Below are 47854 nucleotides of genomic sequence, written 5' to 3' on the forward strand. Positions count from 1 at the left end.
GTACCAGGACAGAAAAGCAGATGTCGATATGAGAAGTACGATTTACAGGTTATGGCTGACGGCCTTAATTATTACCCTTATAGTGCCTAATTTATATGCACAAAAAGCCACCAACCCCATCATTTATGCAGATGTACCGGACATATCGATAGAACGTGTGGGCAATAGCTATTACATGAGCAGCACAACCATGCACATGAGCCCCGGTGTACCGATCATGAAGTCGAACGACCTGGTAACCTGGAAGACGGTGGGTTATGCATACGATACTTTAGCAAATGTTGACGCAACAAACCTCACCAATGGCAAAAACATGTATGGGGAGGGTTCCTGGGCAAGTTCAATCCGTTTCCATAATGGCACCTATTATGTAAGCACATTTTCTGCAAATACCAATAAAACGCACATTTACAGTACTAAAAATATCGAAAAAGGTCCGTGGAAAGCCAGGTCATTTGCCCCCAACCTGGGCGACCACTCCTTGTTTTTTGATGATGACGGAAAAGCGTATATGATTGGCGGGAGCGGAGATCTAAGGCTGGTTGAGTTAAAGGGTGACCTTTCCGGCACAATGCCAGGCGGGACGGACCAGATTATCATTGAAAAAGCAAACTCGCCTTCGGGCGGCACCGGCCTCGGTCCGGAGGGCTCTCAGTTGTTTAAGATAAACAGCAAATATTATCTTTTCAATATTACCTGGCCACCGGGCCACGTACGCACTGTTACCATACACCGGGCAGATAAGATCACCGGCCCTTACGAAGGACGCATCGGCCTCCAGGATCTGGGTGTGGCGCAAGGAGGATTGGTCCAGGCGCCAAATGGGGCCTGGTATTCTTACTTGTTCCGCGATTATGGCTCGGTGGGCCGCATTCCTTATTTGGTACCCGTAAAGTGGGTGGATGGGTGGCCCGTTTTGGGCATTAACGGCAAAGTGACCGATACACTCGACCTGCCGGCCGGTAAAGGTTTGATCCCGGGCATCGTCGCTTCAGACGATTTTACCCGTAAAAAACGCGAACGGGCATTACCACCGGTTTGGCAATGGAACCATAACCCGGATAATAGCTTGTGGTCTGTTACCGCGCGTAAAGGGTATTTACGGCTCAGCACCGGCAGGATCGACACCAATTTCCTGATGGCACGAAATTCATTAACACAACGCACTATCGGCCCGGTATGCTCCGGTGCAGTTTCGCTCGATATTTCTAAAATGAAAGACGGCGATTTTGCGGGTTTGGGCCTTCTGCAAAAAAATTACGGGTTGGCCGGCGTAAAAATAACAGGGGATAGCAAAGCTATCGTAATGATCAATGCAAGCACCGGAAAACCCGAAGAAGCACAAAAGATCCCCCTAAACCAAAAGGTAGTTTACTTTAAGGCGGAATGCAATTTTACGAATAGAAAAGACGTGGCAGATTTTTTTTACAGCCTTGACGGGAAGACGTGGATACCATTGGGCACGCAATTAAAAATGGCCTATACCTTCCCGCATTTTATGGGCTATCGTTTTGCTTTGTTTAATTATGCTACGAAAAACATAGGCGGGGCGGCAGACTTTGACTTTTTTCATTTAACAGATTCCATTTCCCAGGGGAAATAAAGTCTGTTAAATTAACAAGAGCAAAAAAAGAAAAATATACCTTGCCGTTATTATGCTTAGAAGACGCGACACTTCATTGGTGCTGATTTGTCCTATAAAACAAATTAAAAATTCGCGATGAAAATTAGATTATTAGCGGTTGTAACATTATGCATTTTTGGTTATTTAAAAACATTTGGCCAGGAGGTCAATAATGCCATCGGGAAAGCGCAGCCCTTCCCTGATGTTTCGGTTGTATTAAAACCGTCATGGATAAAACAAAGGGAAGACTTGAACACAAGGTATGTTAAATCTCTTGACCCCGACAGGTTATTGCACAATTTTAGGGTAAATGCAAAACTGCCCTCTAACGCCAAGCCTCTTGAAGGCTGGGAAGCCCCGGATATTGGATTGAGAGGACATTTCACCGGCCACTATCTTTCCGCCGTTTCGTTATTGGTAGAAAAGTATCAGGATACATTATTAAGCAGGCGGCTTAGTTACATGGTAGATGAATTATACAAATGCCAGCAAGCTTTGGGCAACGGTTACTTAAGCGCATTTCCGGAAAGCGAATTTGACACACTGGAAAAAAAGTATGGTGGTGTATGGGCACCGTATTACACTTATCACAAGATAATGCAGGGGCTGCTGGATGTTTTTGTACGTACCAAAAACAAAAAGGCATATGGGATGGTCGTAGAAATGGCGGCTTATGTCAATAACAGAATGTCCAGGCTTGATAAGGAAACCATTGAAAAGGTACTTTACACCCCAGGGGCGAATCCTGCAAACGAAGCCGGTGCAATGAACGATGTTTTATATAAACTCTATAAAATTTCAAAAGACCCTAAGCATCTGGCACTAGCGAAAATATTCGACCGTGATTGGTTTGCCGTTCCTCTGTCAAAGAACGAAGATATTTTGAATGGGTTGCACTCCAATACACATTTAGTATTGGTCAATGGATTTGCTCAGCGATATTCCATTACGCAGGAAAATTTATACCATGATGCTGTAGTGAATTTCTGGGATATGCTTATTAACCATCACGCCTACGCAAACGGATCAAGCAGCGGGCCACGGCCTAATGTTGTCACACCCACATCGCTCACTGCAGAACATTGGGGCGTGCCCGACCATCTTAGCAATACGATGACAAATGAGATTGCAGAATCATGTGTATCACACAATACGCAGAAACTCACTTCAACGCTTTTTTCATGGACAGCCAATCCGATCTATGCTAACGAGTACATGAATACATTTTACAATGCAGTGTTGCCAACACAAAATTCCCACACAGGAGCTAATGTTTATCATTTACCGCTTGGTTCTCCCAGAGTTAAGGCTTTTTTAAAAGAGAATGATTTTCGCTGCTGCAACGGCACCAGCATAGAGGCATTTGCTTTATTAAATTCAGGAATTTATTTTCATGGCCATTCTGATTTGTGGGTCAACCTGTACATTCCCTCCAAAGTTGCATGGATTGAAAAAGGTATAGTATTAGAGCAACAAGGCAATTTCCCCGCAGACTCCACGGTAGAATTTACTGTTTCAGCAAAGAAAGAGGTGGTTTTTAATCTTAACTTTTTAATTCCCGCCTGGGCAGGAAAAGTAGATATATACGTCAATGGCCAAAAGCTGGATGCAAATGTTTCGCCTTCATCCTATTACAGTATAAATCGTAAATGGAAGAACAATGAAAAAGTAAAACTGATTTTCCACTACAATTTTTATATCAAGGCTATGCCTGATGATCCAAAAGTAGTGGCCATATTTTACGGCCCCAATCTCCTGGCATTTGAAACCGCATCTGAGGTTATTTTAAAAGGAACAAAGGAAGAGATCTTGAAAAACCTGTCAGTATCCGATAACAACCTATTTCATTTAGCTGATGCGGGGAGAATTTACTCACTCCGCCCACTGTATGACATTAGAGATCAATCATACGGAGTTTACGGTACTATCAGAGGGTATTAAGATAGCACCGCAGCAAGAACGTCAACGCTACAAGCGTGCAGCTGCTTTCAGCGTGCACGGCCTTGATATTCTTGCTGCTTCTGGTTGTTTACGCATTGCAGTGGACAGGTGTGCGCCAAACAAACTAAAACCGATTTCATATATATTTAAACAATTAAAAATCAATTGCTTATAAACAAATTCCCCGATTTAATTGTTCGGTTTTGATAAAAAGAACGTTCGTTTTACAACACATTACAAAAAATATTACCGGAAATTAAGTATTCCTGAAGAAATGTGTAGATTACATTCAAAACCAAAAAACTTAGCTATGAATTCACGTCGGAATTTTTTACAAAAATTGGGTGTATCGGCTTTGGCCCTACACCTGGCACCGCTTTCGGGGTGGGCAAACAGCACAGACAACAACGAAAAAACTTATGATGGCAAAGTACTGCGTGTAGCTATTATGGGACTTGGCAGCTATGGTACCCGTGTTGCCGAAGCCATGCAATCATGTACAAAAGCAAAACTGGTTGGTGTAATAAGTGGCACGCCATCAAAAGTTAAAGCCTGGCAAAGCAAATATGGTATCGCCGAGAAGAACTGTTACAATTATGAAAACTTTGATAACATTAAAAACAACCCGGATATTGACGCGGTATATGTAATAACTCCCAATGGCTTGCATCACGATCAGGTAATACGTGTAGCCAAAGCCGGCAAACACGCCATATGCGAAAAACCAATGTCGGTAAATGCCCAGCAGGGGCAGGAAATGGTTGATGCCTGTAAAAAGGCAGGTATAAAGCTGTTGGTTGGTTACCGTATGCACTTTGAACCCAAAACGCTGGAGGTTATCCGGATGAGGCAAGCCGGTGAGTTTGGCAAGATCAAATTTTTTCAGGGGCAATGCGGCTTTACCATCGGCGACCCTACTCAATGGCGATTAAATAAGCAGCTGGCCGGCGGCGGCGCTATGATGGATATTGGCATTTACGCCATTAACGGTTCGCGTTATATGACCGGCGAGGAGCCGATATGGGTTACCGCCCAGGAAACTAAAACCGATCACGGGAAATTTAAAGAAGGCGTTGATGAAACCATTCAGTTCCAGTTTGGCTTTCCGAGCGGCGCTGTAGCATCGTGCCTGTCAACCTATAACATGAACAACCTCGACCGTTTTTTCCTCGACGGCGACAAAGGCTTCGCGGAAATGCAGCCTTCCACAAGCTATGGCCCCATACAGGGGCGTACCCATAAAGGCGAACTTACCCAACCTGTTACCACCCACCAAACCGTACAAATGGACGAATTCGCGGGCATCATATTTGATGACAAGAGACCAGTTGTACCGGTAGATGGCGAAGAAGGGGTAAAAGATATGAAGATTATTGATGCAATATTCCTTGCTGCTAAAACAGGAAAAAAAGTGGATATCAAACTTTCCTAAAAACAAAAAAGCGGCTGATCATGATTTATGATACAGCCTCTTTTTGAATCGTTTGATATATAAATTGCGGAGAGGGAGGGATTCAAACCCCCGGTACCTGTAACAGTACACCTGATTTCGAATCAGGCACATTCGATCACTCTGACACCTCTCCTGGGTGGGGCGCAAATATAGCCGTTTTTGCATAATTTTTCCAATCGATTTTGATTAAATTAGACGGATGGTTACCGTCCTATGAAAACCCGCATTTTGGATTCACAGTCAGTGTGCAATGTATTGTGGCAACGATTGCGTAGTTTTAATTTGATGTTCATTTACTTAATTGGGAGCGACTGATTTATCTTGCGCTAATTCCATTAAAACCGCTACGGCCAATACCTATATGAAAAAAATATTGCTGCAATTTATATTGCTTACTGTATGCCTCAACGCCTTTTCGCAGGAAACGGTTATCAAATACCTCTCCGGTACCGATAAGGACCATACCATAGCATGGGATTTTTACTGCACAGGTGGCCGCAAAAGCGGCAACTGGACAAGGATACCCGTGCCCTCCAACTGGGAGCAGCAGGGCTTCGGTACGTATAATTATGGGCATGATAAGGTAAAAGCGAATGAGCAGGGCCTGTATAAATATGAATTTCCTTCGGTTGGTTTTACGGGTAAAAAGGTGTTCATCGTTTTCGAGGGCTCGATGACGGATACCAAAGTGACCATAAACGGTCAACTTGCCGGCCCCATCCACCAGGGTGCTTTTTATCGCTTTAAATATGATATTACAAGTTTGCTTAAACCTACGGGCAAAAACCTGTTGGAAGTTACGGTAGATAAAACTTCCGCAAATTCGTCAGTGAATGATGCCGAGCGCCGCAACAGCGATTTTTGGGTATTGGGCGGCATTTACCGGCCGGTTTACCTGGAGATAGTGCCCGAACGGTTCATCGCCCGCACCTCTATTGACGCCAAAGCCGATGGCTCGTTCCTGCTGAATGCCTTCGCCCGCAATTTAAAAGGCGATGAAACGATTACGGCGCAGGTGCAAACCCTTAAAGGCCAAAACGTAGGGAAGCCCATATCGGTAAATGCCATTACTGGTGTTGATAGTATCCAGCTAAAAGGCAGCTTTAATAAACCTTTGTTATGGAGCGCGGAGTTCCCCAATTTATACCAGGTGGTGCTGAGCATCCAAAGTAAAGGTGGCATAATCCATCGCATCAAACAGAAATTCGGCTTCCGTACGGTGGAGGTAAGGGTTAACGATGGGCTTTACGTAAACGGAGCCAGGGTGATTATAAAAGGCAGCAACCGCCATAGCTTTTGGCCCGAAAGCGGGCGCACGCTGAGCAAGGCCATCCACCTGTTAGATGCCCGGCTGATGAAGGAGATGAACATGAACGCGGTGCGTATGTCGCACTACCCGCCCGACCATGAATTTCTCGACGTATGCGATTCGCTGGGCCTCTATGTGCTTGACGAGCTTACCGGCTGGCAGGCCAAATACGATACCATTGTTGGCCATAAGCTGGTGAAAGAACTGGTGCTGCGCGATGTTAACCACCCCTCTATTATCTTTTGGGATAACGGCAACGAGGGCGGTTGGAACCGTGGGCTGGATAACGACTACGCCCTGTACGATCCGCAGAAACGCACCGTATTGCATCCCTGGGAAAAATTCAACGGCACCGATACCAAGCATTACCCCGATTATAATTACATGTTAAATGCCGCAGCAAATGGTAAGGAAGTGTTTTTCCCGACGGAATTTATGCACGCGCTGTACGATGGTGGGGCGGGGGCAGCACTCGACGATTTCTGGGGGGCGATAATGAAGCATCCGCACGGTGGGGGCGGTTTCATCTGGGCTTTCCTTGATGAAGCCATCATCCGTACCGATAAAAACGGCGCGTACGATTCTGACGGTAACCACGCGCCGGACGGCATCGTTGGCCCGCACCGCGAAAAGGAAGCGAGCTTTTACACCATTAAAGAGATATGGTCGCCGGTGTATATCAACCCGCTGCCAATCGATGGCGGTTTCAATGGAAAGATACCGGTGGAGAACCGCTACGCTTTCACCAATTTTAATCAATGTACTTTTAAATGGAAGCTGGTGAAATTGCCATCGGCTAAAGCAGCTAATACTACAGCACAGGTAATCGCGTCGGGCATCCCAGCCGTGCCTAATTTAAAGCCCGGCCAAAAGGGCCTGATTAGTTTAAGCCTGCCTGCGGGCTGGCAAAAACAAGATGCCTTATATCTGACCGCATACGGGCCCGATAAAAAGGAAATATTTACCTGGAGCTGGGCCATCCATGCGCCTGCTGCGCCTATGCTCGCTAAGCCATTGGCGGTAAATGCCGTATCGGCCACCGAAACCGATAGCGTACTCGTCGTAAAGAGTGGCAGCATCAGCTACTACTTCAGCAAAACCACCGGCTATCTGCAAAAGGTGCTGAAGCCTTCGGGCACGGTTTCCTTATCGGGCGGGCCGGTTTTGGCGGGCGTAAATACAAGCTTAAAACAGTTTGCCGGCAGGGCCGATAACAAAGGATACATCATTGAGGCAGACTATCAGGGTGATGCGTCGCTACACATAAAATGGACTTTCAGCGCTGGCCATCCCGCCAAACTCGAATACCAATATACGCAGCAGGGCGACGTGGACTTCATGGGCATCACCTTCAATTATCCCGAAGAAAAGATTACCGGCATGAAATGGCTGGGTCGCGGCCCTTACCGTGTTTGGAAAAACAGGCTGAAAGGCCAGCAATTCGGCGTATGGCACAAGGCATATAACAATGCTGTCACGGGCGAAACGCCGGGCTATCCCGAGTTTAAAGGCTACCATGCCGAGGTAAACTGGGTAACCATCGAAAATAAGCAATCGCCTTTTACGGTTTATACCAACGATAAGGATACGTATCTGCAGATGCTGCGCCCCGCACGGGAAAAAGACCCGCCGAAAGGTGACCCTGTTGAACCCAAATTCCCGGCAGGCAGCATCGGCTTTTTAAAAGCGATAAGCCCCATAGGTACCAAATTTCAGCAAGCCGAAGTAATGGGGCCGCAAAGCCAGAAATATCATGCCGATGGCAAGCCGGTAAACGGAACGCTGTGGCTGGATTTTGGGAATTGAGTGGGGGCGACAATACCTTAAATCAACCATGTTCGAAACATTACAGACGTCATCCTGAACTTGTTTTTGGAGTTTCCGCAGGGTCTCTTTGAAAAAGGACCCTGCGGCAGCTTGCAGGGCGGATACGCCGGGCGTTAATGTCCTCGTGGCGCAGGGCTCTCGCCGGTTTAAGCGTCTCGCTTGAACCTATACATATGTCTGCGTCCCGCTGACGTAACGAAATGTTTTTTCCCAGGCTCTCGGCTGCTATATCATTAATCTTGTGCCGAAACCCACTTACCAGCCGGCACCCTGCCAACATCACCAAATAATCTGTAGCGAACTTTCAGGGCTCGCGCTGCTATAACGGTACTTATGTGCCGAACCCACGAACCGGAGCTGCTATCCAATCTATTAAAGTTAGGGTGACGATTAAAGTTCGTCGGTTGAGGCGTTGTGTTGCATGGTAATAAATAGCGAATGTTCCCTGACATTGCAAAAGAGTTGCTGTAAGCGGGACGCTTATATTTGCTTTGGGTCAAGCGGGGGGGTACTATTTCCCGAGAATTATTCCAATAATTATTGGAATGATAAAAATGCCAATTGTCAGTAAAAAATATGACGTATAGAATTTTCCATTGTGATATTTGTATTTTTTTAATAAATATTCATATTTATGATTACTGAATATTAGAAAATAGTTCAGAAGAATAAAAGGAAAATATAGACTAATTGAAAACGATAAAAATGAATTCATATACTTAGCAGGAAAAATCGATATTTCAAGAAAAATCGGTATATCCTTATTAGTTAAACCGCTAACCACAAAAAAAATCGTCAATAAATTTATAGATTGAAACATTGACATTGGCAAAAGAGTATAGATTTTCCAATTCCTTCTTTGTCCATTTTTTGTCTGTTCAAATACTATCGCATCAACCCAGATTTTATAATAAATACTTAACATTGTATTTGTGTGTTACTTGATAAAGAAGTCTTGCTGCAAAATAAATAGTCGCGCCGACACTTGTATTGCCGACAATAAAATCACCTACATCGCCTATGTGTATATCACTGACCCTACACACATGTCAGCGTCCCGCTGACGTAACGAAATGTTTTTTAGCGGATTTTTCAGGCTCTCCGCTGCCACATTATTAATCTTGTGCCGAACCCACCTATCAGCCGGCATCCTGCTAACATCGTCAAGGTGTGGCGCTGCATGGTAATATGCAAATGTTTTCTGACATTGCAAAAGTGTTGCTGTAAGCGGGACGCTTACATTTGCTTTGATTCAAGCGGGGCGTGGCTGTTGCACAACTAATGGAGTAGATCATTAAGTTCAAAAAAATGCCGACCAACTCTCTGAGGTTTGGATATTCAAAAATCAACGAAGGCATGTTTCGCCTATATCCTAATCTCAGCGGCTCAAATACCCATAAAATACTATCCGCTTCCTCTTGGTCGAGTTGTGCAACGGCCACGGGACGCTTGAACCGGCGGGGGAGAAGGGGCGGGGGATGAGTCCACTCGCAACGCGGACACGACCACGTGGCTATTTAAACAGCCCGCTTTGGTTTGATTTCGGCAAAGTAAATACCCTATTGATAGTAGATTTATAGCAATATAGTTTACACCTTTAAAAATCGTTTTAGCAATATTGAAATAATAATGTCGGAGCCTTATATTTTCGGGTAGTATTTATATCTTCGCACTGTTACCAGCGCCGCACGGTATCTATCCCGGCAGGCGAAAAAACGAAACAACATTTAATAAATATACATGAACCTTAACTTTTCGAAGGCGGGCCTTGCGGCTACGTTCTGGTTTTGCGGTACATTGCTATGCGCAGGCCAGCAGGTAAATCTAAAAGATTTATCTGCCTTTAAAAACCCGGCGGCCTCCTGGTCGGTAGCGGGCAACGTATTTGCCGATCTGAATGCCGAAAACGTTTTAAAGACTGCCAAAGGCGATGGCATACTGGTTAACCAGTCTACCGAAAAAAAAGCCGGTGCCGACCTTTACACCATCAACGAATATGGCGATGTTGCTGTTGAACTAGACTACCTTACAGCCAAAGGCGCCAACTCGGGCATTTACCTGCAAGGCAACTACGAAATACAGATAGACGATGCCTGGGGCCTGCGTAACGCTACATCGCACAACAACGGTGGCATTTACCAGCGTTGGGACGATAGCAAACCCGAAGCCGATAAAGGCTACGGCGGCGTTGCCCCACGTCAGAACACCAGCAAAGCACCTGGCTTATGGCAGCATATCAAAATTATCTTTCAGGCGCCAAAATTCGATGCCGCCGGGAAAAAGACCGCTAACGCAAAAATCATCAGCATAGTGCTGAACGGGGTGGCAATACACGAAAACGTAGAGTTGTTTGGCGCAACCCGTGGCGCTGCTGGTCCTGAGAAAGCGGTAGGTCCGTTGCGCCTGCAGGGCGACCACGGCTCGGTAGCATTCAAGAATATCTCTATCAGGCCGCTAACAGAGATCCCGAAAATCGGTCAGGACGACAAACCCGACCCTATATACATCCACGCGACAAGCAACAACATGCTACGCAGCTTTGTAGATATCGGCAACGTACGTTCTGTACACGCGATATCGGTAGGCGGGCCGGAGAAAACCGCGTACAGCTACGATCTGGATAATGGCACCCTGCTGCAGGGATGGCACGGCGATTTCATAGACGCTACGCCGATGTTCGATGGACGCGGCAACGGCACATCGCTTGCTTTAGGCAGCGTTACGCATTTTACCGCGAAACCCGTATTGGCCATAGCTAAACTGGCAAACGCGCAGGATAAATGGGTGGCCGATACCGCAGGCACAGGTTTCTTTACCAAGGGCTACGTGTTGGATAGCGAGGAAAGGCCGGCATTTAAATACCGCATCTACGGCAACCTGGTTACCGATGATTTGAAGATTACGGCAGACGGCAAGGGCATCAGCAGGACAATTAGCCTGGAGACACCCGCGGAGGGCCTGTACTTTTTGCTGGCAAAGGATAGCAACATAGAGGACCTGGGCAACGGCCTGTACCTGGTAGGCGATAAAGCCTACTACCTGCAGCTTGCCGATGGCAGCGCGAAACCTGTAATAAGGGATGCCGACGGCAAGAAAGAACTGATAGTAGCCATTGGCAGCAAGTTGAATTATACCATCTTATTTTAAGCCTTTTTGCAATGAAATATACATTTAAAACGATACTGGCACTGGCAATAAGCTTAAGCATTACAACAGCATTTGCCCAGGAAACGCCCAAAGAGGAAGATTTTTTCAAGATTAGCAAGGTACGCGTACCCGAGGGCCCGATACTGGAAGTAGGCGGTTTGGTCACTCTGCCCAACGGCGATTTGGCCCTTAGCACCCGGAGGGGAGAGGTGTACGTGGTAGAGAACCCTACCAGTGCAAAACCCTACTGGCGCAGGTTTGCGTACGGCTTGCACGAGATATTGGGCATTGCCTATAAAAACGGCGCGCTATACGTGGCGCAGCGCGGCGAACTGACAAAACTGGTAGACAAAGACCAGGATGGCAAAGCCGACGTATATGAAACCGTTTACGCCTGGCCTTTGAGCGGGCACTATCACGAGTACAGCTTTGGCCCTAAGATTATGAAGGACGGTACCTTTATGGTGACGGCCAACGTGGCCTTCGGCGATGAGGAATGGTGGCGTGCCGAGAGCCGCGTACCGATGCGTGGCTGGGCCATGAATATTACCGAAGGTGGCAAAATGACGCCATGGGCGGCGGGTTTCCGCTCGCCTGCAGGTATAGGCGCTATAGATAGTACCTTATATTATACCGAGAACCAGGGCGACTGGGTTGGATCGGGCGGTTTATGGAAAATAAACAAAGGCGATTTTATGGGTCACCCCGCCAGCTTACGGTGGACCAGCCTGCCAAACTCGCCGGTTAAATTACAGTCTGATTTTTTCTACTCGCAGATAAACGAACGCCGTATAAAGGATGCTCAGGGCCATTACATCAAGCCGGAGAACAGGGTGAACGAAGAGTTCAAGACCCTATTCGATATGAAAAAGGTGTTCCCCGAACTGAAATTGCCTTCGGTTTGGCTGCCATATGGTATTTTGGGTATCTCTTCATCAGAACCGGTGAAGATACCGGCTAACACCTTCGGTCCCTTTGCCGGTCAGATTTTGGCAGGCGACCAGGGGATGAGCATCATCTCGCGTATATTCCTGGAGACCGTAAAAGGGCAGGAGCAAGGCGCGGCCTTCCTATTCCGTAAGGGCTTCCGCTCGGGCGTGCTTAGGCTGGAATGGGGTACCGATGGCTCGCTGTTCGTAGGCGAAACCAACCGTGGCTGGGGCTCGGCAGGCGATGCCAACGAGGGCCTGGAGCGATTGGTATATAACAACAAAACACCTTTCGAGATGAAAGCCGTAAGGGCAATGCCCGATGGTTTCGAGGTAGAGTTTACCTCGCCTGTGGACCGTAAATCGGCCGAGGACCTGGCATCTTACAATGCCGAAAGCTTCATCTACAAATACCACCCGGTTTATGGCTCGCCGCCGGTAAACGTCCAAAAAATGAAGATATCGGGCGTGAAAGTTTCTGCCGATGGTTTAAAGGCGCGCATCATTGTACAGAATCTGCGCCAGTACTATATCCACACCCTCACGCTGGATGGTATCAGGTCGGCAACCGGTTTCTACTCGCTGGTACACCCGGTAGCTTACTACACCCTCAACCAGATACCTGATGGTGATAAACTTTCGATGAGCGATGTGAGCACCAAAAACTCTGCATTAGCACCCGTTACTGCACCAACAACTAAAAAGGCAGCAACACCGGTAAAAGGCGCTCCTGCAACATTAAAAACCACCAGCGTTAAAGCACCTACCTATAAAGAGGTGGAAGGCTTGCTTACCAAAAATACCTGCTTATCCTGCCATAACCCAACCAAAAGGCAGATAGGCCCGCCATTTGTGGAGATTGCCAAACGCAAGTATTCCGCCGCAACGATATACTCACTGATACATAACCCACAGCCGCAGCACTGGCCGGGCTACTCAACCGAGATGCCGCCGATGCCGCAAGTAACAAAAGATGAAGCATATAAGATTGCAGGCTACATCAATTCCTTGAGGTAACAGGAGAGTTTGTATATTATATATAGTAGGAGACGGTCAGCGTGCAAACGCTGACCGTTTTTTTTAACAAGATTGCGGCATGCCGAGCCCGATGGCGGGCGGGAAATAGAAAGAGGCTGTGCCATGGGTATGATACAGCCTCTATTAATCAACTATCCAATCTCACAAGAATAGCTATTAGCGTATAAATCAAATACTAATACAAATGTGAAATATTTATTTTGTTAATGCAATCGATTGCTAAAATAAATTATAATTTACACCGTTTTGTCGAAATCGGGGAATGTTGACAGGCGTAACTTGCCATGCGATGCAAATTTGGCCTTTGAATTCCCGCAAAAACCAAAGAAAAGCACAGAAAAACACCGAAAAAACTCGGAAAAAGCTCCCTTTTTTTAATGCATTTTAGCAAATTTTAGGAGTTTTAGGCAAGTAGAAAAGGCAGGATGACGGCGTGCGTTACCCTTTCTGCGTCGAAGACCGTATGATCAGTTTAGGCTTGATGCTGATAACTTTCGGCACCACCACGGTATCCGTGTTCTCCATTTCCTGGAAGTATAGGTTGGCAACCGTTTTACCCATGTAGAGGCTAAACTGATCTATAGTGGTGATGGATGGGCTGGTTATTTCCGTAAAAGCTTCGTTAGAATAGCCGCATACGCCCAGCTCGGCAGGCACTTTGATGTTCATGGCGGTGGCTACTTCCAACACACCAAGGGCCGAGAAGTCCGACGTGGAGGCGAATATGGCATCAGGGGGGTGGGGCAGGCTCAGTAAGTCGCGGGTGGCGGTGGCGCTGAGCTCTTTGGTCCATGCGTTTTGTACCATCAGTTCATCCAACACGGGCAGGCCGTTTTCGGCCAGGGCGCGCAGGTAGCCGTTTTTACGCTGTTTGAAGATGTTGAGCTTCTGCGGCCCTTCCAGCAAGGCTATGCGGTTGTAGCCTTGTTTTATCATATGGTCAACCGCCTCGAAGGACGATTGCTCGTTATCATTGGTTACTTTCAGGGTCTCCAGTTCATCGGCCACACGGTCGAACTGGATGAGCTGGATATTATGGTCGATGATGTTTTGCAAGTGCTTATGATCGGTAGTCTCCACGGAGATGGATATAACGATGCAATCTACATGCTGGTTTATCAGCGTGTTTACGCACTGCACCTCTTTCTCGTACAACTCGTTACTTTGGCAGATGATAAGGTTGTACCCTTGTTTATAAGTGGCTTCCTCAATGCCCGCTATAACATTTGAGAAAAAATTCTGGTTGATGCGCGGCACTACCACCCCGATGGTTTTAGAGTGACCCTTGCGCAGGTTGGATGCCAGGGTATTGCGGGTATAGTTAAGCTCTTTGGCCGTTTTTAGGATGAGTTTCTTGGTAGCATCGTTAACAGAACTACTATTATTGAGTGCCCGCGATACGGATGAAGGGTTGAGGTTTAGCTTCTCGGCGATATCGTAAATAGTAGTCCTTTTCCTTGATTTCATAGTGGATAATAAAATTGTGAAATAAATTAAACAATCGATTGCAATTAGCAGAATTTAACTTAATTTCGTTTTTACAATTATAACCAAAAACAGCTACTATTTATGCTATTGTTAGGTATCGATTTGGGAACCTCGTCGGTTAAGGTAAGTATTGTTGATGTGGATACACAGCAAATGCTTGCATCGGCGCATTATCCCGAGCAGGAAGCACCCATTATTTCGCTCCAGACCGGCTGGGCCGAGCAATCTCCTGCCGAGTGGTGGGAGCAAACCCAGCGTGCTATTGCCATCTGCCACCAAAAAGGGGGCTACAATCCAAAGGACATTGCTGCGATAGGCATTGCCTACCAGATGCATGGGCTGGTATTGGTAGATAAGGACCAGAACGTGCTGCGCAACAGCATTATTTGGTGCGATAGCCGCGCCGTAGCCATCGGCGATAAAGCATTCGAAGATATCGGCCACGAGGCCTGCTTATCGCACATGCTCAATTCTCCGGGCAACTTTACCGCATCAAAACTGGCTTGGGTAAAGCAGAACGAGCCGGAAATATACAGTCGAATAGATAAGATCATGCTGCCCGGCGACTACATCGCCATGAAGCTGACGGGCGAGATTACCACCTCGGCTTCCGCATTATCCGAAGGTATCTTCTTCGATTTCCAGTTCAACGGCCTCTCTAAAGATATCATCGACTATTTCGGCTTCAGCGATAGCCTGTTCCCGGTAGTAAAACCCGTGTTTTCGGCCCATGGTCGGGTAAGCGCAAATGTAGCATCCGCCTTGCTGCTAAACCCCGGCGTACCGGTAACCTATAAAGCGGGCGACCAGCCCAACAACGCCCTCTCTCTAAACGTATTGAAACCCGGCGAGGTGGCCGCAACAGCAGGCACCTCAGGTGTTATCTACGGCGTGAGCGACCAGTTGGCTTACGACCCGCAATCACGCGTAAATACCTTTGCCCACGTAAATTATGCAAGCGATAGCAAACGCCTCGGCGTGCTGCTCTGCATCAACGGTACCGGCAGCTTGTACCGCTGGATACGTAGCGCCGTAGCGCCAACCCTGAGCTACCAGGCGATAAACCAGGAGGCTGAAAACGCGCCTTTAGGCAGCGGCGGTCTGCGCATTATGCCATTCGGCAATGGTGCCGAGCGCATGCTGAGCAACAAACAGGTAGGGGCGCATTTGCACGGTATCGACCTTAATTTACATACGCCCGCTCATATCTTTAGGGCGGCGCAGGAGGGTATTGCCTGCGCGTTCAGGTACGGCCTGGATATCATGCGCGAGAACGGCATGAACCCTACCGTAATACGGGCGGGCAAAAGCAACCTTTTCCTCAGCGGCCTGTTCGCCCAGAACTTTGTGGATGCCACAAGCGTGCCTGTAGAGCTGTATAACAACGATGGCAGCATCGGGGCGGCCCTTGGCGCAGGCATCGGGGCGGAGATATTCTCGCCCGAGGAAGCCTTCAGCAACGCGAAGCCTATCCAACGCATCGAGCCGGTAAACGCCGCTTTCGAGGAAGTTTATCAAAGCTGGAGGGGCATCCTCGGCCAGCATTTAGCAAGTATATAATCAAACCAATAAAATATAAAATCATAAGCTATGTCAATTGTAACCGGAGAAAAAGAATTTTTTAAAGGGTTAGGCCAGATAAAGTACGAAGGCCCGGAATCTGATAACCCGTTGGCTTTCCGCTGGTACGATGCGGATAGGGTAGTGGCCGGCAAAACCATGAAGGACCACCTGCGCTTTGCCTGCTCTTACTGGCACTCGTTCAACGGCAGCGGTGCCGATCCGTTTGGTGGTGCAACGCACATTTTCCCATGGGATGCCAAGGCCGATGCCGTAGAGCGCGCCAAGGATAAAATGGATGCAGCCTTCGAGTTCATCACCAAGATGAATTTGCCTTACTACTGTTTCCACGATATCGACGTGGTTGATTATACCAACGATGTCGCCGACAACGAGAAACGCCTGCAGGCACTAGTTGAATACGCCAAGCAAAAACAAGCCGCCAGCGGCGTTAAATTGCTTTGGGGTACTGCCAACGTATTCAGCCACTCGCGCTATATGAACGGCGCATCTACCAACCCCGATTTCCACGTGCTGGCGCATGCCGGTGCACAGGTTAAAGGCGCTATCGATGCTACGATTGCCCTGGGCGGCGAGAACTACGTGTTCTGGGGTGGCCGTGAAGGTTACATGAGCCTGCTGAACACCGATATGAAACGCGAGCAGGAGCACTTGGCCAAATTCCTGCATACGGCTAAAGATTACGCCCGTGCGCAGGGCTTTACCGGCACTTTCTTTATAGAGCCTAAGCCATGCGAGCCAACCAAGCACCAGTACGATTTTGATGCGGCAACCGTGTTTGGCTTTTTGCAGAAATACGACTTGCTGGGCGACTTTAAGCTGAACCTGGAAGTAAACCACGCTACTTTGGCGGGCCATACCTTCCAGCACGAGTTGCAGGTAGCTGCCGATAGCGGCCTGCTGGGTTCGATAGATGCTAACCGCGGCGATACGCAGAACGGTTGGGATACCGACCAGTTCCCGAATGATATCAACGAGGTGGCTGAGTATATGCTGATTATCCTGGAAGCCGGTGGTTTCGCAGGCGGCGGTATCAACTTCGACGCTAAGATACGCCGTAACTCTACCGACCCTGCAGACTTGTTCTACGCACACGTAGGTGGTATGGACGTATTTGCACGCGCACTTGTCATTGCCGATAACATCCTCCAAAAATCGGACTACAAAAAGATACGTACCGACCGCTACGCCTCTTTCGACAGCGGAGCAGGTAAAGATTACGAAAACGGCCTGCTAAGCTTAGCAGACCTGCGTAACTACGCCGCCAGCAACGGCGAACCAGCCGCCAAAAGCGGCAGGCAGGAATACCTGGAGAACTTGGTTAACAGGTATATCTAAGTATTATCTTCTTTTATTTGAAGAGGTTGTATCAAATCACAATTGCTAACCGGGCAAGTTGATTTTGATACGACCTCTTTTTGTTTTTGTACACGGGCGGCAAACAGCCAAATAGCCTGTAAAGTGTTCACGCAGCGCGGTGTGAACACCGTGAACGCTGCTACATTCCTTATAATCAGGTAATTCCAAATTTCATCATGGTGTCAATATCGTGCCACCACTAATGTAATTGCGTTGTTTTATATTTCCGCGTAAAAGCGATTGGTTTAAGGATTTGTAGCGATGTATCTTTCGCAATGCCAGGCGTTGAGGCCTGACCGGGCGGGTTACGAAAACGGCCTGCTCAGCTTAACCGACCTCATCACAACTTCGCCGCTACCAACGGCGAGCCAGCTGCAAAAAGTGGCAGGCAGGAAAATTTAGGAAATTGGTGAACAGTTACATCTATGGATTAGCTTCTTTATTCGAAAGCCGGGAGGGAACTTCCGGCTTTTTTTGGTTTTTGGGGGGGGCTGAGTATTGCTATTTTGCCCATGTTAGTAGGGGTAGTTTTGTCCAGGTTTAATTTATAGAAATGTTGGAAAAACCGGGTGAAATTGGCCGGCCTGGGAAACGGCGTAGCCGCCGATTTGCTGCCTCTGCCACTTGCTTATTTTTGCCAAAATACCTTAAAAAATCTGTGTTTTTCGGAGGTTTTTGGGTGTTTTTAGTGGTTTTTATGGTTTTTTCTGTGCAGGGCTAAAAACCGCGAAATTTGCATGGAATGGCGGTTTTTGGCCAAATACACTGTGTAAGGGGCGCAAAAAAAATTCCAGCTTTTTCCAGCTTTTGCGCGGATTTTAGCTATAGATTTCCAGGAAATTCCAGCTTGGTTTGTGTGGCAAATGTTCGTAGTAAAAGCCGGGAGCGATTCCGGCTTTTATGGGTTTTGTGAGGCTCGTCAGGCGTGGACGCCTTACCGGGCGGCGTTTCCATTGCAAGCCCCCCAACCTAAACCCGATAGTAACGGAAAGCCCGGACGAAGGAGGACTTGAAGTGAATAGCGGGACTATCTGCACAAAAGCACCACTACCCCTGCTTTTCCAAGCGATAATTTCCCAGATAGTCCCCACCCGCCCGGGTTTCCCATGCCTCTTAGTGGCCGTAGGTAATCTCGCGGGTTACCCGCCAAACGCCATCTTTCTTTTGCCAGATCTGCATGAATTTATAGGTGAACGACTGTAGCCGGCCGTTTTCTGTGTGTGAGAATGTGTGTTGCCCGGTTTCGATAGCGCCGAAATCCTTGATGGGGTAAACTTCCATTGTCCCTGGAATTAATTTACGGTTCAAGGTGTAGCTCATTTTAAACAGTCCGCCGAAAGCCTGTTTTGCCTGGTCAAAGTTCCGCACGCCGGTGTTGTCCTGGTAAAGTTCCAGGCTGGTATCGAAATAATTCATCAGCTTGTCTAAGTTACGGGCATTAAAGGCGCTAAACTGCAGGGAATCCTGCTGTGCAATCTCGTTGAACAATGGGCCGGAGGTTTGGGCCGCAGCGCGGTTACCTGTGAAAAGGGCGGCAGTCATTAAAAAAAGTGCGGCAGCAAAATACTTGTTAGTTGTTTTCATATTATAGGTTTTGATGGTTAATTTTTCATTTCGGTAGTAACGATGGCTTCTCCCTGTTCCTTTAAAAATCCCTTCACCAGGTCGGTATATATTTGAGGGCCATTGTCAGAATTGGTAAAGATCAATAAGGCCCGCCTCGACCGGGGTAAAACAAAGACGATGGTATTGGCTCCCGGATCGATACCGCTGTGCGATAAGCCAAATTCTCCGCCCAAATCCGGGTAAACCGCCCAGCCCAATCCTATGAATTTGTTATCCTTGATCCTGGATAAGGGGCTGGTCATGTGCTGATAGAGTGTTTTGGAGAGGCCGGCGCCGTTCATTACCCAAACCATGAACTTGTTATAATCTGCCACGGTTGTTTTTAGTTGATCGGCTGCACTGGGTTGGGTGTTTTTAATAATTTCTAAGGCTTCGCCTTTGTTGTTGTGGGCAAGGGCAAAATGATTCAGCATAGCATCTTTCCAGGTGAAATGGGTATCGTTCATATGCAATGGCCCGAATATCAGCGAATCTGCCAATTGTTCCAGTGAGCGGTGAAACTTGTTTTCGAGGGCGTGCCGCAGGTATTCCATCCCTTCGCCAGAATACTGAAACTTTAGGCCGGGCTCAAACTCAAAGGCCAGCTTTTTCGACGGCGTTTGCCAGCGCCAGTTGGGAAAGCCTGTTTGGTGTGTAAGGATATGCCGCGTGGTGAGCCTTTTGCTCCGCGGGTCGTCTGCAACATCCGGGTCGGTCCAGTAACGGCAGATGGGTTCATCCAGGTTCCATTTACCGGAATTAACGAGGCGCAACGTTACCATCGCCGTTATTGTTTTGGTGACCGAAGCTACATTGAATACCGTATTAGCCGGAGCCGGTACGCCCGTTTTAAGTTCACCATATACTTTTGATAGCATTACTTTGCCATTATCAATAAACCCTATGCCTAATGCCGGGATATGCTTTTCCTGCATCAGTCGTACAATAGTAGAGTCGGCTACCTGCGCTTCCGCTGCCGATGTATAAAGGAAAGCCGACGATAATAAGGTGATAATTTTAAACAGAGATCGGTTCATGCCAGGTAATATTATATAATAAAACTGAAATCGAATAAACCAACTTGATGCCGAAAATGCCATCCTTTGATTACCAGTTAATTAGCGTTAAGCCGGCCGGAAGGCTGTATCGTAAGCGGACGATCATCGTCCGTTTATAAGAGAAGGTATTTGCAGTCTGGTCAGGCGCGGACATCTGACTGGGCGGCAAGGGATAAAAAGGGCGAAATTTGCATGGAATGGCTGTTTTGGTTAAAGGCGCGTGGCCGGGCTGCAAAATCTTATCCGGTTTTTTCTAATAATTGCGCCTGTTTAAGCTGTGGTTTTCCAGGAAATGCCAGCTGGGTTTGTGTGGGAAATGTTCGTAGCAAAAGCCGGGGGGATTCGGGTTTTATGGGCTTATGGCGGTGCCTACCGGCAGGCAGGCCCGTTCCTTCGCTGGAGGCACGCGCCGTGACTGTCCCTCTATCCCTACCGGAAATGCTGGTTTGGCTAAATGATTATGTTATTTAATTGAATTTTGGCTGGTGAGGCACGAGAAGCGTTTGCCCGCTGGCTAACGCCGTCATCGCGCCAGGCTGGGATTTTGAGTTTTTTGTTTTTTTGGCTAGGGCGTCAGTGTGGACGCGTGACTGGGCGCCGGCATGGAAACTATAATTTACTTATAAATATCGTTATGACTTAAGTCGTATTTACTGGATTACATTTGACACAAATCAGTCCAGTAAAAGCATATATTAATATTTCCAATTTAATCATTTCCGCTTCTATCGCGGTATGAGAAATTGTATTATCTGGATTCCCATGCACGATATCGTGTCTTCTCCTTAATGCTTCATTTAAGTAATCTTCCCAATACTTTTCTGGTATTGGATTACTTAAATCAATATTTAAAAAGTCACTCTGAATGTTGTACGGGAAATTTTCAATAGAATCTACTAACTCGGTTTTTAGTGCATCTCTTAGAGTTTTGTTCTCTGGATGGGTGTTAGAAAAGACATTTTGAAGATTTGAATTGTTTATTTTCTTAAAGAACTGCTCTTCTCCGAATCGTTTGGTTATAGAATGTATTATACTTTCTTTAGGATTTTTGTTATTCTCAAATAAAAAATACTTTTTGTTGAATTTGGTTGATAGGCCTTCTAGTACTTCAATTAGTTCTTTTATTTTCTTTTCATTAACCTTTCCTTCAGCATTCGGCAAAATGAAGTTTTCACAAAATGTAAATTTTAATTTGTTGTTTGAATCTTTAAAGTTTGAGCAGTAATTTACATCATCTAAAACGTCTTTTACAAAGTCTTTTATGTAGCCTTCGAAATGAGATATTAATAATACTTGTGAAGATCTACACAATGCTTTATATAAGTCTGTATTAGACTCTGAATATCTTTCAGCCTCCGAAAGGAGTAGCTCTAATTCGGCAAACCTAAGCGACAACGCATTTAAACCATCGTTTACAAACGTGCTCATTATTAAAAACAGTCTTTTGCACAGTCAATACGATAAATTATTTTTGCGCTGTCAAGTATAGATCCAGAAACTGACTCGTGAAATTCTTCGTCCTTGAAAAGATTAGTAAACGCTGTTACACTGTCAGTTTTCTTTTTATTGTTGCTTTTTAAAGCTGTGTCGGCGACTGCCACAGATAATGCGTCAAAAACCGCAGCGTTAAATTTTGACTGCAAAACGTATTTCCCTTTAACAAATTTATATTTAGCAAATGCTTGATCTCCGAACTTCTCTCTTATAAAAGCCATCGTCTGGTTGAAAAGGTCACCTTGCTTTTTTAACTCTAAATCGGCTAACGAGTTTTTTTCCCTAAGATTATCAGATAAAAAGTCTTTGAATGATTTGTCTTTGGACTTTTTGAAATTTTTATAGTTCCCATTTATTAATGAAAAAAAGCGCAGTACTAATTCTACATCTTCCATTTTCTTAACTTTAGTATTGCTATCGCCGTCAGTTAGCGGGATTTGATTCATAATTCTAAAATCATCATTCTTAGATAATTTTTTACATAAATCATTAAATCTTCCTCTTAAAACTGCGTTACGTAATTCATGGGAACCGAGAGCAACGGAACCCGAATTCAATCTTTCGAAAATATCAAATTTTACTTGAGGGTCTACAGTCGAATCAATACGTAGACATTTAATAGTCCGTTCCTCTAAGCGTCGCAACAAAAACGGTGGCAGGTCTTTATAAAAGCAACCGTCAAGGGCTTTAAGAATATCTAAATTGTCTAAAGCAAACTTATTTTCAAAAAAGCCCAAAACGGCAGAAAGTCTTTGTTGTCCATCTATAACCGAATATCGCGCCTCTGTTTCAGTAGAGTCCACATCTACATCAATATCATAAGAAAGATAAATTATTGGAATTGGTATATTCAAGATTAAACTTTCAATCAATTTTGAAGAAGTCTGAACAGACCACCTATGCCTTCTTTGATAATCCGGATCTAACTTGATTACTTTCTTTTGTATTTTCTTTACAAGGGTTTCTAAATCATACTCAATACTTTGAGTTTTAACAGTGCGTTCACGTGCTACACTCTGTAGTTGATCTAAATTTTGCTTTAACATATTTTGAACTTTGGATAAAGTTATAAATATAATTAATAGAATTTATCAAACGTCCCCCTCCGCCCGTTCAAGCGTCCACGCTTATAAGCAAAAATTTGTAAGAATCTCCGCTTACCGCACCTGCTGATATTAATATCCTGTTAGCGCACGATTTTTACCACAGCAGCGCTAATGTGGAATGCCCGCTGAAAAATTATTTACTAACGTTCTTCAGGGTATGGTGACAAACGTTAACAGTCAGTCGTCGATATCTGACAGGGCCTGTTACGAAAATGGCAAGCTAAGCTTCGCAGATCTGCGCAACTACGCCGCCACCAAAGGAGAACCAGCTGCAAAAAGCGGCAGGCAGCAGTGCCTGGAGAATTTGATTAACAGGTAAATCTAAGAATTAGCATTTTTTATTTGAAAAGCCGGGAGGAATCCCGTTTTTTTTGTTTTGGAGGGATTCAGATTGTAGAGTTAATACGACTATACAAGATTAAATCCCATTTGCGTTAAAAAAACATCGGAGTTGGCAAGAGATTCCCTTATGATAGCCTTCCAGAAGTTATTACCGTAGTCTAACTTCATATCTGCTGCTTCATTAAGTATTATAGTAGCGACTTCTTGGACCGTATATCGTCCTACGTACTGCCTAATGCTATTTTTTACATTTGTTATTTCGGTATTTGATTTTTTTTTGAATCTTTCTAACAGACCTAATCTTGCGAAATGCCTGACAATGACCCGATATAAATCCGGATTTATAGTGCCTGGATTATTTAAATTATAGTTAATTATCGGGGTACCTCTTCGGTAAGATAATGAACAAGTCAAAAATTGTTCAAGCGGAATAACATCATAGTAAAAATTGATAATGTTTCTTCCTACGCCAGTATCCAGCCATAAAGATGATTTTATACTATTACATTTAGAACAACAAGGAATGAGATTATTAGATAATACGGCAAATTCTGGAAAATTTTCTTTTGGGAGATAGTGATCAAATGTTTCGCTACTATCACCAATCATGCAATATTGACATTCGTACCTTATGTGGGGAAATTGATTGTCGTATATGGCCTCTTTTAATCTATTAACCTGAATGGTTTTTGCGTAGCAGCTTTTCAAATTTTGCGCATCATTCCCTCTAAAAGCTGATACCGTATATGAGTGCAATAGATTATCTCGGCATGCAATTCTATAATTTCTATATTGAACTTGGATGTTTTGTTGAATAAATATTAACTCCGCTTGCGCTGGTTCATCACGGTTAGTTATTATGGATTGAAAATAATGGTAGTTCCTTCTTATCGGATTTAGATTTTTCATTTTCTTAATCGTAAAGATTTTCAAGAAAAATTTTCGCGTTAAAACTTAATGATTCGCCATCGGCTTTAAACAATTTGAGGATCTGCTTTGCTGTATAATTCTTCGACAAATTAATGAGTACCTTTTTGTAATACTCGTCTAAATCGACCGTCTGGAAAATTTTTTCAGTTAAGGTGGTTAAATTTTCGCCAAATGTTTCGATGCCAACTTTTCGAACTGCCGATATGTTTTCGCTTTTAGAAAAAAGATAAACTGAAGAAGATGGTATTTCTTGAATTATTTGCGGCGAGTGGGTGGCTATTATTGCATACGAGTTATATCTAGCTAAAATTTTATATAATACAGATATAAACTTAGAAATAGCATTAGGATGTAAATGGGTCTCTGGTTCGTMAAATAATAATAACGACTCTTCTCTAATAAGTGAAAGTATTTCTGCGGTTGATAATAATAGAATTATTTCTCCTGAACTGAATTCACTGTAACCGTTTGGGCTATAAATTTTGAAATTTGGTTTTATGTCAATTGAGTCTGAATCTAAAATCCTATCAAGTATTTCATCATTTAACAACTCTTTTATATAGGCGATAAAAACCGGGGTGATATTATTTTCTATTATTATACTAAAAGCTGTTTTGAATCTTCGTTCGATTTGTTTCTCACGACTATTTTTGTTTCTTTCGTCTATTCCAAGATAAAAATAGCTATATGATTTTGATTTTTTTGGTTTTTCAAAATTATCGAATATACTATAAGATAGGGCCAGAACACGGCTAAAAGGAGGAAGATATTTAGTGTTAAAGGTGCCTTGTTCTGAATAGCCGCTTAAAGAGTAAGCCAATTTTGACAATACTTGAGTCTTACCCGAACCATTTTTCCCAATAAAAGCAACAAGTCTTTTTGGAAGTATAGAATCATTTTTGAAATCAAAGCTAATTTTGTGATTGTCGACAAAACCAGGGACTTTTGTGTCGAATGTAAATTCAAATGAATTTTTGATCGAGATACCTTTAATTATTTTTTCACCCTCTTTTAAAGCCTTTTGGGCTTCGCTACTTCGGATAAGTGACGTTTTGAAACCGGGATCATTTTCGAATTCAGAGATTAGCCCTTTACAACAAGCAATATCGTTCATTGCATTTAATATTTGTAGAGCTATTTCTGTTTCAAATAGGTGGGAAATTCTTGTGTAGAAACTATTGTCTTGCCCTAAAGAACAATAGTAGCTCTCTAGTCTCGTAAAATCCGATGGAAGTTCAGTTTTTTGCTTACCTCTTTGTAAAAATTTAACGTTCCCTATTTCTTCTCTGTCCCTGCTATTTCTGTAGAAAATCAACACGAAATTTGTTCGGTAATTAAAATCATCCCACTTTGTTTCAATCAAAGTGAAAGCAGGATAGTTATTTATTTCGGGTTGTTTATCGTCAATACGCTTTGTATAAAATTCGTATTCCATATTGTCATTATTTTGGTGAACTTCTTTTTGGCTTTTACTTAAGGTCGTTAAATATAGTATATCGGCACGATATTTCCCCGCCCAGTCAGGCGTCCTCGCCTGACTGTAAACCTTTGTCAGCGTCCACGCTGACGGTTCTTTGTAGATTTTTTTCGACATTTAATTCCATAATTCCCAGCGCTTTACCTGGAGTTTGCTCGCAGTTGCTAAAAATCATAACGGGAATATGGAAACAAAACCGCCCAATATTAAACTGGCCGTACCATTTTTTATGGTTACGGATATGGAAGCGTCCCTTCGTTTTTATACGGAAGGGCTCGGCTTTAAAATGACTAACCATTGGACACCGCGCGAAAAGATAGAATGGTGCTGGCTGGAGCGCGATGCCGTATCTGTAATGTTGCAGCAGCCGCGCACACTCAATGAAGAACAATGCGGTCCGCTTGGCGGCGGCCTAACCATCAGTTATCAATGCGCCGATGCGCTGGCGTTGTACCACGAATTTACGGCAGCAGGCCTCACCGTACAGGAACCATTTGTAGGCAATGGCCTATGGGTAGTTGGCTTAAAAGACCCTGACGGTTACCGTATTGAGTTTGAAAGCCTAACCGATGTAAAGGAAGAAACGAAATATTCGGAATGGGTAGGGGAGTGAGGATAAATCAAATAAAAGGTTCATTATTTGTTGTCCCTTAATTGCTGTAGGGTTTCATTCCACTCGTCATCGGTGAAGGGTTCAGCTTCCGGTGCATTTTTTAAACGTTCAATCAGTTTGGAATTATCTTTACCAGATTTTCGTCCAAAAGCGGTCGCGCCTCCGGCTGCCAATACTTCTTCGGGAGAAAAGGCCTGGTGGGTTCGGAATAGCCCGCCCGCTGATGAATTAACTTTAGCCTTCATTTTTTACCTCCTTTTTTGCTGATACGCAATTTAGTGATTTGATTGCTAATTTGGAAGGATAGAGTGGTTACCGTATTGAGTTTGAAAGCCCAACCGATGTAAAGGAAGAAACGAAATATTCGGAATGGGTAGGGGCTTAAACTCATTAACCACTTCGTTATTGCGAGCGAAGCGCGGCAACCATCGGCAGGCAGAGCGGACTTGTTCATCGACTCTGCATGACGGACCTGTTTATCGGACCTGAATCCCGAGGATTGCCGCGCTATCGCTCGCAACGACGTTGGGTGAATTTGCCGCGCTTCGCTCGCAGTAATTACGTTGGGACCAGGCTCCCACTAATTGCTTTCCTGCTTAATCCCTTTGCTCCATTTTTCTAATACGGCGATGATCTCGTTCAGTTTCATGGGCTTGCTTAGGTAATCGTTCATGCCGGCGGCTATGCAAATTTCGCGGTCCTCGGTCATGGCGTTGGCGGTGAGGGCCACAATAACAGGCTGAACCTCTAAATGCTCGCGGATAAAGCGCGTAGCTTCCAGCCCGTCCATTTCGGGCATTTGGATGTCCATCAGGATGAGGTCGTAATTGCGTTTGGCCACGGCCTCAAGCACCTCGTGCCCGTTTGCCGATACATCGGGGTTATAGCCCATTTTTTTCAGAATGTGCGATATCACCTTTTGGTTTACGAAGTTATCTTCGGCTATCAAAATATCCATCGGGTATCGCTCGGCCATATCTTTTGAGAACTGGTTGATGATAGCCGGCTGAACGGTTTGCGGCACTACTTCGATATCCTTCAGCTGATCAACAATATGCTTATAAAGCATATGATGCTTGGTGGGTTTGGTAAGCACCGTGTTAAACAAGTGTGTAACATTTTTGAGCTGCTCGCTGCCGATGGAGCTTAGCAGGATCAGCGGGATTACGGTATCCGTTTTACGGATTTGCTTTGCCAGCTCTATGCCATCCATCTCCGGCATATTCATATCCGTGATAACGAGGTCGAACTTTGTGCCCGAGTTGGTCAGTTCCAAGGCATTTGCCGCCGAGTTTGCCAGCACAGGGGCGAAGTCCCACTGCTTAAGCTGGGTATCCAAAATACTCAGGTTAGTGGCGTTATCATCAACAACCAGTATGGTTTTGTTTTTTAGTTTTTCTGAATTTAAGTTTACATAAGTACGCTCGCTTTTAACGCCCGGTTTTACTTTAATAGTAAACGTAAAAGTTGTGCCTAGCCCTTCAACACTTTCCACGCTAATGTCTCCGCCCATCAGATTGATGAGTTTTTCGCTAATGGCCAACCCAAGCCCGGTGCCGCCGTATTTCCGGGTGGTGCTGGAGTCTACCTGCGAAAAGGCTTTAAACAGCCTGCCCAGCTTATCGTTGGGTATGCCAATGCCGGTATCCCTGATAGAAAATGCCAGGGTAAGCTCGCCGTTTTCGTCACTGAGGGATTTCACCTCGGTAAATATTTCGCCGCGCGTAGTAAATTTTATAGCGTTTCCAATTAGATTGATGAGCACCTGCCCAAGGCGCAGCGAATCGCCAATTATTCGGGAGGGTACAGCTGGCGCTATCTGGTAAACGAGGTCTAAATTTGTATGGGAAGCTTTTTCGGTAAAAATATCAAGCACGTTTTCTATACACTCCCTCAAATCAAAGTCGTTTTCCTCCAGCTCCATTAGCCCGGTCTCTATCTTCGTGAAATCGAGTATATCGTTTATCACTTTCAGCAGGGCGTCGCCGCAGCTTTTTATGGTTTCGGTGTACTCATCCTGTTCGGGCGTCAGTTGAGTGTTGGAGAGGAGGGTTGCCATGCCTATTACACCATTCATCGGGGTGCGAATCTCATGGCTCATGGTGGCCAGGAAAATACTTTTGGCTTTATTGGCGTTCTCGGCCTGTTCTTTGGCCATTTCTGCCTCTTCCCTTGCCTTTTCTGCTGCCTCGCGCGAGTTGCGCTCTTCTATGGTTAATTTGGCCAGGCTTTCGGTACGTTCCTTTACCTGCTGCTCTAAAACCAGCTTTTGTTTTTTTATGGTTTTAATACGGAATTTGATAAGCCCGTATATACACAATATTACAAACATAATTGCCAGGGTTTCAAACCACCAGGTGAGCCAAAACGGCGGTACTATCTCAATTTGCAGCGGCGAGGCAACCGGCGACCAAACCCCCGCATTGTTTTTATACTTTATTTTAACATTGTACACGTTGGGCGGCAAATTGGTGTAGTTAGCCTCGTTTTTGCTGCCTACATAGTTCCATTCCTTATCAAAACCTTCCAACATGTAAGCATATTGTTTTTTATCGGCCGAGGAGTAATCTAACGATGCAAACTCAAATGAAATTACGGATTGTTTGTAGGATAGCCGGAGGTGCCGGGTATCGCTGATGTTTTGCTTTAAGGGCGATAAATCCGTATCGCCCCTGGCTATTTGTAAAGGTTTATTGAATATCGAAAAGCTGGTGATTACAACAGGGGCAACAATTTTTGATTTGATTGCCTTTGCGGGATAAAAAACATTAAAACCATTAATACCGCCAAAGTATAGCTTGCCATCAGCGCTTTTTAAGGCCGAGTGCGGTTTAAAATCGTCGCCTTGCACGCCATCTTCGGTAGAATAATTTGTAAAAGACTTTTTTTCGGGATCGAACCTGCTAATGCCGCCGTTAGTGCTTATCCATAAAATACCAGAATCATCTTCTCTTATGGCGTAAATGATATCGCTTGGCAACCCATCTTTTTTAAAAAAAGAAGTGAACCTGTTTTTATCCGCATCGTACAAATTCAGCCCCGATAGCGTACCCAACCACAGGCGCCCTTTACTATCTTCAAATACCTCGGTTACGCCATTATTGCTGATGCTGTTTTTCTTTTCATCGTGCCGAAAATGCGTAAACGTATCGTTATTGCGGTTTAAGAGTTCCAGCCCTGCATCAGATGTACCTATCCATAAGTTACCCCGCCGGTCTTCGCATAGGGAGTATATCCTGTCGCTGCTTATGCCGTTGGGTTTATTAATATTGTACTTATAATGCTTAAAAATACCCGTTGTATGGTTGTACATGTCCAGCCCATCGTTAAACATGCTTAGCCAGGTGTTTTTATCGCGGGTGTGTAAAAGGTAGTAAACATTGTTGCCGCCAATGCCATTTGGCTTTAAAGAGTCTCTTTTAAAGGTTTTAAACAGCCCGGTGGCAGGGTTTAAAATACTGAGCCCGTCGCCCCAATGCCCTACCCAAATATTGCCGTCGCTGTGTTGTTTTATAACCAGAACGTAGTTTCCCGAAATGCCATTTTTACCGGGCAGCTGTTTTTTGTAGCTGGTGAATATGCCGGTAGCCGGGTTAAAACGGTTTATGCCCCCACCATCGGTGCCTATCCATATATTTTTGTTCCGGTCTTCGGTAATATCCAGCACAAAGTTGTTCGATAGGCTTTGCGGCGATGAGTTGTGGCGGTATAGCCCAAAAAGCGATGTTGATTTTTTGTACAGATTTATGCCTCCGCCAAAAGCGCCAACCCACATATTGCCGCTACGGTCTTTGCAGATACCGTATATTGAGTTGCCGTTGATGCTGTTGTTGTCAACCTCATCATGCGTATAGGTGTTAAACTGATTGGTTTTATTGTTTAAAATGCATAGTCCGCCATTTTCGGTACCTACCCATAAATTACCATCATCATCGTTATTTAAACTGTATATGGCATTGCTGGAAATAGAGTTTTGCACTTTATCGTTATGCAGATAATGCGCCAACAAATTTCTGTTGCTATCTAATACAAACAAGCCTTCCTCTTGGGTGCCTATCCACAAACGTTTGTGTTTATCTTCAAAAATACAGGTTACGTTTTTTGCCGAAACGTTGCTTTGCCTTGTAAAGGAGTTGGTTTTTGCATTGTACAGGCTTATGCCGCCTTTTGCTGTGCCCACCCATATAGCATGCTGCGAATCCTGGTAAACGGTACGGGGATTGTTATCATTTAAACTGGCCGGGTTGTACCGGGAGTATAAATGATGCGTAAACTTCCGTTTTTTTATATCGTAGTGGTCAAGGCCGCCGTTTTGGGTAGCTATCCATAAATTGCCTTCGTTGTCAACTATGAGGCGGCTGGTAACGTTGCTGGATAGGGAATTAATATCCTTGTCGTTATGCATAAACCTAACAAAGGTGCTGGTGCGGCGGTTATACATATTTAGCCCGTTTTGTGTGGCCAGCCATATGTTGCCGTTCTGGTCTTCGGCCAGGTCGTTGATCATATTGTTGCTAATGGAATTTTGGTCCTTAGCATCATTACGGAAAGTGAGGAATTTGTAACCGTCGTACCGGTTTAAGCCGTTGCGCGTACCTACCCATATAAAACTCCGGCTTCCCTGTATTATACAGTTAACGTTAATTTGGCTAAGCCCCTGTTCGGTGGTGATATGCTCAAATTTCAAGCTCTCGTTCTGCGAAAACGAGTAAAAGGGATTTATTAATAATAAAAACAGCAAAATTATTTTTGCAGTAATAATGCGTGCGCACATATAGCGATGATTACAAGAGTCTCAAAAAAAAGGGGTTCGTAAGCTATGGTTATAATAAAGTTGGTATACGTATAGGTTTTTTTTAGGTTGCTAAATTATTTCTAACCACCAAATTACGCTTTCAAAGTTATTACAGGAAGGAAGTTAATGAATTTATTTGTTGCTATTGAAAGCATTAGGGCTGTTGGCGACCCCGCCCAACCATGCGTGGACACCTGCCTGGGCGGTAGAATACAACAAGGTACGCACCAACCCTTACGCCTCCTTCGACAGCAGTGCAGGCAAAGATTACGAAGACGGCTTGCCAGGTTTAGGAGACCTTTTAAATAACAAAATTAATAGTTGTTGTAGCGCCGAGGCCCTCGCCGTCGCTGGTTATTGTAAACGAGCCGCCATGGCTATCTATGATGGATTTGCAATTGTATAAACCGAGGCCTGTACCACTCGCTTTGGTGGTAAAGCCTCTTTTAAAGAACTTTTTGGCGGTTTCGGCATCGAAGCCTTTGCCATTATCGGCTACTTTTAATTCAAACCCCTCGTTTGTGGTAGATAAGTAAACCTCAATTGTTTTTTGCTCTTTCTCAAAGTCGATAGCCTCGATGCTGTTTTTAAGGATATTTAAAATTACCTGCATTAATTTGGTGTGGTCGCCTTTGATAATGTATTCTCCTGGTGCAACGCCCAGCTTTAACCGGATGCCTTTTTTTTCTATAGAAGCTAAGAGCATGGCCTTGCAATCTTCTAATATACTCACCATGTTAACCGCCTTTCTTTCCTGCGAGCCTTCGTGCCCGCGTACAAACTGCCGTTGTATGCTTAAAATATCCTGTATATGCGTTAAAATGTTTAACAGTTCGGTAACTGAGCCGGTAATTTCGCCCTTGCTTTCTGTTTGAGATTTGTAAATGCTCTCTGTTAATGATACCAGGGCCTTTGCTTTATCTGCCCCTATAGCCGCCTCGAACATGGGCCGCTGGTTGCTGATAAATAATGCCAGGTTTTTGGTGTTATCTACATTATAACGGTCCATAACCCGGTTAATGCGGTTTAGGTACGAACCAAAACCAACCAAAGCGTTGCCAATATCGTGCAGCACTTCCGATGCAATTTCAAACTTGCCCTGGGCTATTGCTTTTTCCAGTTCGTGTTCCTTTTGGGCCAGAAGCTGTGTGTTGGCCTCTTTAAGGTCGGCCGCCTGCTTACGTAACTCTTCCGATTGCAGGTTTAGTTCATCATTAAGCTTGTTTAGGGCTTCTTCATCCTGCTTGCGTTGGGTAATATTATGCCCTATACCCAGTAACCGTTCCACTTGCCCAAGTTCGTTGCGTACGGGTACTTTCGACGTAAGCAGCCAACGTTTGATGCCGCCTTTATCAAAAAAGAACTCCTCCTTATCCATTATGGCCACGCCGTTCTGCAGCACCTGCATATCATCCTGGTAACCCCGCAGCCCTATATCGTTATTAAAAAGCTCGAGGTCTGTTTTTCCTATTACATCGGCTTCACATGTTGCCCCTATGGCAATTACATCTGCTACATTGGCAATAATTTTACGGCCATCGGCATCTTTTATATAAATGGTATCGGGCAGCTTATCAATCAGTGTACGCAGTAATATTTTTTCCAGCCGCATGCTTTCCTCTGTCTTTTTAGCTGCAGTTACATCGGTATGCGTGCCTATTATCCTGTTGCTTTTATGGCTTTCCTTATCTGCTACAAACCGCCCTCTCGACCAGATCCACACCCAACTTCCGTCGGCATGTGCCATTCTAAAAAAGCTTTCGTAAAGTGTATGGTCTTCACCCTGTAGGTAGCTTTGGAAGTTTGATGTAGCTTTATCACGGTCTTCGGGATGGATAAGGTCTATCCACAATTCTTTTAAGTTTCCGCTCCCGCTATTATCGAAATCATTTAAACTTCTCCCCAATAGAGAAAAGTAAACTTCATTACAGTTTAAGAACCCCGTTTCGGTGTAATACTCCCAGGCGCCGGTATTTGATGCCGCAATAAGTTCGCGGTAGGTTTCAATCGTTTTGGTAAGCTCGTCTATAGTTTCAGATGAAGGGGGTGCAGTTGTTTGCAGCCTGTCGCCAATTAGTTCAAAATTATCCATGCTGTAATAACTTTATAATAAAACTAAAGTGGCAGGCTGATGATAAACACAGCGCCTCCGTTATTTTGTACATTAATAGTGCCGCCGTGGGCGGTTATGTATTGTTTCACAATGGCAAGCCCCAAGCCCGTACCGCCGGCTTTTTGCCGGGTTACAAATGGGTCGAACAGGGTGGCCGCTATCTCATCAGGTATGCCGGGCCCGTTATCTGCTACGCGCAATTCTACATTACCATACTGTATGCCTGCGCTTATGTTGATGGTAGGGTTCGGTGTCTTATAGTCGTGCAGCGCATCTATCGCGTTATTTACCAAATTGCTTAGCGTACGGCGCAGTTTGCTTTCATCGCCATTTACAAATAAGTCGTCCGGCACATCCACATTAATTACTTTGCCGGCAATGCCGCTATGGGCTTCGGCTAACTTAACAGCCTCCCACGATATTTTATTTAAATTAACGGGGATCTTCTTTACCGGGGTGTTGTTGATAAAATCAAGGAAATCATCAAATATCAACGATGCCTGCTCCGCCGATTTATCTATTAAAGCTATCAGCTCGCTTTCCACGCCGTCTTCGCGCATCATATCTGTCATCAGCCTGATGTTTTTTATAGGCGTACGCAAATCGTGCATAACCATAGCGATAACCTGGCCCACCGCAGAGAGCTTCTCTTTTTGTATTAGCTTTTCGTTAAGCTCGGCATTCCGGATAGCCTGCGCAGCGTTTTGCACAAAAAGCTTCAGCATGTACATTTTTTCGGTTTTTAGCCGCTCGTTTTTTTTCAGTAAAGCAAATACCGAATAGGTATCCAACCGGGCCAAAACCAGTTCATCTACTTGTATTACTTCATCCTTTTCTATTTGTATGCTTTTTACGCGGTCAATCAGTTCCTTTAGGTTTATCTTCTCTTCAAGCGCGCCTATCGAAATGATTTTTTCGTAGGCAAAATCATCGTCGAGTTTACCAATAAGCGCAAGGTCTGTATCCAGCGAACCAGCCAATTGATCAAGAATATTTTTTAACAGCGAAGTAAGTTGCAGCTTATTTAAGCCTATCGATGATATCGATTCGATAAGCTGTTCAAGGTTTCTTAACTTATTATAATCGGTTACCGCTTTTGTTGCCAGTTGTATTATTTCTTCGGGGGCATAAGGCTTACAGTGGTACCCCACATTTTGGCCAGCCTGTTCAACAATTTCTTCTATCGACCGGTCGCTGTAGGCGGTAACGAAAATTATCTCCGCCTTCATGTCATACTTGCGTATTTCCAAAGCCGTTTCTAAACCGCTCCAGCCGGGCATGCGCATGTCTAAAAATATCACGGAGTATGGTGTGCCGTTTTCAACTGCTTTTTTTACCAGCGCTGCCCCGTCCATTCCATTTGCGGCCTTATCTACCGTAAACTGGGGCATGCTTGCTGTGCGGCTTGCTAATAAAGGCTTGGGCGTGTCAAAAAGAATGTTTACCGCAAGATTTATGCTCTCCTGGTCTTCATCGTTATAATGGGGCACCAAAATATCTTCAATATTATCGCGCACCAACTCTTCGTCATCTATCACCAATACAGCGGTATTAGGTTTATTCATAATTTTAATGTTAAATTTAGAGGGGTAAGCACTGTGGGCGCTTAAAAATACTTGTACGTAATTGGCGTATATATGTTTTGTTGGAAATTCTTTTTTGAGGCAATATTTTATACTATACTGCAAGACCTCAAAATTGGCCTATATAAACGAACTATGCGAGCTCCATGGGGTTTTTACCTATAATTAAAAAAATATTTACAATTGGCCAACCTTAACTAATTCTTTACGTAAGAATAAACTTTTGGCAAACCACGAAGAGTTTAAATGAACGATTGGCTACGCAAATACAAAAAAACAATAAAAGGCCAGCAGGCCCTGTCATACGCAACCGCCGAAAGCCCACTCGTTTATTGGAAAAATCAACTTTTTTTTGGTTTTCTGTTGTATTGCCTTCCTTTTTGTTTTATAGCTGCCATTCCGGGCATCTACATGTCGCTAATTAATGGGTATATTAACATTGCCATTGTTGATATTACATGTGTACTGGTTATTGCTATTGTAACATTTGCAAACCGCTTACCACTGCGGTTGCGCAAATTGAGCATTATAAGCGTGTTTTATTTCCTCGCGGTATTTCTTATCGATAAACTGGGCTATTTCGGGCCCGGCGTATTTTATTTATTCGCTATCACCATCCTGTCGGCTTTAATATTTAAAATTAAATATGCCTATTGGAGTGTAGCAGCCAACGCGGCATTACTCCTGTTTTATGCCTTAAATATCCAGGTTCATTTTTTCGATAGTGCACTTAACCAGGCGTACACTCCCGGGAAATGGATCGCCTTCAGCTCTAACCTTACCTTCCTGAGTATTGTGCTGGTTATGATGATACACCATATTTTCAGGAGCTTAGAAACAACCCTTGCTAATAAGGATGTATTGCAGGAGCGGTACAAAAGCATTTTTAACCTTAGCCCCTTGCCTATGTGGCTGTTTGATACCCAAACATTTGCATTTTTGGATGTAAACGAAGCTACAGTAAGGCACTATGGCTATTCGAAAGAAGAATTTTTGAAGATGACCATTAAGGACATTCGCCCTGCCGCAAACTCTTTAGAGCTAGAGGAACTTGTAAAAAACAACCAATTATCGGGCGTATTTTATGCCGGCAACGCGCAGCACGTAAAAAAAAACGGGGAGGTAATATTTGTTAATATACAAAGTAATTTTTTCTCGCTCGAGGGCAAAAAAGTTAGATTGGTACTGGCTACCGACATAACCGAGCAATTGAATAACGAAGTTGAAGCATTAAACGCCACTTTAAAAATAAAGGAATCAGAATCGAATTTGAGGGCTATTTTTAACAGTACCAACGATGGCTTTGTATTGCTAAACTCTTTCTATTGCATAAAGCAGTTTAATTCGAAGGCGAAAAACTATATTAAGCTGGGCACTGCGCCAAAGGAATTTGAAATTGGGAAAAGTATTTTTGATTATGTTGAGGCATCGAGGCTTAAAGGGTTTCAGGAATTAATTCAAAAAGTGTACGCAGGCGAAATAGTTGAATACGACCGTAAACACGAAGCGGCGGATGAAGAATTGACCTGGATACGCTACACAATAACGCCGGTTTACGAGGGCGATACCATAAAAGGCGCCTGTATATGCGGGCGCGATATAACCGCGCGGAAATCTTACGTAGAAGCAATTGAGCATCAAAATAAAATATTCAGGGAGATATCGTGGATGCAATCGCATTTGGTGAGGGCCCCGCTGGCCCGAATTATGGGGTTGACTACGATGCTGACTAACCCTACAGATGATACGGAGCGGGCAGAGATACTCAAGTACTTAGAAATATCCTCGCAGGAGCTTGATGATATTATCAGGCGCATCACCAGCCAATCGGATATCATTACCCATAAATACCTGGCACCGGGTACGGGCACCGCTCCCCCCAACAATTCTTATTCGGAAAGATCGCCCGCTTCTTAAGCCGGTACAGACCTGCCAACTGCGCCTTTTCACAATCCGGTTTGCGGGGTTGATAGCAGCAGTGTTTTGTCCAGTTTTAATTTATGGAAATGTTGGAAAAATTCGATGAAATTGGGCCGGCCCTGGAAAAGCACACATGCCGTTACATTCCCTCTGCCACTTGTTTAAATTGGCTAAAATACCTTAAAAAATCTGCGTTTTTCGGAGGTTTTTAGTGGTTTTTATGGGTTTTTCTGTGCAGGGATAAAAAGGGCGAAATTTGCATGGAATGGCCGTTTTTGGTTAAACGCCCCGTGGCTGGGCTGCAAAATCTTGTCCAGTTTTTTCCAATAATTGCGCCTGTTTTAGCTGTGGTTTTCCAGGAAATTCCAGGGTGGTTTGTGTGGTAAAGGGGAGAGGCAAAGGGCGGGAGGGTTTCGGCTTTCATGGGTTTGTGAGGTACGTCAGCGTGGACGCTGGCAAACGTTAACAGTCAATCGTGGATGTCTGACTGGGCAAGAGGAACACTAATTAATAATTACAACGTCAAGTTGTTAATTATCACTAACTTCATATCATCTAAATCTAATAGAAGTGCCTAAGCCATCAAGAAATATATCCCATATTCAGCACAAAATTGACTTTGACAATCCACCAGAACCGTTAATCAACTGGCCGGATAATTATGAGTTTCCATTAAACCTGAAAAGTCATTCGCGCACAGTGTTGGAGATTATCAAAGAAGATATCGCCGAAAGTGGAAATTATTTGATAGTAACTGGTTTTACATCTTTGGCGCACATAATCGAATTATTTGGTAGTAAAATAATTTTTGGTTATTTGAAAGACGTTCGTATAGTTCTAGGATTTGAGCCAGAACTGCGTGAACGTAAAATGTGGAAAAAATCCGAGTTGGACAAAGATGTTAAGGAGTTTTGGGCAGGGCAACATTATTCATTACTTAACGGCGGCGTAGTAATAAAAGTAATTGAACTTATTAAAACTGATAAGTTATGCTTCCGATTATCAGACGGATTACACGCCAAGATATATGTGGGAGACCAACATGTTATTTTAGGGTCGGCAAATTTCAGTAAGAATGGGACCACCATGCAACATGAGGCGAATATCAGAATTAAAAATGACGCGTTTGAACCTATCAAAGCGAAACAATATGCGAATGTTAGAGAAATCGCTGAGAATTACTACCTTTTAGGTAAACCTTATAATGAAGCGATTATTGACTTGTTAAAAGCGCTCCTTAAGCTAACTACTTGGCAAGAAGCTTTGGCTCGGGCCATCTCGGAGTTGCTAGATAAACAGTGGTTAAATGATATTCCCGAATTGTATAACAAGTTAAATAGCCTTAAGCTTTGGCCTTCGCAACGCATTGGTCTGGGGCAAGCTATGTATATCTTGCAAACGCAAGGTTGTGTATTAATTGCGGACCCCACTGGTTCGGGTAAAACAAAAATGATTAGTACCCTACAACTCGTACTATATCATTGGCTTTGGGAGACAGGCCGTCGTAATAAGTCGTATGCAGTTACCATCTGTCCGCCATTGGTAAAAGACAGCTGGCACAAAGAGTTTGTAGATATAGAATTTTCCCAAAGCGGTCAAATTTCAATGGGAGCGTTAAGTTACACCAAAGGACATCATCATGCTTTGCATCTTAAGGAAATTCGAAATGCCAATATTCTTGTAGTCGATGAGGCGCATAATTTTCTCAATCTCCATTCTTTTCGCAGCATTAGTATCGCAGAACATACGTCTGATAATATCATTCTTTCCACTGCTACCCCCATTAATAAAAAGCCTAAGGATCTTATGCGGCTTATTGAGCTTTTGGGTGTTGATAACTTAGGTGATCAAGAACTTGAAGATTTTAAAGCTCTAAAAAGACAAAAGCATATTAAAAGCAATTCGCTGGAATTTGCAGAGTTGAAAAATTACATCGAAAAGTTTATAGTGCGTAGGACGAAAACACAATTGAACAAACTAATTGACCGCGAACCCCAACTCTACATTAATCGGCTGAATAAAGAATGTCGCTACCCGAATCATTCGCCTGAGACTTATAAAACTGGTGAAACTAAAGAAGATCAGAAAATTGCCAAGCAGATAAATGCCCTTGCTAACGATTTGAAGGGTTTAATTTATTTACAAAGAATAATGCGCCCCGACGATTTAGAAGCAAAAGATGACCAATACCATATAGACCTTCGCTTGCGGGCAGCTAGAGCCTTGGCAAAGTACAACATTCAAGCAAAAATGCGTTCATCGAAGGCGGCTTTATTGGAACACATACGTGGCACGGACGCAGCTCTCGCAGAATATCAATTCAAATCTAATAAAGAAAAGTCTGGCAACATTTTGGCAACTATTTACAAAATAAGTGAAGCATTACCTAAAAATCAGTTGAAACACTGTTGCCCCGAGTGGTTGACTGACCTTGTACAATATCAGCAAGTTTGCGAGGAAGAGATTGCAATTTACCAACAGATTGCTAGTTTGTCAATTAATCTAAGTTTGGCACGTGAACTCAAAAAGATAAGTGAATTACTCAAGTTATTTGACGAGCATGCGCTGGTGTTAGCTTTTGATAGTACTGTAATAACATTAGACTTTCTTAGTCAACTTTTGCATGACAATTATCCTGCGAGCGCACTTGAACATCACGTAGTCACGGGCGTTTCTTCCAAAACTTCCATCGCGAGTATTCTAAAAAAGTTTGATTTAGGGTCAACCAGCAAGAATGTACTAGCCTTCTGTTCGGATTCAATGTCTGAAGGCGTTAATCTACAACAAGCCTCAGCTCTGATGTTTTTAGATATGCCTAGTGTACTCCGTATCGCTGAGCAACGCATCGGACGAATTGACCGCCTAGATAGTCCTCACCTCGAAATTAAGGTTTATTGGCCGCTTGATACTGTGGAATTCGCTTTACGATCTGATGGCAGGTTAATTCGAACATCAGTGGATACGGAAAGTCTTATAGGCTCCAATTTTTCCATCCCTGATGAGATAATGGATCAACATATGGAACAGGTAATTCGGCCGGATGACATGATTGAAGCAATGAAAAAGGATAAAGATCAAGAATATCTTTGGGCAGGTTTACAAGACGCTTTTACAAGTGTTCATAACCTTTACGAAGGAGACAGTCCTTTAATTACAAGAGAAGCGTATGAGACATATCGCGATGTTGATGCAAGTGTAAAAGTAAAATTAAGTATAGGAATATCTGATAGTCCTTGGGTTTTCCTTGCAGTAAAAGGCACGAAAGCAATATCTCCTCGGTGGTATTTTGTTGATGCAAATCAAAATATCTCTGTAGAATTAGGTGAGGTTTGTAGGAATTTGCGAGACCATATTGAACGCACTGAAAAATGGGAGATGGCCTGGTCAGATTCTGTTCAACTAGAACTGAATAAATACATCGCTTTACTATTAAAAAACGAAATCAATATTCTCCCTAGCAAGCGTAAAAGAGCGATTTTGGTTGCTAAAGATATTCTAAATAAGGAACTTAAGTTAGCAAAGAAAAATAAAATCCGTCGGCAGTTGATACAAAAAGTGTTAGAGATGTTTGAACCCCAAATTATCAATGAAGAATACAACATAGACTACTATTATTTTTCTCAACAATGGCTCGATATATTCACACCAATTTTAGCAGAGAAAAAACGAAAACAGAAAAAGCGTGACAATAGAGTTCTCTCACTTCTTGATTTGATAGATGATAAGTCTATTGAGTTGCAAAACGAAGTTTTGCAAAAAATCATTGACGAAGCTCCGCTTATTATCAACATGTGGAGCCGTGTAGCGGCTTGTATTATCGGGGTGCCTCATCCAAAGCCTTAATTTAATCCCCCCCCCCAACGCAAAAGAGGCTGCCCCAACAGGAACAGCCTCTTTCAATATCAGGTAGGTAACGTTTATCCGTTAGCGTGCAGCCAATCTTTTTTGGCGTGCAGTTCTTCTTCGGTTTCGCGCACGTCTTCGTCGTCTACGCAGCAATCAACCGGACAAACGGCGGCGCATTGCGGCTCGTCGTGGAAACCAACGCACTCGGTACACTTATCGGGTACGATATAATAAATATCGTCGCTCAGGGCAGCCTGCGCTTCTTCTGCGTTCAGGGTGTTGCCATCGCCAAAATCGATAATTCCTTTCAAGTCCGTGCCGTCAGAAAAACGCCAGGCGGCACCAGCGTCATAAATAGCATTATTCGGGCACTCAGGTTCGCAGGCTCCGCAGTTTATGCATTCATCGGTGATTATAATCGCCATATCATTAAAATATTCTTATATTCTCAATTAACTTTGCCCCCGCATTGCTAAGGCACCGCAAATATAACAAAAAAACACTTTAAGGGTTTAAGCCCTTAACATATATATGTCAAAATTAGCGATAAATTCTATAGTAGATACGTTTTCGGCATTGGGCAAACGCCTTGCCGCGCCCGATGAGGCATTGATGGAGGTGATAGAGACCGAGCGGCAGCACAACGCCTGGTTTACGCCCGAAAGCGTGTTGCAAGCCGTAAAGGCCAACGGCGAGATGCTGAACAGCGACGATTTAGCCCAATGGCTGGGTGCCTACACACTTGGCGAAGCAAATAATAAAAAGATAGGATTAGTACTGGCGGGCAATATCCCGCTGGTGGGTTTCCACGATGTGCTCTGCGTTTTGGCAAGTGGCAATACGGCACTCATTAAAGCGTCATCGCAGGATGCGCGGCTGATAAAATACGTATTGGGCCTGCTGGTAGAGATAGATGGCAGCTATGCCGATAGGTTCAGCTTTGTAGAACGACTGGTGGATTTCGACGCCATTATAGCTACGGGCAGCAATAATACGTCGCGCTATTTTGAGTATTACTTTGGCAAAGTGCCCAATATCATCCGCAAGAACCGCAACAGCATTGCCCTGCTTTCCGGAAACGAAACAACCGAAGAACTGCACGCCCTGGGCCACGATATATTCGATTACTATGGTCTGGGCTGTCGCAATGTATCTAAAGTGCTGGTACCCGAGGGGTATAATTTCGTTCCATTTTTTGAGGCGATAGAAGATTTCAACCCAATCATCAACCATCATAAGTACAACAACAATTACGATTATAATAAATCCATCTACCTGGTAAACCGCGACGAGCACCTGGACAATGGTTTCCTGCTATTAAAGCAGGACGAGCGCCTGGTATCGCCGCTGGCGGTACTGTTTTACGATACCTACAGCGACCTGTCTTCGGCGCAAGCGCGACTGCAGGAGCAAAGCGCGCAACTGCAATGCATTGTAAGCACCGCGCAGCTGCAAACCCAAAACCAGGTGGTAGGCTTTGGCCACAGCCAGCACCCGCAATTATGGGATTACGCCGATAACGTAGATACGATGGAATTCTTGGCAAATCTTTAAAATAACAATACCTTTGGGAAAGAGTCATTATTCATTGAGTCATTAGGTCATTGGGAAACGCCCATTGCAACAATGACTCAATGCCCCAATGACTCAATGACCTTAAGAAATGTACATTATAAAAGTAAAAGGCGTTGCCAAAATACCCGACTACGTGCAGCTGCGCGACGATAAGTTTACGCTGCTGGCTTATTTTAGGGTGGATAGGCCCGATAAATCGCTGGATAAGATAGGATTGGGCGACAGGCAAGATTACATCATGGGCATTGTAAACGACCTCCCTTTTGGTAAAATATTAAAATTAGAGCTATAAAAGATGATAGGCAACTCTATTATAAAACTGAATAACATTGATATTTTTCAGCAGAAGCACCTGGTGCTATCTAACGTTAACCTGCATATTGATAAGGGCGATTTCGTGTGGCTGATAGGGCAGACGGGTTCGGGCAAGAGCAGCCTGCTGAAGATAATTTACGGCGACCTGAGTATGGCCAGCGGTACCGGCCACGCCTGCGGTTACGAACTAAGCAAACTGGCCAGCAAGGATATCCCTTACCTGCGCCGCAAGCTGGGCATCGTTTTCCAGGATTTTCAGCTGCTAACGGATAGATCGGTTGAGCAGAACCTGCAATTTGTAATGCGCGCTACAGGCTGGAAAGACAAGCAAGGTATTTCCGACCGTATTTTGGATGTGCTGGAAAAAGTGGGCCTGCGCTCTAAACTGAAAAAAATGCCGCACGAGCTATCGGGCGGCGAGCAGCAACGCGTGGTAATTGCCCGTGCCTTGCTCAATAACCCCGAAATTATACTGGCCGATGAGCCAACCGGCAACCTGGACCCGGACACCTCCGAAGAAATAGTACTGCTGCTGAAACAGATCAGCCAGATGGGTACCGCCGTGGTGATAGCCACGCACGATTACCACATCATCCGCACGTTCCCCTCGCGCATCATCAAATGCGAAAACGGTAAGGTGCTGGAGGACGTGCAGATAGGGTAGTTTTCAGTGGGCAGTTCTCAGTTCTCAGTTTAGAGGGCGATTGAAACTTTTTTTCTGAACTCGAATTTTAAGGAATTCAATAAATTCATAGAATTTATTGAAAAGCTCCATTCTGAACATTCGATTAATTCCTTAAAATTCGAGTTCAGAAAACTGCCACTGCCACTTATAACTGCCACTCAAAAACTGTCACTTTTTACGAAAAATTAAAATCATTCTGACATGCTGTCGGCTTTAGGCCGATGGCAAGATACTTGATTAGCACTATTCATGAATTTTAACGACATGTTGAAGAAAAAAAAGAAGGAAAATTCTGAAACACCCGAGAATACCGTGGAAATAGCAAACGAAAATAATCCGGCCGACGAGCAGGAGCAGGTTGAGGCGGCAGAAACTACCGAAGCCGTTGTTTCGGCAGAAGATAAATTCAAAGAAGAGCTTTCGCAGGCAAACGATAAGTACCTGCGCCTTTATGCCGAGTTCGACAACTTCCGCCGCCGTACCATAAAAGAACGTGAGGAAGCCCGCAAAACCGAAGGCAAAGAACTGATTGTTGCCTTATTGCCTGTGTTAGACGATTTCGAGCGTGCATTGCGCGCAACCGAAAAAGCGACCGAAGTGGCCCCGGTACGCGAAGGGGTTATTTTGATACAGAACAAGCTGAAGAATATCCTGGCCCAAAAAGGCCTGAAAGAAATGCAATCGATAGGTGCTGAATTCAATGCTGATATTCACGAAGCCATCACCAGCATCCCCGCCCCAACAGACGACCTGAAAGGCAAGGTTGTGGATGAGATGGAAAAAGGCTACGAACTTAACGAGCGCGTAGTACGTTTCGCCAAGGTTATCGTAGGCGCGTAAGGCTAATTAATGAATGTGTGAAGGATTGAATTAGTGAATAACTGATTTAATTTTTTGCTATTAATTCGCTATCTTACTGATTCAAAAATAAATACAATATATAGAGCGTCTTATTCACTAATTCGCTCATTCAAAATTCACTAATTAACAGATGGCTAAGAGAGATTATTACGATGTGCTTGGGGTAACCAAAGGTTCAAATGCCGACGAGATAAAGAAGGCATATCGTAAAATGGCTATTAAATACCACCCGGATAAAAACGAGGGTGATAAAGCAGCCGAAGAAAAATTCAAGGAAGCTGCCGAGGCTTACGAAGTACTCAGCAACGCCGAGAAACGCCAGCGGTATGATCAATTTGGCCACGCGGCCAACGCATCATCGCCAAATGGTGGTGGTTACGGCGGCGGCAGCATGAATATGGACGACATATTCAGCCAGTTTGGCGATATATTCGGCGGCGGCAGTCCGTTCGAAGGTTTCTTTGGTGGCGGTGGCGGCAGGCAGGGTGGCGGTGGCCGTCGTGTTGCCCGTGGCAGCAACCTGCGCATTAAAGTGCGCCTTACTTTAGAAGAAATTGCCAACGGTGCCGAAAAGAAGATAAAAGTAAACAAACAGGTGCTTTGCAAAACCTGCGATGGCAGCGGCGCTAAAGATAAATCATCCTTCAGTACCTGTAAAACCTGCGGTGGCCAGGGTTCGGTGCGCCGGGTTACCAACACCATACTGGGCCAGATGCAAACCACCAGCACCTGCCCAACCTGTAACGGCGAAGGTTCTACCATTACTTCGAAATGTACCGTTTGCCACGGCGACGGCGTGGTTCGCGGCGAAGAGACCATCACCATAAACGTACCTGCCGGCGTAAGCGAAGGCATGCAGTTAAGCATGGCCGGTAAAGGCAACGCGGCCCCACGTGGCGGCATGCCCGGCGACCTCATCATACTGATTGAAGAAGTACCGCACGAAACGCTTAAACGCGATGGCAACAATGTGATATACGATCTGCACGTAAACTTTGTAGATGCAGCCATAGGCACCAGCATAGAAGTACCTACCATTGATGGCAAGGCCAAGATAAAACTTGAACCCGGCACCCAGGGCGGCAAGATACTGCGCCTGAAAGGCAAGGGCGTACCCGAGGTAAACTCTTACCACCGCGGCGACCAGCTCATCCACGTTAACATCTGGACGCCAAAAGCCCTCAGCCGCGAAGAACGCGAAATGCTGGAGAAACTGCAAGGCTCGCCAAACTTTAAACCCAATCCGGGCAAGAACGAGAAGAGCTTCTTTGAGAGGATGAAGGAGTACTTTGAGTAGTTTTTGAAGTCCGGAAGACGGGAAGACGGGAAGTCCGAAAGATAGAATTAAGAGCCCTGAGTTAGATTACTCGGGGCTTTTTTATGCAATAGGGCAAGCGTAAATTCACCTTGTGTTTTTACATTTAAACCGGTAACTTTATAATATGAAGCTTGCAGCATTAAAATCTGAATTCCACGATTTGATTGACCGTGCCGATAATCCTGAAATTATCGAGCAGTTTTATGCTGCAATGAGCCAGTCGCTAAAAGCCGACGGCGCGATATGGAACTCGCTTTCGCCCGAACAGCAGCAAGGCGTGCTTGATGCTTATGAGGAAAGCGAAGACGAAAGCAATCTGATTTCATTTGAAGAGATAAAAGCCAAATATGCCAACTGGTCTTAAAGTAGCGTTTTCGAAAAAGGCGGATGAGGATTTTTTAAGTATTTTAAATTATATCAAAGCAGATTTTGGCAGCAAAGCATCGATTGATTTCAAAATCCTCGTATTCAAATTTGTCGACCTTATCCATGCATTCCCCGAGATAGGAAGTTTAGAAGTAGCAGACAAAGGGATTAGAGGCTTCGTGGTTCACCGTCGGCTCAAAATCTTTTATCGAATTACTGCCAATAAAATTATCATCCTTAGATTATTTGACACAAGGCAGCATCCGGATAGAAAATTGCGCTGAGCGGATGAAATCGTATTTTGAGTAGTTGCTAAAGCCGGCAAAGACGGAAAGTTCGAAAGATAAATATCAGAGCCTGGAAAATTAATTTCCGGGCTTTTTGATTTTATAGGTAGGAGGAATGTATATTTAGATATGCCTATCAATCCTAAATTCCTTATCGCCACATTTTGGAATGCAATTGCCTATATCATTTTGATCCTGTTCCTGCTCGCCAGGAATATTTGGGATATTAAGCTAAACGGCTTAGCCTGGGAGGTGTTAAGCCTTATGAACCAGTTATTGCTCATCCTCCTGTTTATTTTTGTTATAGAGGTGTTGCGGCAGGCGAAAGAGAAACGGTATACCATTATAAGTTATAGCCTCTATCCTGTTATTTTAGTGGTGAGTGCTACTATTTTCACTTTTTTTAAACCGTCTTTTCTAAGTCCGGTTGTCACGTCATTGGGCGTTTTGGCACTATTAGTAAATATCAATTTATTTATACAATCCTTCAGGCTAAAAAAGTCGCCTGTCTGCATTTACTGCCGTATGGTTGCCATAACTGTATGTGTGATTTTATTTATCAAGCAATTGTTCCCAATCCTCTTTGTGTCTTTTTTCGATTTTGATCAAATCAGGTATAAAACCGCCATGGACTGGGCGGCCTTGGTTGATTTGGCGCTCTACATTTTTATTCCTATAAACGTTATCCTGATGATTCGGAAAATAGGTCAGTTCGAAAAACAGGAAGCCTGAAGGATAGAATGAAGCCCGGGGCTAATTTGACTTCGGTTTTTTTGTAAGTTAATCACCTATATTTATAAACCTTTATCACGATATGAAAAGACTCCTATTTATCCTGCTAGCCTGCGTTATCACACTTTCTGCAAAATCGCAAGACTATCTGCATTATTATACTACGGACAAGGGAGATAGTACCGGCACAGCCACTTCTACGAAACTCATGACGGAGACTATCCATAAGTCGGCCTTGTATTATAAACAATATGCGCCTGTACCACGGTTTGCGCAGTTAGATTATGCCTTTGGAGCGGACATTAAGGAATATAACTTGCTTGCCGGTAATGGCGTGTTATACATCCCATCATTAAACCGCGACGAAACTGAGTATCCTGTAAAGCGGGTTTATGCAAAAACCAGTAAGGGCGTGGTAGAGCTTACCAAAATAGGCGAGATAAAGGTAGGCAATACCGACCCGGATATTGTTGACGTTTTCGGCAAGAACCGCGTTGATTATTATTACCTGTTGCCCTACTGGCTTACCAGAGAAAAATGCGAACTGTTGATTGATTGGAGCATCAACAGGAAAGAATTCGTCCTGGCGAAATTCCCGGATGAATCAACGCTCGAATTTGAGGTGCCAAAACTTAGCGGGCAAGCTTTGGACCAAAAGTTTCTAAACGAGTTTTTGAAACGGGAGTTTGGAGTAGGGGCGGGAAAACGTTAAGGAGCTTAAGTCAAAAAGTCGAAGACCGAAAGGTAAATATAGAAGCTTTATGTCCCCGCAGGTCCTCTTTGAAAAAGGCCCCCTGCGGCACCAGAAATACTTTATACGTCATGCCGAATTTATTTCGGTACCCCACACGGCAGGTCGAAGGCATGCAAAGCGGGTTTGCATTGGGGCTACTTTTATGATGGGGTTCTGAAACAAGTTCCATTAGACTTGCAAAGAAATTAATTAACAGATTGTTGTTGATAATTTTGGGATGTTAAGATGTGGAGAAGATAGCCGGTAGGAAATATTCATAAGTTCTAGCCTTCGAGGCTCTATTCTGATCTGATACCCTGGCTATCTTCTTTTATTAACCCAAGGCTCTATAGTAATTTAACCCCACGTTCGTAGCATGGAATTAGCCGGGTTAACCCCACATC

At 44.4% G+C, this 47854-nt stretch carries 35 protein-coding genes and 1 tRNA gene; 22 read left to right on the plus strand and 14 right to left on the minus strand.

What is annotated here, in order from left to right:
• The 3 genes from AC1DXC_RS26290 to AC1DXC_RS26300 all read left to right on the plus strand — a co-directional run.
• Nucleotides 1–1603: glycoside hydrolase family 43 protein (locus AC1DXC_RS26290; protein WP_477462156.1), on the plus strand; the 1603-nt coding region annotated here is incomplete at its 5' end.
• Between the two features lie 117 nt (nucleotides 1604–1720).
• Nucleotides 1721–3565: a beta-L-arabinofuranosidase domain-containing protein gene (locus AC1DXC_RS26295; RefSeq protein WP_477462157.1), complete on the plus strand. Its 1845-nt coding sequence runs from the start codon at nucleotides 1721–1723 to the stop codon at nucleotides 3563–3565.
• A gap of 310 nt (nucleotides 3566–3875) precedes the next feature.
• Nucleotides 3876–4997, plus strand: coding sequence for a Gfo/Idh/MocA family protein (locus AC1DXC_RS26300; protein ID WP_477462158.1), 1122 nt, complete (start codon nucleotides 3876–3878; stop codon nucleotides 4995–4997).
• Between the two features lie 67 nt (nucleotides 4998–5064).
• Here the strand turns inward: AC1DXC_RS26300 and AC1DXC_RS26305 are convergent.
• Nucleotides 5065–5151: transfer RNA gene (locus tag AC1DXC_RS26305), tRNA-Ser, on the minus strand.
• Nucleotides 5152–5379: 228 nt separating this feature from the next.
• On the opposite strand from AC1DXC_RS26305, the gene AC1DXC_RS26310 reads away from it, so the two are divergent.
• The 3 genes from AC1DXC_RS26310 to AC1DXC_RS26320 all read left to right on the plus strand — a co-directional run bounded on the left by AC1DXC_RS26310 (nucleotide 5380) and on the right by AC1DXC_RS26320 (nucleotide 13247).
• Complete coding sequence (locus AC1DXC_RS26310; RefSeq protein ID WP_477462159.1) at nucleotides 5380–8133, plus strand: glycoside hydrolase family 2 protein; 2754 nt, start codon at nucleotides 5380–5382, stop codon at nucleotides 8131–8133.
• A gap of 1761 nt (nucleotides 8134–9894) precedes the next feature.
• Nucleotides 9895–11301 (plus strand): 3-keto-disaccharide hydrolase, encoded by a 1407-nt coding sequence (locus AC1DXC_RS26315; RefSeq protein WP_477462160.1) that lies wholly within the window; start codon nucleotides 9895–9897, stop codon nucleotides 11299–11301.
• Nucleotides 11302–11312: 11 nt separating this feature from the next.
• The gene (locus AC1DXC_RS26320; RefSeq protein WP_477462161.1) at nucleotides 11313–13247 is read left to right on the plus strand and encodes a hypothetical protein; all 1935 of its coding nucleotides are present in this window, start codon (nucleotides 11313–11315) and stop codon (nucleotides 13245–13247) included.
• A gap of 459 nt (nucleotides 13248–13706) precedes the next feature.
• Here AC1DXC_RS26320 and AC1DXC_RS26325 read toward each other — a convergent pair whose 3' ends face one another.
• The gene (locus AC1DXC_RS26325; RefSeq protein ID WP_477462162.1) at nucleotides 13707–14735 is read right to left on the minus strand and encodes a LacI family DNA-binding transcriptional regulator; all 1029 of its coding nucleotides are present in this window, start codon (nucleotides 14733–14735) and stop codon (nucleotides 13707–13709) included.
• A gap of 102 nt (nucleotides 14736–14837) precedes the next feature.
• Here AC1DXC_RS26325 and AC1DXC_RS26330 point away from each other — a divergent pair, with 102 nt between their 5' ends.
• The 3 genes from AC1DXC_RS26330 to AC1DXC_RS26340 all read left to right on the plus strand — a co-directional run bounded on the left by AC1DXC_RS26330 (nucleotide 14838) and on the right by AC1DXC_RS26340 (nucleotide 18098).
• A complete protein-coding gene (locus AC1DXC_RS26330; protein WP_477462163.1) occupies nucleotides 14838–16316 on the plus strand; it encodes a xylulokinase in 1479 nt (492 codons plus the stop codon).
• A gap of 30 nt (nucleotides 16317–16346) precedes the next feature.
• Nucleotides 16347–17675, plus strand: coding sequence for a xylose isomerase (gene xylA, locus AC1DXC_RS26335; RefSeq protein ID WP_477462164.1), 1329 nt, complete (start codon nucleotides 16347–16349; stop codon nucleotides 17673–17675).
• 282 nt (nucleotides 17676–17957) lie between these two features.
• Nucleotides 17958–18098: a hypothetical protein gene (locus AC1DXC_RS26340; protein ID WP_477462165.1), complete on the plus strand. Its 141-nt coding sequence runs from the start codon at nucleotides 17958–17960 to the stop codon at nucleotides 18096–18098.
• Between the two features lie 711 nt (nucleotides 18099–18809).
• Here the strand turns inward: AC1DXC_RS26340 and AC1DXC_RS26345 are convergent.
• The 4 genes from AC1DXC_RS26345 to AC1DXC_RS26360 form a co-directional block, all read right to left on the minus strand.
• Nucleotides 18810–19280, minus strand: a complete 471-nt coding sequence (locus AC1DXC_RS26345) for a nuclear transport factor 2 family protein (protein ID WP_477462166.1) — start codon at nucleotides 19278–19280, stop codon at nucleotides 18810–18812.
• 17 nt (nucleotides 19281–19297) lie between these two features.
• Nucleotides 19298–20338, minus strand: a complete 1041-nt coding sequence (locus tag AC1DXC_RS26350; protein ID WP_477462167.1) for a serine hydrolase domain-containing protein — start codon at nucleotides 20336–20338, stop codon at nucleotides 19298–19300.
• 660 nt (nucleotides 20339–20998) lie between these two features.
• The gene (locus AC1DXC_RS26355; RefSeq protein ID WP_477462168.1) at nucleotides 20999–21787 is read right to left on the minus strand and encodes a HEPN domain-containing protein; all 789 of its coding nucleotides are present in this window, start codon (nucleotides 21785–21787) and stop codon (nucleotides 20999–21001) included.
• A 2-nt stretch (nucleotides 21788–21789) separates the two neighbouring features.
• The gene (locus tag AC1DXC_RS26360; protein WP_477462169.1) at nucleotides 21790–22899 is read right to left on the minus strand and encodes a GmrSD restriction endonuclease domain-containing protein; all 1110 of its coding nucleotides are present in this window, start codon (nucleotides 22897–22899) and stop codon (nucleotides 21790–21792) included.
• A gap of 217 nt (nucleotides 22900–23116) precedes the next feature.
• On the opposite strand from AC1DXC_RS26360, the gene AC1DXC_RS26365 reads away from it, so the two are divergent.
• Nucleotides 23117–23278 (plus strand): hypothetical protein, encoded by a 162-nt coding sequence (locus AC1DXC_RS26365; protein ID WP_477462170.1) that lies wholly within the window; start codon nucleotides 23117–23119, stop codon nucleotides 23276–23278.
• A gap of 89 nt (nucleotides 23279–23367) precedes the next feature.
• On the opposite strand, the gene AC1DXC_RS26370 is transcribed toward AC1DXC_RS26365, so the two are convergent.
• Nucleotides 23368–24210, minus strand: a complete 843-nt coding sequence (locus AC1DXC_RS26370; RefSeq protein WP_477462171.1) for an HNH endonuclease — start codon at nucleotides 24208–24210, stop codon at nucleotides 23368–23370.
• Nucleotides 24211–24214: 4 nt separating this feature from the next.
• Nucleotides 24215–25825, minus strand: coding sequence for an ATP-dependent nuclease (locus AC1DXC_RS26375; RefSeq protein WP_477462172.1), 1611 nt, complete (start codon nucleotides 25823–25825; stop codon nucleotides 24215–24217).
• A 67-nt stretch (nucleotides 25826–25892) separates the two neighbouring features.
• Between AC1DXC_RS26375 and AC1DXC_RS26380 the strand changes: the two genes are divergently transcribed.
• Nucleotides 25893–26321 (plus strand): VOC family protein, encoded by a 429-nt coding sequence (locus tag AC1DXC_RS26380; RefSeq protein WP_477462173.1) that lies wholly within the window; start codon nucleotides 25893–25895, stop codon nucleotides 26319–26321.
• Nucleotides 26322–26344: 23 nt separating this feature from the next.
• On the opposite strand, the gene AC1DXC_RS26385 is transcribed toward AC1DXC_RS26380, so the two are convergent.
• The 4 genes from AC1DXC_RS26385 to AC1DXC_RS26400 all read right to left on the minus strand — a co-directional run bounded on the left by AC1DXC_RS26385 (nucleotide 26345) and on the right by AC1DXC_RS26400 (nucleotide 34794).
• A complete protein-coding gene (locus AC1DXC_RS26385) occupies nucleotides 26345–26566 on the minus strand; it encodes a hypothetical protein (RefSeq protein WP_477462174.1) in 222 nt (73 codons plus the stop codon).
• Nucleotides 26567–26901: 335 nt separating this feature from the next.
• Nucleotides 26902–31095, minus strand: coding sequence for a hybrid sensor histidine kinase/response regulator (locus AC1DXC_RS26390; protein ID WP_477462175.1), 4194 nt, complete (start codon nucleotides 31093–31095; stop codon nucleotides 26902–26904).
• Between the two features lie 322 nt (nucleotides 31096–31417).
• Nucleotides 31418–33208, minus strand: coding sequence for an ATP-binding protein (locus AC1DXC_RS26395; RefSeq protein WP_477462176.1), 1791 nt, complete (start codon nucleotides 33206–33208; stop codon nucleotides 31418–31420).
• Nucleotides 33209–33231: 23 nt separating this feature from the next.
• Nucleotides 33232–34794, minus strand: coding sequence for an ATP-binding protein (locus AC1DXC_RS26400; RefSeq protein ID WP_477462177.1), 1563 nt, complete (start codon nucleotides 34792–34794; stop codon nucleotides 33232–33234).
• A gap of 264 nt (nucleotides 34795–35058) precedes the next feature.
• Here AC1DXC_RS26400 and AC1DXC_RS26405 point away from each other — a divergent pair, with 264 nt between their 5' ends.
• A complete protein-coding gene (locus tag AC1DXC_RS26405; protein WP_477462178.1) occupies nucleotides 35059–36729 on the plus strand; it encodes a PAS domain-containing protein in 1671 nt (556 codons plus the stop codon).
• Between the two features lie 211 nt (nucleotides 36730–36940).
• Here AC1DXC_RS26405 and AC1DXC_RS26410 read toward each other — a convergent pair whose 3' ends face one another.
• Nucleotides 36941–37156: a hypothetical protein gene (locus AC1DXC_RS26410; protein ID WP_477462179.1), complete on the minus strand. Its 216-nt coding sequence runs from the start codon at nucleotides 37154–37156 to the stop codon at nucleotides 36941–36943.
• 146 nt (nucleotides 37157–37302) lie between these two features.
• Here AC1DXC_RS26410 and AC1DXC_RS26415 point away from each other — a divergent pair, with 146 nt between their 5' ends.
• A complete protein-coding gene (locus tag AC1DXC_RS26415; RefSeq protein ID WP_477462180.1) occupies nucleotides 37303–40575 on the plus strand; it encodes an SNF2-related protein in 3273 nt (1090 codons plus the stop codon).
• Between the two features lie 74 nt (nucleotides 40576–40649).
• Here AC1DXC_RS26415 and AC1DXC_RS26420 read toward each other — a convergent pair whose 3' ends face one another.
• On the minus strand, nucleotides 40650–41003 hold the full coding sequence (locus AC1DXC_RS26420; protein ID WP_128531484.1) for a 4Fe-4S binding protein: 354 nt from the start codon (nucleotides 41001–41003) through the stop codon (nucleotides 40650–40652).
• A 106-nt stretch (nucleotides 41004–41109) separates the two neighbouring features.
• Here AC1DXC_RS26420 and AC1DXC_RS26425 point away from each other — a divergent pair, with 106 nt between their 5' ends.
• The 9 genes from AC1DXC_RS26425 (at nucleotide 41110) to AC1DXC_RS26465 (ending at nucleotide 47429) form a co-directional block, all read left to right on the plus strand.
• Nucleotides 41110–42132, plus strand: a complete 1023-nt coding sequence (locus tag AC1DXC_RS26425; protein WP_477462181.1) for an acyl-CoA reductase — start codon at nucleotides 41110–41112, stop codon at nucleotides 42130–42132.
• Nucleotides 42133–42241: 109 nt separating this feature from the next.
• Entirely contained in the window at nucleotides 42242–42445 is a 204-nt protein-coding gene (locus AC1DXC_RS26430; RefSeq protein WP_128531486.1) for a fructose-6-phosphate aldolase, read from the plus strand.
• 3 nt (nucleotides 42446–42448) lie between these two features.
• On the plus strand, nucleotides 42449–43132 hold the full coding sequence (locus tag AC1DXC_RS26435) for a cell division ATP-binding protein FtsE (RefSeq protein WP_477462182.1): 684 nt from the start codon (nucleotides 42449–42451) through the stop codon (nucleotides 43130–43132).
• A 285-nt stretch (nucleotides 43133–43417) separates the two neighbouring features.
• Nucleotides 43418–43993, plus strand: a complete 576-nt coding sequence (locus AC1DXC_RS26440) for a nucleotide exchange factor GrpE (RefSeq protein WP_477462183.1) — start codon at nucleotides 43418–43420, stop codon at nucleotides 43991–43993.
• A gap of 151 nt (nucleotides 43994–44144) precedes the next feature.
• Nucleotides 44145–45311: a molecular chaperone DnaJ gene (dnaJ, locus tag AC1DXC_RS26445; protein WP_477462184.1), complete on the plus strand. Its 1167-nt coding sequence runs from the start codon at nucleotides 44145–44147 to the stop codon at nucleotides 45309–45311.
• Nucleotides 45312–45456: 145 nt separating this feature from the next.
• Nucleotides 45457–45696, plus strand: a complete 240-nt coding sequence (locus tag AC1DXC_RS26450) for a hypothetical protein (protein ID WP_477462185.1) — start codon at nucleotides 45457–45459, stop codon at nucleotides 45694–45696.
• Entirely contained in the window at nucleotides 45680–45982 is a 303-nt protein-coding gene (locus AC1DXC_RS26455) for a type II toxin-antitoxin system RelE/ParE family toxin (RefSeq protein WP_477462186.1), read from the plus strand. The genes AC1DXC_RS26450 and AC1DXC_RS26455 overlap by 17 nt, the downstream gene beginning before the upstream one ends.
• Before the next feature lie 132 nt (nucleotides 45983–46114).
• A complete protein-coding gene (locus AC1DXC_RS26460) occupies nucleotides 46115–46717 on the plus strand; it encodes a hypothetical protein (protein ID WP_477462187.1) in 603 nt (200 codons plus the stop codon).
• An 82-nt stretch (nucleotides 46718–46799) separates the two neighbouring features.
• Nucleotides 46800–47429, plus strand: a complete 630-nt coding sequence (locus AC1DXC_RS26465) for a hypothetical protein (protein WP_477462188.1) — start codon at nucleotides 46800–46802, stop codon at nucleotides 47427–47429.
• The last annotated feature ends 425 nt before the right edge of the window (nucleotides 47430–47854 follow it).

This window comes from Mucilaginibacter sp. P2_D11 (assembly GCF_056404435.1).

Coding starts and splice junctions, on each gene's coding strand:
- AC1DXC_RS26295 (WP_477462157.1), top strand. CDS start 1,721: ATGAAAATTAGATTATTAGCGGTTGTAACATTATGCATTTTTGGTTAT.
- AC1DXC_RS26300 (WP_477462158.1), top strand. CDS start 3,876: ATGAATTCACGTCGGAATTTTTTACAAAAATTGGGTGTATCGGCTTTG.
- AC1DXC_RS26310 (WP_477462159.1), top strand. CDS start 5,380: ATGAAAAAAATATTGCTGCAATTTATATTGCTTACTGTATGCCTCAAC.
- AC1DXC_RS26315 (WP_477462160.1), top strand. CDS start 9,895: ATGAACCTTAACTTTTCGAAGGCGGGCCTTGCGGCTACGTTCTGGTTT.
- AC1DXC_RS26320 (WP_477462161.1), top strand. CDS start 11,313: ATGAAATATACATTTAAAACGATACTGGCACTGGCAATAAGCTTAAGC.
- AC1DXC_RS26325 (WP_477462162.1), bottom strand. CDS start 14,735: ATGAAATCAAGGAAAAGGACTACTATTTACGATATCGCCGAGAAGCTA.
- AC1DXC_RS26330 (WP_477462163.1), top strand. CDS start 14,838: ATGCTATTGTTAGGTATCGATTTGGGAACCTCGTCGGTTAAGGTAAGT.
- xylA (WP_477462164.1), top strand. CDS start 16,347: ATGTCAATTGTAACCGGAGAAAAAGAATTTTTTAAAGGGTTAGGCCAG.
- AC1DXC_RS26340 (WP_477462165.1), top strand. CDS start 17,958: ATGTATCTTTCGCAATGCCAGGCGTTGAGGCCTGACCGGGCGGGTTAC.
- AC1DXC_RS26345 (WP_477462166.1), bottom strand. CDS start 19,280: ATGAAAACAACTAACAAGTATTTTGCTGCCGCACTTTTTTTAATGACT.
- AC1DXC_RS26350 (WP_477462167.1), bottom strand. CDS start 20,338: ATGAACCGATCTCTGTTTAAAATTATCACCTTATTATCGTCGGCTTTC.
- AC1DXC_RS26355 (WP_477462168.1), bottom strand. CDS start 21,787: ATGAGCACGTTTGTAAACGATGGTTTAAATGCGTTGTCGCTTAGGTTT.
- AC1DXC_RS26360 (WP_477462169.1), bottom strand. CDS start 22,899: ATGTTAAAGCAAAATTTAGATCAACTACAGAGTGTAGCACGTGAACGC.
- AC1DXC_RS26365 (WP_477462170.1), top strand. CDS start 23,117: ATGGTGACAAACGTTAACAGTCAGTCGTCGATATCTGACAGGGCCTGT.
- AC1DXC_RS26370 (WP_477462171.1), bottom strand. CDS start 24,210: ATGAAAAATCTAAATCCGATAAGAAGGAACTACCATTATTTTCAATCC.
- AC1DXC_RS26380 (WP_477462173.1), top strand. CDS start 25,893: ATGGAAACAAAACCGCCCAATATTAAACTGGCCGTACCATTTTTTATG.
- AC1DXC_RS26385 (WP_477462174.1), bottom strand. CDS start 26,566: ATGAAGGCTAAAGTTAATTCATCAGCGGGCGGGCTATTCCGAACCCAC.
- AC1DXC_RS26390 (WP_477462175.1), bottom strand. CDS start 31,095: ATGTGCGCACGCATTATTACTGCAAAAATAATTTTGCTGTTTTTATTA.
- AC1DXC_RS26395 (WP_477462176.1), bottom strand. CDS start 33,208: ATGGATAATTTTGAACTAATTGGCGACAGGCTGCAAACAACTGCACCC.
- AC1DXC_RS26400 (WP_477462177.1), bottom strand. CDS start 34,794: ATGAATAAACCTAATACCGCTGTATTGGTGATAGATGACGAAGAGTTG.
- AC1DXC_RS26405 (WP_477462178.1), top strand. CDS start 35,059: ATGAACGATTGGCTACGCAAATACAAAAAAACAATAAAAGGCCAGCAG.
- AC1DXC_RS26410 (WP_477462179.1), bottom strand. CDS start 37,156: ATGAAAGCCGAAACCCTCCCGCCCTTTGCCTCTCCCCTTTACCACACA.
- AC1DXC_RS26420 (WP_128531484.1), bottom strand. CDS start 41,003: ATGGCGATTATAATCACCGATGAATGCATAAACTGCGGAGCCTGCGAA.
- AC1DXC_RS26425 (WP_477462181.1), top strand. CDS start 41,110: ATGTCAAAATTAGCGATAAATTCTATAGTAGATACGTTTTCGGCATTG.
- AC1DXC_RS26430 (WP_128531486.1), top strand. CDS start 42,242: ATGTACATTATAAAAGTAAAAGGCGTTGCCAAAATACCCGACTACGTG.
- AC1DXC_RS26435 (WP_477462182.1), top strand. CDS start 42,449: ATGATAGGCAACTCTATTATAAAACTGAATAACATTGATATTTTTCAG.
- AC1DXC_RS26440 (WP_477462183.1), top strand. CDS start 43,418: ATGTTGAAGAAAAAAAAGAAGGAAAATTCTGAAACACCCGAGAATACC.
- dnaJ (WP_477462184.1), top strand. CDS start 44,145: ATGGCTAAGAGAGATTATTACGATGTGCTTGGGGTAACCAAAGGTTCA.
- AC1DXC_RS26450 (WP_477462185.1), top strand. CDS start 45,457: ATGAAGCTTGCAGCATTAAAATCTGAATTCCACGATTTGATTGACCGT.
- AC1DXC_RS26455 (WP_477462186.1), top strand. CDS start 45,680: ATGCCAACTGGTCTTAAAGTAGCGTTTTCGAAAAAGGCGGATGAGGAT.
- AC1DXC_RS26460 (WP_477462187.1), top strand. CDS start 46,115: ATGCCTATCAATCCTAAATTCCTTATCGCCACATTTTGGAATGCAATT.
- AC1DXC_RS26465 (WP_477462188.1), top strand. CDS start 46,800: ATGAAAAGACTCCTATTTATCCTGCTAGCCTGCGTTATCACACTTTCT.